49 protein-coding genes and 1 pseudogene (2 of these 50 only partly in view) are annotated in these 57,671 nt (G+C 68.1%); 32 read left to right on the top strand and 18 right to left on the bottom strand.

Going from position 1 to position 57,671, the window contains the following annotated elements:
- From Q9G87_RS08425 to Q9G87_RS08395, 7 genes and pseudogenes are all read right to left on the bottom strand, one after another.
- Nucleotides 1–1,178, bottom strand: the 5' portion of a protein-coding gene (locus Q9G87_RS08425) for an FAD-binding protein (RefSeq protein WP_305915641.1). It extends 181 nt beyond the left edge of the window; the window shows 1,178 of its 1,359 coding nt (coding positions 1–1,178); the start codon lies at nucleotides 1,176–1,178; the stop codon falls past the left edge of the window.
- A gap of 98 nt (nucleotides 1,179–1,276) precedes the next feature.
- Nucleotides 1,277–2,119, bottom strand: coding sequence for a helix-turn-helix domain-containing protein (locus tag Q9G87_RS60610; RefSeq protein ID WP_371825748.1), 843 nt, complete (start codon nucleotides 2,117–2,119; stop codon nucleotides 1,277–1,279).
- Between the two features lie 77 nt (nucleotides 2,120–2,196).
- Entirely contained in the window at nucleotides 2,197–2,343 is a 147-nt protein-coding gene (locus Q9G87_RS08415) for a hypothetical protein (protein ID WP_305915639.1), read from the bottom strand.
- 148 nt (nucleotides 2,344–2,491) lie between these two features.
- On the bottom strand, nucleotides 2,492–2,626 hold the full coding sequence (locus tag Q9G87_RS08410; protein WP_305915638.1) for a hypothetical protein: 135 nt from the start codon (nucleotides 2,624–2,626) through the stop codon (nucleotides 2,492–2,494).
- Nucleotides 2,627–2,879: 253 nt separating this feature from the next.
- A pseudogene (locus Q9G87_RS60605) lies at nucleotides 2,880–3,047 on the bottom strand (hypothetical protein); the annotation flags it as partial.
- Nucleotides 3,048–3,285: 238 nt separating this feature from the next.
- The gene (locus tag Q9G87_RS08400) at nucleotides 3,286–4,251 is read right to left on the bottom strand and encodes an NAD(P)-dependent alcohol dehydrogenase (protein WP_305915636.1); all 966 of its coding nucleotides are present in this window, start codon (nucleotides 4,249–4,251) and stop codon (nucleotides 3,286–3,288) included.
- A gap of 135 nt (nucleotides 4,252–4,386) precedes the next feature.
- On the bottom strand, nucleotides 4,387–4,608 hold the full coding sequence (locus Q9G87_RS08395) for a hypothetical protein (protein WP_305915635.1): 222 nt from the start codon (nucleotides 4,606–4,608) through the stop codon (nucleotides 4,387–4,389).
- An 88-nt stretch (nucleotides 4,609–4,696) separates the two neighbouring features.
- On the opposite strand from Q9G87_RS08395, the gene Q9G87_RS08390 reads away from it, so the two are divergent.
- Both Q9G87_RS08390 and Q9G87_RS08385 read left to right on the top strand, forming a co-directional pair.
- Nucleotides 4,697–6,901, top strand: a complete 2,205-nt coding sequence (locus Q9G87_RS08390) for a LuxR C-terminal-related transcriptional regulator (protein WP_305915738.1) — start codon at nucleotides 4,697–4,699, stop codon at nucleotides 6,899–6,901.
- A gap of 121 nt (nucleotides 6,902–7,022) precedes the next feature.
- Nucleotides 7,023–7,451, top strand: a complete 429-nt coding sequence (locus Q9G87_RS08385; protein WP_371825753.1) for a plasmid pRiA4b ORF-3 family protein — start codon at nucleotides 7,023–7,025, stop codon at nucleotides 7,449–7,451.
- A gap of 209 nt (nucleotides 7,452–7,660) precedes the next feature.
- Here Q9G87_RS08385 and Q9G87_RS08380 read toward each other — a convergent pair whose 3' ends face one another.
- The gene (locus tag Q9G87_RS08380; protein WP_305915634.1) at nucleotides 7,661–8,242 is read right to left on the bottom strand and encodes a hypothetical protein; all 582 of its coding nucleotides are present in this window, start codon (nucleotides 8,240–8,242) and stop codon (nucleotides 7,661–7,663) included.
- Between the two features lie 161 nt (nucleotides 8,243–8,403).
- On the opposite strand from Q9G87_RS08380, the gene Q9G87_RS08375 reads away from it, so the two are divergent.
- Genes Q9G87_RS08375 through Q9G87_RS08365 form a run of 3 tightly spaced genes read left to right on the top strand, consistent with a single transcriptional unit; the run spans nucleotide 8,404 to nucleotide 9,608 of the window.
- Nucleotides 8,404–8,856: a hypothetical protein gene (locus Q9G87_RS08375; RefSeq protein ID WP_305915633.1), complete on the top strand. Its 453-nt coding sequence runs from the start codon at nucleotides 8,404–8,406 to the stop codon at nucleotides 8,854–8,856.
- Nucleotides 8,831–9,151, top strand: a complete 321-nt coding sequence (locus Q9G87_RS08370; protein WP_305915632.1) for a hypothetical protein — start codon at nucleotides 8,831–8,833, stop codon at nucleotides 9,149–9,151. Before Q9G87_RS08375 ends, Q9G87_RS08370 begins: the two co-directional genes overlap by 26 nt.
- On the top strand, nucleotides 9,129–9,608 hold the full coding sequence (locus tag Q9G87_RS08365; protein WP_305915631.1) for a hypothetical protein: 480 nt from the start codon (nucleotides 9,129–9,131) through the stop codon (nucleotides 9,606–9,608). The genes Q9G87_RS08370 and Q9G87_RS08365 overlap by 23 nt, the downstream gene beginning before the upstream one ends.
- Before the next feature lie 322 nt (nucleotides 9,609–9,930).
- Here Q9G87_RS08365 and Q9G87_RS08360 read toward each other — a convergent pair whose 3' ends face one another.
- Nucleotides 9,931–10,623, bottom strand: coding sequence for a hypothetical protein (locus tag Q9G87_RS08360; protein WP_305915630.1), 693 nt, complete (start codon nucleotides 10,621–10,623; stop codon nucleotides 9,931–9,933).
- Between the two features lie 183 nt (nucleotides 10,624–10,806).
- Here Q9G87_RS08360 and Q9G87_RS08355 point away from each other — a divergent pair, with 183 nt between their 5' ends.
- Entirely contained in the window at nucleotides 10,807–11,958 is a 1,152-nt protein-coding gene (locus Q9G87_RS08355; RefSeq protein ID WP_305915629.1) for a sensor histidine kinase, read from the top strand.
- The gene (locus Q9G87_RS08350; RefSeq protein ID WP_305915628.1) at nucleotides 11,955–12,614 is read left to right on the top strand and encodes a response regulator; all 660 of its coding nucleotides are present in this window, start codon (nucleotides 11,955–11,957) and stop codon (nucleotides 12,612–12,614) included. The genes Q9G87_RS08355 and Q9G87_RS08350 overlap by 4 nt, the downstream gene beginning before the upstream one ends.
- Here the strand turns inward: Q9G87_RS08350 and Q9G87_RS08345 are convergent.
- The 3 genes from Q9G87_RS08345 to Q9G87_RS08335 all read right to left on the bottom strand — a co-directional run bounded on the left by Q9G87_RS08345 (nucleotide 12,611) and on the right by Q9G87_RS08335 (nucleotide 16,242).
- Nucleotides 12,611–12,940 (bottom strand): hypothetical protein, encoded by a 330-nt coding sequence (locus Q9G87_RS08345; RefSeq protein ID WP_305915627.1) that lies wholly within the window; start codon nucleotides 12,938–12,940, stop codon nucleotides 12,611–12,613. The genes Q9G87_RS08350 and Q9G87_RS08345 overlap by 4 nt on opposite strands.
- Nucleotides 12,941–13,021: 81 nt before the next feature.
- Entirely contained in the window at nucleotides 13,022–14,446 is a 1,425-nt protein-coding gene (gene rox, locus Q9G87_RS08340; protein ID WP_305915736.1) for a rifampin monooxygenase, read from the bottom strand.
- 338 nt (nucleotides 14,447–14,784) lie between these two features.
- The gene (locus Q9G87_RS08335; RefSeq protein ID WP_305915626.1) at nucleotides 14,785–16,242 is read right to left on the bottom strand and encodes an alpha/beta hydrolase domain-containing protein; all 1,458 of its coding nucleotides are present in this window, start codon (nucleotides 16,240–16,242) and stop codon (nucleotides 14,785–14,787) included.
- Between the two features lie 226 nt (nucleotides 16,243–16,468).
- On the opposite strand from Q9G87_RS08335, the gene Q9G87_RS08330 reads away from it, so the two are divergent.
- Nucleotides 16,469–19,246: a TIM barrel protein gene (locus Q9G87_RS08330; protein WP_305915625.1), complete on the top strand. Its 2,778-nt coding sequence runs from the start codon at nucleotides 16,469–16,471 to the stop codon at nucleotides 19,244–19,246.
- Between the two features lie 185 nt (nucleotides 19,247–19,431).
- Here the strand turns inward: Q9G87_RS08330 and Q9G87_RS08325 are convergent, their stop codons facing one another.
- Nucleotides 19,432–20,019, bottom strand: a complete 588-nt coding sequence (locus Q9G87_RS08325) for a TetR/AcrR family transcriptional regulator (protein ID WP_305915624.1) — start codon at nucleotides 20,017–20,019, stop codon at nucleotides 19,432–19,434.
- A gap of 73 nt (nucleotides 20,020–20,092) precedes the next feature.
- On the opposite strand from Q9G87_RS08325, the gene Q9G87_RS08320 reads away from it, so the two are divergent.
- The 3 genes from Q9G87_RS08320 to Q9G87_RS08310 all read left to right on the top strand — a co-directional run bounded on the left by Q9G87_RS08320 (nucleotide 20,093) and on the right by Q9G87_RS08310 (nucleotide 22,823).
- A complete protein-coding gene (locus Q9G87_RS08320) occupies nucleotides 20,093–20,896 on the top strand; it encodes an SDR family NAD(P)-dependent oxidoreductase (RefSeq protein WP_305915735.1) in 804 nt (267 codons plus the stop codon).
- 81 nt (nucleotides 20,897–20,977) lie between these two features.
- Nucleotides 20,978–22,474, top strand: a complete 1,497-nt coding sequence (locus tag Q9G87_RS08315; protein WP_305915623.1) for a coniferyl aldehyde dehydrogenase — start codon at nucleotides 20,978–20,980, stop codon at nucleotides 22,472–22,474.
- 61 nt (nucleotides 22,475–22,535) lie between these two features.
- Nucleotides 22,536–22,823, top strand: coding sequence for a hypothetical protein (locus Q9G87_RS08310; RefSeq protein ID WP_305915622.1), 288 nt, complete (start codon nucleotides 22,536–22,538; stop codon nucleotides 22,821–22,823).
- Here the strand turns inward: Q9G87_RS08310 and Q9G87_RS08305 are convergent.
- Nucleotides 22,807–23,124, bottom strand: a complete 318-nt coding sequence (locus Q9G87_RS08305) for a hypothetical protein (RefSeq protein ID WP_305915621.1) — start codon at nucleotides 23,122–23,124, stop codon at nucleotides 22,807–22,809. The two genes, Q9G87_RS08310 and Q9G87_RS08305, sit on opposite strands and share 17 nt — an antisense overlap.
- A gap of 451 nt (nucleotides 23,125–23,575) precedes the next feature.
- Entirely contained in the window at nucleotides 23,576–23,932 is a 357-nt protein-coding gene (locus tag Q9G87_RS08300) for a winged helix-turn-helix transcriptional regulator (protein WP_371825747.1), read from the bottom strand.
- A 41-nt stretch (nucleotides 23,933–23,973) separates the two neighbouring features.
- On the opposite strand from Q9G87_RS08300, the gene Q9G87_RS08295 reads away from it, so the two are divergent.
- The 3 genes from Q9G87_RS08295 (at nucleotide 23,974) to Q9G87_RS08285 (ending at nucleotide 26,889) form a co-directional block, all read left to right on the top strand.
- On the top strand, nucleotides 23,974–24,861 hold the full coding sequence (locus Q9G87_RS08295; RefSeq protein ID WP_305915620.1) for an NAD(P)-dependent oxidoreductase: 888 nt from the start codon (nucleotides 23,974–23,976) through the stop codon (nucleotides 24,859–24,861).
- 390 nt (nucleotides 24,862–25,251) lie between these two features.
- Entirely contained in the window at nucleotides 25,252–25,815 is a 564-nt protein-coding gene (locus Q9G87_RS08290; RefSeq protein WP_305915619.1) for a dihydrofolate reductase family protein, read from the top strand.
- Nucleotides 25,816–26,529: 714 nt separating this feature from the next.
- Entirely contained in the window at nucleotides 26,530–26,889 is a 360-nt protein-coding gene (locus Q9G87_RS08285; RefSeq protein ID WP_305915618.1) for a hypothetical protein, read from the top strand.
- A gap of 204 nt (nucleotides 26,890–27,093) precedes the next feature.
- On the opposite strand, the gene Q9G87_RS08280 is transcribed toward Q9G87_RS08285, so the two are convergent.
- Complete coding sequence (locus Q9G87_RS08280) at nucleotides 27,094–29,898, bottom strand: glycoside hydrolase family 3 protein (protein WP_305915617.1); 2,805 nt, start codon at nucleotides 29,896–29,898, stop codon at nucleotides 27,094–27,096.
- Between the two features lie 385 nt (nucleotides 29,899–30,283).
- Here Q9G87_RS08280 and Q9G87_RS08275 point away from each other — a divergent pair, with 385 nt between their 5' ends.
- From Q9G87_RS08275 to Q9G87_RS08210, 14 genes are all read left to right on the top strand, one after another.
- A complete protein-coding gene (locus Q9G87_RS08275) occupies nucleotides 30,284–31,309 on the top strand; it encodes a LacI family DNA-binding transcriptional regulator (protein WP_305915616.1) in 1,026 nt (341 codons plus the stop codon).
- Nucleotides 31,306–32,667, top strand: coding sequence for an ABC transporter substrate-binding protein (locus tag Q9G87_RS08270; RefSeq protein WP_305915615.1), 1,362 nt, complete (start codon nucleotides 31,306–31,308; stop codon nucleotides 32,665–32,667). Before Q9G87_RS08275 ends, Q9G87_RS08270 begins: the two co-directional genes overlap by 4 nt.
- Before the next feature lie 5 nt (nucleotides 32,668–32,672).
- Nucleotides 32,673–33,566, top strand: a complete 894-nt coding sequence (locus Q9G87_RS08265; protein WP_305915614.1) for a carbohydrate ABC transporter permease — start codon at nucleotides 32,673–32,675, stop codon at nucleotides 33,564–33,566.
- Nucleotides 33,563–34,474, top strand: coding sequence for a carbohydrate ABC transporter permease (locus Q9G87_RS08260; RefSeq protein ID WP_305915613.1), 912 nt, complete (start codon nucleotides 33,563–33,565; stop codon nucleotides 34,472–34,474). Before Q9G87_RS08265 ends, Q9G87_RS08260 begins: the two co-directional genes overlap by 4 nt.
- Nucleotides 34,475–34,494: 20 nt before the next feature.
- Complete coding sequence (locus Q9G87_RS08255; protein ID WP_305915612.1) at nucleotides 34,495–36,573, top strand: beta-galactosidase; 2,079 nt, start codon at nucleotides 34,495–34,497, stop codon at nucleotides 36,571–36,573.
- 194 nt (nucleotides 36,574–36,767) lie between these two features.
- The gene (locus tag Q9G87_RS08250) at nucleotides 36,768–38,432 is read left to right on the top strand and encodes an ABC transporter substrate-binding protein (protein ID WP_305915611.1); all 1,665 of its coding nucleotides are present in this window, start codon (nucleotides 36,768–36,770) and stop codon (nucleotides 38,430–38,432) included.
- Entirely contained in the window at nucleotides 38,429–39,346 is a 918-nt protein-coding gene (locus Q9G87_RS08245) for an ABC transporter permease (RefSeq protein ID WP_305915610.1), read from the top strand. Before Q9G87_RS08250 ends, Q9G87_RS08245 begins: the two co-directional genes overlap by 4 nt.
- The gene (locus tag Q9G87_RS08240) at nucleotides 39,343–40,242 is read left to right on the top strand and encodes a carbohydrate ABC transporter permease (RefSeq protein ID WP_305915609.1); all 900 of its coding nucleotides are present in this window, start codon (nucleotides 39,343–39,345) and stop codon (nucleotides 40,240–40,242) included. Before Q9G87_RS08245 ends, Q9G87_RS08240 begins: the two co-directional genes overlap by 4 nt.
- Before the next feature lie 3 nt (nucleotides 40,243–40,245).
- Nucleotides 40,246–41,343, top strand: a complete 1,098-nt coding sequence (locus tag Q9G87_RS08235; RefSeq protein ID WP_305915608.1) for a LacI family DNA-binding transcriptional regulator — start codon at nucleotides 40,246–40,248, stop codon at nucleotides 41,341–41,343.
- Between the two features lie 11 nt (nucleotides 41,344–41,354).
- The gene (locus Q9G87_RS08230) at nucleotides 41,355–41,525 is read left to right on the top strand and encodes a hypothetical protein (RefSeq protein ID WP_305915607.1); all 171 of its coding nucleotides are present in this window, start codon (nucleotides 41,355–41,357) and stop codon (nucleotides 41,523–41,525) included.
- Nucleotides 41,522–43,504, top strand: coding sequence for a beta-galactosidase (locus Q9G87_RS08225; RefSeq protein ID WP_305915606.1), 1,983 nt, complete (start codon nucleotides 41,522–41,524; stop codon nucleotides 43,502–43,504). The genes Q9G87_RS08230 and Q9G87_RS08225 overlap by 4 nt, the downstream gene beginning before the upstream one ends.
- A complete protein-coding gene (locus tag Q9G87_RS08220) occupies nucleotides 43,501–45,513 on the top strand; it encodes an alpha-galactosidase (RefSeq protein ID WP_305915605.1) in 2,013 nt (670 codons plus the stop codon). The genes Q9G87_RS08225 and Q9G87_RS08220 overlap by 4 nt, the downstream gene beginning before the upstream one ends.
- 14 nt (nucleotides 45,514–45,527) lie before the next feature.
- The gene (locus Q9G87_RS08215; protein ID WP_305915604.1) at nucleotides 45,528–46,991 is read left to right on the top strand and encodes a glycoside hydrolase family 43 protein; all 1,464 of its coding nucleotides are present in this window, start codon (nucleotides 45,528–45,530) and stop codon (nucleotides 46,989–46,991) included.
- An 89-nt stretch (nucleotides 46,992–47,080) separates the two neighbouring features.
- Nucleotides 47,081–48,775 (top strand): cellulase family glycosylhydrolase, encoded by a 1,695-nt coding sequence (locus tag Q9G87_RS08210; protein ID WP_305915603.1) that lies wholly within the window; start codon nucleotides 47,081–47,083, stop codon nucleotides 48,773–48,775.
- Between the two features lie 52 nt (nucleotides 48,776–48,827).
- On the opposite strand, the gene Q9G87_RS08205 is transcribed toward Q9G87_RS08210, so the two are convergent.
- A complete protein-coding gene (locus Q9G87_RS08205) occupies nucleotides 48,828–51,737 on the bottom strand; it encodes a glycoside hydrolase family 2 TIM barrel-domain containing protein (RefSeq protein ID WP_371825746.1) in 2,910 nt (969 codons plus the stop codon).
- Nucleotides 51,738–52,115: 378 nt separating this feature from the next.
- On the opposite strand from Q9G87_RS08205, the gene Q9G87_RS08200 reads away from it, so the two are divergent.
- The 4 genes from Q9G87_RS08200 to Q9G87_RS08185 all read left to right on the top strand — a co-directional run bounded on the left by Q9G87_RS08200 (nucleotide 52,116) and on the right by Q9G87_RS08185 (nucleotide 57,109).
- Nucleotides 52,116–53,162 carry a LacI family DNA-binding transcriptional regulator gene (locus Q9G87_RS08200; RefSeq protein WP_305915602.1) on the top strand — a complete coding sequence of 349 codons (1,047 nt, stop codon included), beginning with the start codon at nucleotides 52,116–52,118 and terminating at the stop codon, nucleotides 53,160–53,162.
- A 297-nt stretch (nucleotides 53,163–53,459) separates the two neighbouring features.
- Entirely contained in the window at nucleotides 53,460–53,687 is a 228-nt protein-coding gene (locus Q9G87_RS08195; protein WP_305915601.1) for a helix-turn-helix domain-containing protein, read from the top strand.
- Between the two features lie 87 nt (nucleotides 53,688–53,774).
- Entirely contained in the window at nucleotides 53,775–55,286 is a 1,512-nt protein-coding gene (locus Q9G87_RS08190; RefSeq protein ID WP_305915600.1) for an ABC transporter substrate-binding protein, read from the top strand.
- A 29-nt stretch (nucleotides 55,287–55,315) separates the two neighbouring features.
- Nucleotides 55,316–57,109 carry an ABC transporter permease subunit gene (locus Q9G87_RS08185; protein WP_305915599.1) on the top strand — a complete coding sequence of 598 codons (1,794 nt, stop codon included), beginning with the start codon at nucleotides 55,316–55,318 and terminating at the stop codon, nucleotides 57,107–57,109.
- Between the two features lie 124 nt (nucleotides 57,110–57,233).
- On the opposite strand, the gene Q9G87_RS08180 is transcribed toward Q9G87_RS08185, so the two are convergent.
- On the bottom strand, nucleotides 57,234–57,671 hold the final stretch of the coding sequence (locus Q9G87_RS08180; protein WP_305915598.1) for an amidase. Its footprint extends 975 nt past the window's final position; only the last 438 of its 1,413 coding nucleotides appear in the window; its start codon lies off the right edge, out of view; its stop codon occupies nucleotides 57,234–57,236.

Genomic DNA, 57,671 nt, shown 5'->3' with positions numbered 1-57,671 from the left:
ACGCGGTTGGCTTCGACCAGGTCGTTGGCCAGGGAGGGATTGTTCTTCGGGAAGCGTACGAGGTTGACGAGGAAGGCGACGTCCTCCTCTGGAAGACGCAGCAGAGGCGTGCGAGCGTGGGCTGGCAGGAACGGGTAGACCAGAATACGGCCGTATTCGCCCAGCTCCAGCGGATCCAACGTGCGGAGGAGTTCGACGATTACGGCGTCCGTGGTCGAGTCCGGGAGGAAGGAATTCAGCCAGGGATGAGGATGGCGCCACGCGCCGGTCGAACGCAGCTGGTTCTCCAACTGGCTCAGCCTCCGGAACAGGTCGAGATACGGCATGTCGGCGCTCTCAGCCTGGGCTCGGTCGTCGGACAGGCCGGCCGGAACACCACCATCGCCGGGGAGCCCGACCGCCACCTCGATCACGTGCTGCCAGCCGGACGAGTGAGGCCGGATCGCGCCCTCGAGGTAGTCGATCCCGTCCATGGTCAGCAGACGCCGCTGGTCAGCGGTCATGGTAGGGGCATCCCGGTAGGTGAGGGTGTGCAGCCGGATCTGCTCCGGGGCCGGGACGAGGGGCAACACGGCCCGGGTGATGATGCCGAACTGGCCGAGCCCGGCGCGCACGGCGTCAAAGAGCTCCGGGTGTCGCATCGTCGAGCAGGTGACGAGGTCCCCGCTGCCGGTGACGACTTCGAGCTCGATGACGTTGCAGCTTTGGAAGCCCCGACGGAAGGTCATGCCGCCGATGCCGCCTGCGGAGATCGTCCCGCCGACCGACAGGCCGAGGTAGTCGGTGAGCACGGGTGGGGTGAGCCGGTGCGGGAGCGTGGCGTCGAGCACGGACTGCCAGGTCGCCCCGGCGTCGACGACCACTCGATCGGGCTCCACCGCGCGTACGGCGCCGAGGCTGCTCATGTCAACCACGAGGCCGCCTTCCACCTGCGCGCGGCCGTACACGGAGTGACCCTGTCCCCGCGCGGCCAGCGGCATCCGGTGCCGGGCCGCCCACCTCACCGCCGCGGCCACGTCGTGAGCCGATCCCGGCCGGAGAACGGCCAACGGCCGCCTGCTGATGAGGTGCCCGAAGTCCTCCGCCGCTGTGGCGAGGGCCTCCGGCGCGGCATCGAGGCTGCCCGCCACTGCCGGGAAACCGGCCGGCATGCCGGCGTGTCTCGGCTTCTCTCCCATCTCCATCCCTCGGTCGGTCGGGTGCACGTACCTTCACCACGGTATGGACCCGATGTGGGGGCGTCTTGAAGGGAATTAACCTGCGGTCTCTGAGCCGGTCAGAGGTCTAGTACGAACTCGTCCTGAACCCGGTGCACTCGATCGGCGGGGAGAGCGGCATCGAGGAAGCCGGTGGGTGTGGTCCCGGCGAACTCTCGGAAGTCGCGGACCAGATGCGCTTGATCGGCGTAGCCGCAGTCCGCCGCAATGCGCTCCCAGCGCGGCAGCGGGGACTCGTCCAGGCAGGAGAGCAGCCGGTTGAATCTGATCAGGCGGGCGACCGTCTTCGGCGGCAGGCCGACCTGTTGCCGAAACTTGTCGATCAGGTGCTTGTTGCTCCAGCCGACCTCGGCGGCGATGGCCCTGATGGGGATAGTGCCGCTGGTGGCGAGCAGCCGCTGCCACGCCCACGCCACGGCGGACGCCGGCCGTGGCCCGTTCTCGGCCCGGTGCAAGAGGTGTTCGTCGATGAGCCGGAAGCGGTGAGCCCAGTCCCGCGCGGCGCGTACCCTCTCCACCAAGCGGTCGCTGTCCGGGCCGAGTAGATCCCTCAGGTCCACGATGCTTGCGTTGAACTCGTGTACTGGCACGCCCAGCAGGACGTACGCGCCGATCGGTGCCAGTCGGACCTCTAGGTAGGAGGGTGCACAGGCGCCCTGGATCGTGGCGCACGAATCATGGGCGCCGTGGACGAACGCGGGGGGCCGGTGAGCGGAATCCTGGATTTTGAGGATCAGCGACACCGATGCGGTCGCCGGGCGTCGCAGGCGATCTGACTGGTCGGCGTCCGCACTGTATCCGGAGTATGCGCGAGCGAGGAGAGGGCGAAGGGCCGGATGTGGCGGACCGGCGGCCTGTGGCGGCCGTGCTTGCTCGAAATCTGCAACTATCCGGGTAGACATGGCTTCTTATCCGATAAATGCAGGCAGTGCTCGACTCTTTGCCTCCTTGAACCTCTGGTCAATGATATGGCTTGGCCTCATTCACGTTCGCTGATCATCACCACGTCCATGTCGAACCTGGCCAGCAGGCCGAGGCACTTGGCCCGGGAGTCGTCGACGCCGGCGAACGCCCCGTCGTCCAGCGCGATAGGTCTCAGGTGGGCAGGACTCGGCGACGCGGCCACATCGGGAAACTACGGCGATCCCGGGAGCGGCAGCTCACACGACTTCGAGGCCCCGATCATGATCCTCATGCGGGGCCGCCGGCGATGTCGCAAAAGAAGCCCCCGGCGGGGAAATCCGCCGGGACCTGAGCAAACACGGGCCGGTTGGCTACGCCGCGCGAACCCGCGCCTGTCGAAACGCCTGAGGCAGGTTGAAGCCCTTGGCAAAGAGCCAGATGGGCAGGACCAGGACTTCGAACAACCCGCCCGGGGCCAGCAAGATCATGCCTGGCCCCATGTCCATGTCCAGGACACTGAGGAGCTCCAGCGGCACTCCCAGCAGAAGCAGGGCGTAGCCGATGAGCCCGAGGGCCGCGATGGGCCGCGATGGGCCGAGGGACTATTCTTGAAACGAACAGCAGGTAGGTGAACACCAGGCCGCCGATAGCCGTGGGAATGTATACCCACAACATCGTATTGGGGACGGCTTGCAGCTGGGTCAGCAGGTAGATGCCGCAGGCGGCGGAGACCGCGAACTCGACAACCCTCATTACCGGGTACCAGAGGGCCAGCTTTTGGTTGAAGCCCTTAAGGACTTGGTACATGAGGAGGCCGATTCCTACCACCGCCAGGCCCGAGCACATCATGAGCGCTACGCCGGCTGTCAGCGCCGTTTTGTCGGGGTTACCGTTGATGAATGCCTGGGTGAGCGTAGTGCCGATCATGGCCGAGATCATCTGGAAGACGAACAGGGCTCCCACCGCGACAGCGATCCTTCGGGTTGTCATAACTGGACTGTCCTTTCTAAGTTTTTTGCTTGATGAGAAATTCGCCCGCCCAACGATCCTTCGACGGCGAGCAGTTTGATGACTCGGTTGGCGCCCTCACTCTTGGCGTTTGGTGACCCCGGTGACGATCGTGACTTCGTGGACCGCGAGGTATGCGGAGACCGGCGAGGTTGGCTCAGACAGTGATGACGACCTTCCCTCGCACCCTTCCGGCAACGAGATAGCGCATGGCCTCCGGCACTCGATCCAGCGAGTACGATCTGTCGATACTCGGCGTCACCTTGCCCTCCTCGATGAGGTGAGTGAGCCGCTCGATGTCGCTGGAGCGCTCCCTGGGGATGAAACCGGTGAGCCGCTGGCGCACGAACGGCGACAGGACCAGGGCGCGCATCTGCCGGTCGAGTCCCGTCACGTTGCCGCCCTCCTCGCCGCCGACGAGCACGGCCGTCCCGGTGGGTGTGAGCGCGCGGCGGAGCCGTGAGAGTGCGGGGCTCCCCGCGATGTCGACGATCAGGTCGTAGCGGTGGGCACCGTCGGCGAAGTCGTCGCGGGTGTAGTCGATGACATGATCGGCGCCGAGGGATCGGACCATGTCGAGTTTCGTGGTGCTGCACACGCCGGTGACCTCCGCCCCGAGGGCCTTGGCCAGTTGTACGGCGTAACTGCCGACGCCGCCCGACGCACCGGTGATCAACACCTTCTGCCCCTGCTGGACATCGCCGACATCGCACACACCCCGCAAGGCGGTGAGCGCCGAGATCGGAACCACCGCGGCCTGCTCGAAGGTGGTGTTCACAGGTTTGCGGGCCAGCTTGTCCTCCCGGGCCACGGCGTACTCGGCGAACGAGCCTTGGCCGATCCCGTACACCTCGTCACCGGCGGAGAACTTGGTCACCGCCGAGCCGACCGCGACGACCGTGCCGGCGACATCTCGCCCGGGCACCGGGTTCTTCGGTCCGCGGACTCCGAAGGCGAGGCGGAGCAGGTACGGCCGGCCCGTCATCAGATGCCACGTGCCCCGATCGAGCCCTGCCGCGTGCACTCGTAGGAGCACCCCATTGTCGGCGACCTCCGGTCGGGTGATCCGCGCGAGGCGCAAGACGTCGGCCGAGCCGTAGGTTTCCTGCACGATCGCCTGCATCGTGCTTCCCGCCGTCGCCCTACTGTTGCCGGCGCCGCTTGTCGCAGCGTTTTGCTGTTGAGATCCCATGACCGCTTCCCTTCGTCTAATGGTGTTCTTCGCGGGTGCCGTCCTGGCCATCTGCGCCCGTTTGCTCTACGGGGCGCTGTCGAGGGGCGCGATGGAGATCACTTCGATGTTGACCGACGTCAGATGGGCCAAGACTCCGTGCAGGTGAGAGGCGTCACTGATGTCGCCGACCAGGCGGGTGACGCCGTTGTTTGCATGGTCGATGGTGAAGTCGTCGAGGAGCGGCCGCAGGAGCCGAGCGCTGACTCGGCCTCGGATCACGATCTCGTAGGTGGTTGGCTGGGACATGGCTCGATCATCACGACGAGGGGTATGACGCGGCCTCACACGGCTCGCCATCTCACCCGGGTGAGATCCGGGCTGTAGGTTCTTGAAGGTGACCGCGATGTGGGGGATGAGCCTGGCGGCTACCAAGCTGCGTCCACCCGTGGTGCCCGGTCAGCTTGTTCGCCGGTCCCGGCTCGACGACATCCTCGCCTCCGGCATCGACAGCCATCAAGCCCGCTTGGTCTTGGTGAGCGCTCCGGCCGGCTCAGGCAAGTCAACCCTGCTGGCGTCGTGGTTGGCCGGCCGGCCCGAAGCTGTTGCGTGGCTGCAGGCAGAGGAGAGCGATTCGGATCCGGCCCGGTTCTGGTCCTACCTGGTCGAAGCCATCGGGCAAGCTCACCCGATCGCCGCAAGCGACTTGAAGTGGGTCGTGGCCGGTTCGAATGGCGACGACCTCGTCGTTGTAACCGCTCTTGTGAACGAGCTCGCCGAAGTCGCCGGCCCGCTCATTGTCGTCATCGACGACTACCACCTGATCGACAACCCTAGCGTGCAGCGGGGCATGGAACGCCTCATCGATCTCTGCCCGCACCAGGTCACCATCGTGCTCTCCACCCGGATCGATCCGCCCTTCCGGCTCGGTCGGCTACGAGTACGCAATCAGATCGCGGAGATTCGAGGTGCCGATTTACGCTTCGATACCGACGAGGCCTCCGGTCTGCTCGGTTCTGCGGCGCAATCGCTTGACCGAGCTCTTGTCGATCAGCTCTGTGGCCGCACCGAAGGCTGGGCTGCCGGACTCGTGCTCGCGGGTCTCTCTCTTGAACGGGCTACCGACCCCAGCGAATTCATCGAAGCGTTCCGAGGCGACGATCAACTCGTTGTCGAGTATCTCCATGACGAGTTCCTCGCCGCGGTCGATGTGGACGATCGCCAACGCCTCCTGGAGACATCGATCCTCGACCAGCTCAGTGGCGCCCTTGTCGATTCCGTCACCGGCACAGCCGGCGGTGCGAAGTGGTTGAGCGACACCGCAAGCGTGAACCAACTCCTGATCGGTCTCGACCGCACCCGCACCTGGTTTCGCTACCACCACCTCCTTCGCGATCTGCTTCGGCTCGAAGCGCACCAGGCGTTTCCGGAGCGGATACCCGACCTCCATGCACGCGCCGCGGCGTGGTTTGAATCCCAGGGCGACCATGGCCAAGCAATCGTCCATAGGCTTGCCGGCGGTGACGTCCACAAAGCGGCCCAACTTCTGCTCGTCCATGGACCGCGGCTTCTCGCCGGTGGCCAGACCGAAACTCTCCGGGGTTTCCTCGAACAACTTGGCGACGTGGCGAAGACCGAGACGTGGTGCGCTCTGCTGTATGGCTGGTGCGAATACATCGGCGGTCGTTATTCGCGTTCGGAGGGTTGGCTCGACATCATGCTCGATGTGGCGCCGGAGGGCTTCGACCAGACCCCGGCGATCTCCCTGCGCATGAACATCTCGCTCGCCCGAGGTGATGTTGCCACTGCGCTCGACACCGCTCGACAGGTGACCGCGACCGATCAACTGGTGGCATACTCGTGCGATCTCGCGACCGCTACCGGTGCGGCCTACGCTTGGGCGGGGCTGGCCGACGAAGCCAGGCGGGCCCTCCGGTTCGCGGCAGAGAAAGCCGCTGCCGAACGGTTCCGAACAGCACACGTCTTGGCCCTCGTGTACCAGGCCATTGTGGAGTTCGATGACGGCTCCGTAGCGAGCGCTCGGACCGCTGCGTCCGAAGCAGTGGATACTGCACAAAAGCTCGGGCTGGCCGCCTACCACGGAGTCGCACCTGCGTATGCGATTCGAGCGCGAACCGGCGCCGACCCTGCTCGCGCTCACGCGGACGCGTTGCACGCTCTGAACTTGGCCAGACGGGCGTCCACCGATCTGGCGCTTGGTTTCGTCCTGACGGCCTGCGGCGACACGCTTGTCGGCTTGGGTGATTCCGCCGGAGAGCCGCTCCTTGCAGAAGCCCGGTCCGTCTTCGCCCGGTGCCCTGACCCTGGCGTTGCAGGTCGATACTTGACTCGCACCGAATCTCGCCACGGCATCGCTGAGGGGAGGGGCAGCCGAGTCGCCGTGCTCGTTGAGCAACTGACGGAGCGGGAGATGGCCGTCCTGCGGTACTTGCCCGCGAATATGTCGCAACGCGACATCGCGTCGGAGCTGTATGTGACGCTCAACACCGTGAAGACACATTGCCGCTCGATCTACCGCAAACTCGGTGTCGGCGACCGCAAAGCCGCAATCCAGGCCGCACGCGACCTGCACCTTCTCTAGCCTCGATCTTTCTCAATCTTGATCTGGTTGGCTGAAGTGAGGGTATGTCCTGCTGGACATGATGGGCGGCGACCTCCATGAATAAGTCGGGGGCAGCAGGCACCCAGAAGCGGGCCGGCTCCTGGCCGTCCTGCCACGGACGGCACCGGCGATTCCCGGCTACCAGCTGAAGATCTCAGTTGCCGGGGTGTGGCGACGGGTCCTGATTCCGGAGAACTACTCGCTGGGTGATCTGCACCAGATCATCCGGAGGCTGTTCGGCTGGTCGGATCACCACCTACATGTGTTCAGGGTCGGCAAGCGCCGCTTCAGTGACCCCTTCCGGCCGTTGGAGGAGTGCCGGGATGAAGAGGTATGCGGGTTGAACCAGGTGCTGCCCGCACCGCGATCGGTGCTGCGGTACACCTACGATCTCGGTGATGGCCGCGGCGACAACCCGATCGAGGACTACAGCCCGGAGTACCCCGAAGAGCCGGTGCCCTTCGACCGGGATGCCATCAATCGGGCGCTGGCAAGACGGACTCTGGCAGGTGAGGGCGATGACGAGTGACGAGGCACTGACCCAGATGCCCGGCTCAGCCTTCCGGTAGGCCCTGCAACACTTCTTGCGCGCGGGTCCGCACGCGTTCGTCGCCCGTGTGCTCGATCACCGAATTCAGGAGGTCTCGGGCGATGTCGGGACGCTTCCGGCTTGTGGCGGACGTGAGCAGCATCTGGACGACATGCCAGGGCGCCTGCGCGCCGAGCTCGGGGAATGGCTCACCGGCGTGTCACCCGCTCGATGGTGATGCTGGTGATGGTCCAGGTGATCGCCGGGATGCCGGTAAGCGGGGCCGCGGGGGCGGCCGCGTTGTTCCACGCCGCCGCCAAGCTGCCACTGATCTCGTCCGCGGCGTCGGGGGCGTTGTGCACGGCGATCGTTCGCACTGCGGCGAGGTCGCCCACCTGGACCTGGACCGACCAAGAGATCTGGAACTCCCGATCGGCTACCTGTCCGACCGCGTGCTCGGCTGCCTCAAGGCGGATCGCGCCGCTCTCCATCAGCGGCCATAGCCCCGCTGTCGGATCGATCAACCAATCGAGTGCTCCTTCTGCGGTCGATGCGATCACCTCCCGAGTGTCGGAGAGGTCCTCATCATCGGTGTCGCCGATCTCGATGAAGGCGCCGCTGTCGAAATCGTCCAGCGCCTTATCGCGGAGCACAGCGAGATTGCGGACGACCACCTGCGCGGTGATAGTCCGTCGCCAACGCTGACCGGAGCGGCCGGGGTCATGAGACCCGGTCACGGGAGGCCTCTCCGGGGCGGGCAGATCAAAGAGCGTGGGGGTCTGCTCGGGCATGGCTCAGACCGTAGCGCGGCCAGCCTCTCGGGAACTGCTCGGACGGCCGACCACGACTGTTCCGTCCCGCAGCGTGGCGGCGGGCCGATGTCACCGAGGGGGAAGTCGCGGGGCATGAGGCGGGGACCTGGCGCGCGTGCCAGCGTTTGGACCCTGAGGCCATGGAGGCGCTTGCCGTGCTGGCGCGCCGGGACAAGGGCGAGGCCGAAGCGGCCCGGTCCGCGTTCGGCTCGCTGACCTTCGGCGCAGGGCTCGACAGCGTCACTCTGTACGGCCTGCAGTACTGGTTGTGGTATCAGCTGCCCACGAAATGGTGGACCGATCTGGCCGAACATCTGCAGATCGCCGCGGCGCTCGGCGCGCTCTTCCACCATCTGGGGTTGCCGCGCTATGCGGCCGTCTGCGCGTCCGACACCACCACGCAGGTCATCTCGGCCTGGCACCAGAGCCGCCAGTCCGGGTTCACGGCGCTGAACAAGGCGATGAGTGCGTCCGTGGTGGAGCCGCCCGATGTCGGGGGCGTGCTCGTCTGGGGGGAAGGTGATGGGCCTGCACGAGAACGACGCATTCCAGTTGGCGGCCGCGCAGTTGGAGGCGACGATCGCCGCGGATGAGCTGGTTCCCGGGACGCGGGGCTGGCGGGCCGTTGCCGAGCAGGTCACCCGCGAGTTCCTCACGGTGCCGCATGCCGTACCGGGTGGGGCGAGCTGGCTGGAGACGATTCACGGCGAGCGGCTGGAGACGTGGGCCATGTCGCGTGGTCCGGCACGCAAACGGCTCGCTGAGGCGGTCATGCCGCAGCTGGAGACCGTGCCGGGGGTGCCTGAGGGGGCCGCGGAGCGGCTGGCTCACCTTGACCGGGCGGCCACGTTCGGAGTCCGACATCGTGGAGGCGTGGACGCTGCGTGAGCTGGCCCGTGAGCTGAGCGCGGTACGGCGTAGCAAGCGCAGCCTGCTGCTCACCCCGGCGGGGAAGAAGCTCGCCGCGGCCGATAGCTCGACGCTGTGGACAGCGGTGACGAGCGCGTTGATCCCTGCCGATCAGGCCGAAGGCGTCGCTGTGGAGATCACACTGATGCTCCATCTGACCGGCAGGGTCGGATATCGGGAACGGTGCGCGGCGATGGCCGAGGCGATGGCCGGGGAGGGCTGGCATTCTCCGTCCACAGGCCAGCCGATCACCGGTGAGGACGTCGGCTGGCTCATCGGGGCGGTCCACCGCCGTCTGGATCTGCTGGGGCTGCTTCGCCGTCAGCGGAGTCTGGACGAGGTCGGCGACCGGCTCACCGATGCCGGGCGGACCGCGGCGCTGGCCGCGCTCCGTGCCCGGGCGTTCCGGCCCCGGACGGCTGCCGGGTTCGGCTGAGTTCTCCATCACGGGGTGCGTTTCGAGGCGCAGACGGTCGGGGGACACTGTCGCGAGCTCAAACGGCAGGGTCCCCTCGCCCTGCCATGAGCCGCTGGTCGGTGTATCGCGATCCGTTGATTCACAGAGGGTCGACACGACGGCCGCTATCAGTGGCTGGGAGTTGCGACGAGCTCACGCCGGCGTGGTCCAGCGCCGACGAGCGGCTTGAGCCGCTCGTCAACCTGGAACTGCGCGAAGTTGCTCTGCAGCTTTGAGCCACTGGAACATGATGTTCTCCTTCGTCACCTATCAATGGCATGCGGACCGTGCCAGAAAGGGGTCAATCACTGGTGGCTGCCGTGGAGAACGGTTCTGGTGCGGACGCGCTGGTGTGGTCCCAGTCGGTGTCGGACAACCTGAGCGTGCGGACACCGAGTCGGCCGAACACCACGGCGATCACGCCCAGCGCAGCGAGTTGGACCGGCATCGGCGGGTCATCGGGCAACGCGTTGTGCGCGATCGCGACGGCGGTGATCATTGCCGGGGCCCACCAGCCGATCAGGCCCGCTCGCCACGCCGCCCAGGACAGCAGCGCGATGCCGATGCCGAAGCTGGTCAGCAGGACGACGAAGATCATCAGCGCCGCATCGGAGTTGAGTCTGTCCTCAAAGGCGCGCATCTGTCCTGGATCGCCGCCGGCCAGCGATCGCATGACGAGGTAGACCGTGGCGAGCCCCATGTGGCCCAGCGCGCCCAGGAGGGTGAACAGCCCGCCGAGATGGGCCAGCAGTGAGCCGCGGTCGCGAGCCTGATGGATGACGGCGCCGATGGCCGGCACGGTGAGCACCGCCGATGCCAGCAGCATCAGCGCCGAGGCGGTCAGCAGGCCCGGGTGGCGGATGGAGGCGTCGTAGAATCCGGCTGCGCCGGTCGGATCGAGCGGGTCCTGGATCACCAGCAGCGCAGCGAACCCGAGCAGGCCGAGCCCTGCGGTGATCCGGCGAGGACGGCGGGCATCGGAGAAAACGGACATGACGTCCCTCCCATCGTCGTGACCGCCCCGATGGCGGCCACGCCTTACTGTCCTGCCAGGCGACTACGGCGGTCGTCGGCACCTCGGCTCGAAAGGTGTCAATCCAACGGACGACGGGAGAGCCGGAAATGCTCGCTCTCAGGACTGACTCGCGGCAGGTCGGCAGCGGTCTATCGTCAACTCATGGCCAGGCTCTCCGAATCGCTGGACCGGCGTGATGCGCTGGTGGCGCTGGGCATCGCGGGCCTGGCCCAGGTGGAGGTGTGGTCCGGCGTCGTCGTAGGAGGCCCCCGGCCGTTGGTGGCCGTCGCCGGGCTGGTCATGGGTCTGCCTCTGGCGTGGCGGAGGCGAGCGCCGATGGCGGTGCTGGTGATCGTGTTGACCGGCGCGATCGCCCAAGCCGCCCTCGGTGTGGATTCCAACGCCGGCTTCGCGATGTTCTTCGCCCTGGTCGTGGCGGTCTGCTCGGCGGCCTACCACGCATGGCGTCCCATGGTGGTGCTGCCGGCGTCGGTGGGCCTGGTCTGGGTGGCTGTGCTGATCGAGAAGGGCCCCTCGCCCGCCGACCTGCTGTATGCGGGGGTGCTCGTCAGTGGGGTCTGGCTGGCCGGCCATGCGGTGAGCATCCGGCAGCTGCGTACCCAGCTGTCCGAACAGCGGGCCGCGCAGGCCGAGCGGGAAGCCGCCTGGCAGGCCACGGTCGCGGTGGACCTGGAGCGGGCCCGCATCGCGCGCGAACTCCACGATGTGGTAGCCAACAGCATGGCCGCGATGGCGCTGCACATCGGCGGGATCCGCAGACTGCTGCGCCCAGAGCAGCAGGCCGAGCGGGAGGCGCTGCTGGCCGCCGAACGTAACGGGCGTCAGGCGCTGACCGAGCTCCACCGGCTGCTCGGCCTGCTTCGCCAGCCCGGACAGGCCGCGCCACACACCGCTTTGCCCCGGCTGGCCGACGCCGGCGACCTGCTCGACCCGATCAAAGCCGGAGGGCTGAACGCCGAACTGCAGATCCAGGGCACCCCGCGACCACTGCCACCCGGCATCGACCTGTCGGCGTACCGGATCCTGCAGGAGGCCATCACCAACGTCGTCAAGCACGCCGACGCCACCCGGATCGACTGCGTCATCCGCTATGACGACCAGACGCTCCACCTCGACGTCGTCGACGACGGCAGAGCACCGCGAGCCGGCCGGGCGCCACCCACAGGCGGGCACGGACTCGTCGGCATGCGGGAACGTGTGGCGCTCTACGGCGGCACGTTGCAGGCCGGGCCGCAACCGGGACACGGCTACCGCGTCACCGCCACACTCCCCATGGAGGGACCGGCCGCATGACGATCCGCGTGCTCTTGGCCGATGACCAGCAGATGATACGAGCCGGACTGCGCCTGGTCATCTCCGCTGAGCCGGACATCGAGGTGGTGGGCGAGGCCGACGACGGGCCCGCAGCGGTGACCCAGGCGCGACGGCTGCGCCCGGATGTGACGCTCATGGACATCCGCATGCCCAAGCTGGACGGCATCCAGGCCACCGCCCGGCTGTATGCCGACACTCCGCCCCCGACCCGCGTCATCGTCCTGACCACTTTCGACATCGACTCCTACGTCTACGAGGCGCTCCGCGCCGGGGCCAGCGGATTCCTGCTCAAAAACGCGGCTCCCGAAGACCTCATCCACGCCATCCGCATCGTCGCCTCCGGCGCCGGGCTGCTCGACCCGGCCGTCACGCGGCGGGTGATCGAGGAGTTCGCGCGCGCCCCCGTACCACTCCCGGCACCGCCCCAGGTCGCCACCTTGACCGTACGTGAGCTGGAGGTCCTGCACCTGGTCGCACGAGGTCTGTCCAACGCTGAGATCGCCGCCCGACTGTACGTCAGCGAAGCCACCGTCAAGACCCACGTCGCCCGCATGCTCACCAAGCTCGGCCTCCGCGACCGGGTGCAAGCCGTCGTGTACGCCTACGAGCATGGCCTCGTCCGGGCCGGCAGCTAACCCGTGACGCCGCCGCCCAGCCGAGCCTCGGCGTACACGATCAGGTGGTTCGAGGTGACCAGCGCGGGGGGCGGACTCGCCATGGTGATCATCAGGAACCGGCCGTAGCCGTCGACAGCCTCGGTAGAGTCCGACTCAGTCAAGCATGCGCTGGACGCTGCGGTGGATGCCGCACCCTGGGTGAGCAGGGTGCTGCGCAGCTTGGGATCGATGTAGCGGCCGACGATCCGGCCCCGGTTGTCGATCTGGCTGGCCTCGGACCCGCGCCCGGACGCGAACGGCGGGTGGATCGTGGTGACCCGGGCTCCACCACCCGGGCTGCTCAACGGGCGGCGTGGCCGGACAGGCCCGCGAGGAGCATTGGACTCTCGCCACGTATATGCGGGATGACCACTGCTCAGGCGAAATCATTTGGCGGGCTTGCCGAACCAGCGGGAGAGGTGGTCGTCCAGGTCCTGCTGATCGTCGCCGATCCAGGCGACGTGGCCGTCGGGGCGTAGCAGGACGCACGGAACATCCAGAACCGCAGTGGGATCCGCGAGGTAATCGACTCGGTCTGACCAGCCGCCGACGGTCAGGCGTTCGGTGCGGTCCAGCAGCAGGCCGCGGCCGCGATGCAGCAGAGCGTAGAGGTGGCCCTGTTTCACGTCGATGTCGCGCAGGCGGCGGCCCAGCAGGTCGGGGCCTTCGCCGAAGTCGTAGCGGATGTCGATCGCGGTGATCTTCTCGATCAGGTAGCGGTTGACCTCGTCGAAGTCCATCAGTTCGGTGAGCAGCCTGCGCACGGCCTGCGGGCCTGGTTCGGTGGACGACAGTTCCATCTGGGCGCGGGTGTTGTCCAGCACGTTCTCGGCGACCGGATGACGTTCGGCCTGGTAGGTGTCCAGCAGTGTTTCCGGCGCCCAGCCGCGGATCTGTGCGGCCAGTTTCCAGCCGAGGTTGAAGGCGTCCTGAACGCCCAGGTTGAGGCCCTGTCCGCCGAGGGGTGGATGGATGTGTGCCGCATCGCCGGCCAGCAGCACCCGCCCGACCCGATACCGTTCGGCCAGCCGGGTGGCATCCCCGAAGCGGGACAACCAGCGCGGGGAGTGCACGCCGAAATCGGTTCCGGCGATGGTGCGCAACTGTTGTTTGAAATCCTCGAGGGTGGGCGGTTCCGCGCGGTCGCTGACTCCCGCGGCGGGGACTACGACGCTATAGACCCTTTCGCCGAAGGGCCGCAGCCAGAATCGCTGATGGGTCTCGCGGAATTCGGTCATCTTGGCGGCGATCTCCTTCTGCGGCACGCCTACTTCCATCTCGCCCATCAGCGTCTCGGTCCGTGAGGGCTCGCCGGGGAAGCCGACGCCGAGCAATTTGCGCACCGTACTGCGCCCGCCGTCACAGCCGACGAGATAGCGCGAACGCAGCTGTTCCCCGTCGGCCAGCTCGACGGTCACACCCTCGTCGTCGTGCGCGAAACCGGCGACCGCGCAACCGCGCCGGACCTGCGCACCCAGTTCGATCGCATGTTCTTCGAGCAAATGAACGATGACCGGCTGCGGGATGCCCAGGAGATAGGCGTACGCGGAATCCAGGCCCTTGGGCGCGGGTTTGGGGATGGCGGCGAAGAAACCGCCGGCCGGACGCTGTCTTCCATGCTGGAGAATGCGATCCAGCAGTCCGCGCATCGCCATCAGCTCCAGACTGCGAATATGCAGACCGACGATGCGGACGAACGACGCGGGCTCGGTTTCCTTCTCCAGAATGAGGACCCGCACATTGTGCAGCCGCAGTTCGGCGGCCAGCATCGCACCGGTCGGCCCGCACCCGGCAATGATCACATCGAAGATGAGGGGCGCGCGATCGGCGCCGGAGGCCGGCGACCAGAGAACTCCGGGGACGTCGCCCACCGTGGAGTCACGCTCGACCCTGTCGTTCGACGACGGCTCGGCGGTGGCCTGCTGAGAGTGCATAGGTGTTGCCTTTCGGGAGTGCCTTGGTGGCGAGGCGCTCCCGGCGACACCTACGTCAATCGCCCGACCGTGACGGGAAGGGAGAGCACCCACATCGATACTGCGTTCATGGGTCTCACCTCCTCGGGCGGTGTCACGATCAACTGCAAGCTACAAGCCCGAGCATCATCCCGTCCAATCCTTTTCCGGCCACGTGATCACGACTCCAAACGGGCCTACCTGGGCACGCTCGCGCCTGCGGCCTCGTTGACGGACGCCGCCCCGTCCTCCCGCGTCAGCCATCCTTCTTTGACCAGCTTGTACACCTGGCCGGCCACAGCGCGCGCGTAGACACCATGGTCGGTATAGAGCTGCTGCAGCTTGCTCGGGGTGAACGGGGTCATATGACCGAACAGGAAGCAGTTCGGGCCGGTGCTCGCCGGATGATAGGTGGCGGTGGGCGCGTCCACCCATGGTGTGCGGACGCCGCCCACCGCGTTCCCGTGCTCGTCGAGAACGGTCTGGCCGCCGGCGTCCACCTGGATGCGCGGTGCGCGTGGTGGTGTGGCTCGGTTGCGGGCCCAGCGGTCCAGATTCATGTGGGCGGCGTTGTACAGGTAGTGCATCGGGAAGGTGGTGCCGATGCCGTCGCACTTGAAGTAGTTGTAGGTGGCGCCAATCCTGGCCAGGTCTTCAGGAGACGGGGCGAAACCGGAGGTGTAGGCGTAGGCGTGAGCCGAGCCGGGCACCTCGTACAGGCGGTACTTGTCGTCGGGCTGGTCGGAGTCGTCGCGGCGCGAGGCGCCCCGGTCCATGAAGAAATCGGTCTGTGTCTGCATCTTGATGACCGGCTCGGCGGTGGGCCGGATGAGGTCATGGTCGGCGGGTGTGGGTCCGCACTTGTTGAGCGGCTTGACACCGCTCGCGGAGGCCGCGACGAGAAAGCCGTCGTAGACGCGCGCGAGTGGATGCACCGCGTTGATGTAGCGGGTCAGGTAGGCACCCGACTGGGAATATCCGGTCGCGTAGACCTTGTCGACCTTCAAGCCGCGCAGCGGGTTGTCGCGCCCGTGGCTCTTCAGCGCCGCGCCTGTCTGGCTGAGGATGTCCCACACCAGCCCGCCCTCGGAGTCGGCGGCGGAGTTGAGCGCCCGTCCGGTGCAGCCACGTTGGTCGGGCCAGGACAGCGAGCCGTATCGGGACGGGTCGAACTTCTTCAACGACGCGACCGCGTTGGGTGCGCTGGTGATCCCCACGTAGGCGTCCCCCCGTCGCAGGTACTCATCGTGGGACGTCAGCCACATGCGGTCGAGGTCCCAACCGTTGGTCATGTTCATGATGTCGGCGACGACCGTCCCGCTGAACGCTCTGCGATCGGCCGGCCGCCGCACGATGATGCGGTTCGTGTACGGCACGGCCGTGCGCACCACCGTGACCTTGCCTGCGGCGTCGTAATCGTAGACATTGGCCCGCCCGCTCACGAGGAATTCCTCCTCGACGTAGCCGTATGCGTCCAGTGACACGGTGGAGACGTTGAACGGATGCGAATCGCCGGTGGACTGGAGGGGCCCGGTCAGCGAGGGCACGGGTGTCCTCGGCGGAGTCGCTGTGTGCGCCGTGGCGGGTACTGACAGCGCCGTCGAGACGAGCATGAACGTGCACGCGAGGGTGATGCTGCGGGACTGTCGAGACATGGGGCGGCCCTTGGTCTGCCTGATGGACTAATAGATCCGCTTAATGGGCTGCACGATAGATCCGTGCCTGCCGGGCAGTCAACAGTCAGGTTCTACCTGTCAGATCACCGAATCCACGTAGCGGACCACGGAGTGGCCCGGATTGCCTCTTTCGCCGATGGCCGACAAGGCATATAAGTAAGTATCTAGTTCGTACGTTAATCGCCGCGAAGAAGGTGAGACGCCTATGCTCACCGCCGATCATGGCATGGCAAGTCCTGTCAGCCGCCGCTCTGCGAGTCCTCCTCTGGCGCTCGCGACGGTCTGCCTCTCCGGCACCCTGGAGGACAAGCTCGCGGCCGCCTCCGCGGCGGGCTTCGACGGGATCGAGATCTATGAAGGCGACCTCATCGTGTCGAGCTGGTCGCCGAGCCGGATTCGGCAGGAATGCGCTGAGCTGGGCCTGTCAATCCACCTCTATCAGCCGTTCCATGACCTCGAGGCAGTACCTCCCGAGACATTCGAGGCCAATCTCCGTCGGGCGGAGCGGAAGTTCGATGTGCTGGAACAACTCGGCGCGAACATGATGGCGGTCTGCTCGACGACATCCATGAACGCTGTCGACGACGACGACCTCGCCGCGGAGCAACTCCACACGCTGGCCGGCCGGGCCGCGCGGCGCGGCCTGCGCATCGCCTACGAGGGCCTTGCTTGGGGCCGGTTCGTGAACACCGTCGAACACGCCTGGCGGATCGTTCGGCGCGCCGGCCATCCCGCACTCGGTTTGTGCCTCGACAGCTTCCACGTGTTCTCCCGCGGCGACGACCCCTCCAAGATTCGAGCCGTGCCGGGTTCGAAGGTGTTTCACCTGCAACTTGCCGACGCGCCGCGGCTGAACATGGACATACTGGAGTGGAGTGAGCACCACCGGTTGTTTCCCGGGCAAGGCGCTTTCGATTTGACTGACTTCCTTGGCCACGTCCTGGCCACCGGGTACGACGGCCCACTTTCGATCGAGGTGTTCAACGACGTCTGCCGGCAGGCAGATCCCCGGCATGTCGCCGTCGACGCGATGCGCTCACTGCTGTCGCTGGAGGAGACAGTCGGCACGCTCGGCTCGGTGGCGGTCCGTGAGCGCATTCAGCTGACCAACCTGCCGCCGGCTCCGCAGCTCGACGGTCACGTGTTCACCGAGCTGGCCGTGGACGAGATCTCCGGCCCGATCGTGGCGCGGGGGCTCGCCGCGCTGGGGTTCACCCATACTGGCCAGCATCGCTCCAAGCCGGTGCAGCTGTGGTCGCAGGGCAAGGCCCAGGTTCTGCTGAACTTCGCATCGCAAAGGACGGTACCGGCAGGCACTGCGGCCATCTGCGCGCTGGCCGTGGAGAGCGCTGACCCGGTCGGCTCGGCCCGGCGGGCCGAGCGGCTGCTGGCGCCCGTGTTACCGCGCGCCCGGCAGGTGGAGGAGGCCGACCTCAACTCCGTGGCGGCACCCGACGGAACGGCCGTCTTCTTCTGCCGTACAGGCGGGCACGACAACTGGCTCAACGATTTCGCTCCCACCGGCCGCGAGGCTCGCAGCGACGGCCTGCTGACCGGAACGGATCACGTCTCGCTCACCGAGTCAGTCGATGACTTCGACCAGGCCGCGCTGTTCTATCGTTCGGTGCTCGGCCTCCAAGCCACGCAGACCACCACGCTGCCCGCGCCGTTCGGGCTGATCCACAGCCGGGCCGCGACCGATCCGGAGCATCACGTCCGGATCAGCCTCAACACTGCGCCGCTGCGACGGGGCGACTGGTCGCCGGCGGTGCCGAGCCCTCAGCACATCGCCTTCGCCACCGACGACGCGATCGCCAGCGCGAGGGCGATGCGGGCGCTCGGCGCACCGCTGCTGAGGATTCCCGACAACTACTACGATGATCTCGACGCCCGTCTGGCGCTGCCGCAGCACCTCCTCGGGGCAATGCGGCAGCACTCCATCCTTTATGACCGAGATCAAGACGGCGAATACCTTCATTACTACACCGAGATGCTCGGCGCGCGGATCTTCTTCGAAGTGGTGCAGAGGATCGGCGAATACTCCGGCTATGGCGCCGCGAATAGCGCGGCGGTGCGCATGGCCGCGCACCGGAGGCGCCGGCTGACCACGCTGAGGGAGTCGTCCGCGCTTGTCAGCGGCGACCGTCTGCACGACTACTCATTGGCGCATTTGACGGCGCTGAGCCTGTCTCCGCCCGAGTTGGTGAGCGCCGCTGCTGACGCGGGCTATCGATACGTGGGCCTGCGCATGACGCGGGTCACGCCGTACGAGCCGCACCACCCCCTCGCCACCGACCCCGCTCTGATGCGGGCGACCAAAGTGCGTCTCGCGGCCACGGGAATCGAGGTGCTCGACATCGAGCTCGCCCGGATCGCGCCCGATGACGACCCCGCGGACTTCCTGCGCTTCCTGGAGGCTGGAGCCGAGCTGGGGGCCCGCCATGTCATTACCCAGCTCCCGGATCCGGACTTCGCTCGCAAAACCGACCGGTTCGCGCGGTTGTGCGAGATGGCCAGGCCTCTCGGCCTCACCATCGATCTTGAGTTCCCGTCGTGGACCCAGACGCCCAACCTCACCGAAGCCGTGCGCGTCCTGCGGGACACCGGCCAGCCCAACGCGGGAATCCTCGTCGATCTGATTCACTTCGCGCGCTCCGGCTCCAGTGTGGCCGAGCTCCGAGACCTGCCACGCGAGTGGTTCCGCTTCGCCCACGTCTGCGATGCACCAGCCGAGGCGCCGGCCACGCAGGAGGAAATCATCTACGCCGCTCGCTTCGAGCGCCTGTTCCCCGGCGAGGGTGGCATCGACGTGCACGGCATCCTTGGCGCCCTGCCGCCCGGGATCCCGTACGCTCTGGAGATCCCGCGAGCCACACTCGTGGCGCAGGTGGGCGCTAAGGAGCACGCCCGCCTCGCGATCACCGCAGCGCGTCGCCACCTCGATGCGGTCGGCCTGCGAGCAGGCCCCACTGAGGCGGCATAGATCGAGCCGCGGCCGCCGAGCCTCGACCGCGGCGGACCATCGCGCGCACCGGCACGTCCTGAGCGCGCAGCCGGCCGAGGACCGTGCGACCCGCGCCACTGGCTCCGGCTCCGGCGATGAGAACAAGGTCACTGGCAACCATCGGCCGATCTCCTCCTGCGTGGACGTGTGATCACACGCGGATTTCAGGTGCGGCGGATGGCCCGCACGGCAGTGTCGTAGAGGCCGAGAAGGTCGACCTGTCCGCCCGCGTGCACCCACTCCTGCGACGCTGCCTGGAGGCAGGTGATCGCCGCGGCCGCGATCGCGCGTGCCTGGAGGGCGCGATGGTCGGAGTCGGGCAATCGCGGCTCGATCAGCGGTGCGAGCAGATCTTGCCAGCGGGCCTGCTTCTCGGCGTGTCCGGCGCGCAGGGACTCGTTCCCGAACAGGAGCGTCGTCATCTCGAGCCGGTGCTCGGGGGTGGTCTCGATCTCCTCGATCACGTGGAACGCCGCGCGCAGCGACGCCCAGGGATCCTCATCGGCCGGACGCTCGGCGAATCGTGCGGCGATCAGTTCGCCCTGTTCGGACAGGCCGCTGAGCGCGAGGTCCTCCTTGTTGCGGAAGTAGTTGAACAGGGTCCGCCGGGAGACGCCCGCCGCGGCGGCGACCTCCTCGACCGTCGTGTCGTCGTAGCCCTTGGCGGCGAACAGCTCGAGAGCGGTGCGGGCGAGCAGCGAGCGGACCACGGCGCGGGTCTGCTCACGGATGGGTGTCGACTTCTGGGCCATGCACCCATGGTATAGACATTCATGCCATGCAGGTACTTGCACCCAGTGCATAGTCGTGCGTAGAGTGAATGGCATGAGCAAAATCGACTACAGCAACCAGACCACCATCGTCACCGGCGCCAGCTCCGGTCTCGGCGAGGAGTTCGCACGCCAGCTGGCCCGCCGCGGCTCGGATCTCGTGCTCGTCGCCCGCCGGGCGGACCGGCTCGAGAGGCTGGCCGGCGAACTCACCCGCGCCCACGGCGTCACGGTGACCGTCGTTGCCCGCGACCTCGGCCTGCCCGATGCCGGCCGCACGCTCCGCGCCGAACTCGAATCCCGCGGCATCCACGCCACGGGACTGGTCAACAATGCGGGCTTCGGCACCCACAACGCCTTCCCGGACGAGGATCCGGAGCGCCTCCAGGACATGATCGCGCTGAACGTCGGCGCCCTCGTCGACCTCAGCCGCGCCTATATCGAGCCGCTGACCTCCGCCGGCACCGGCATCCTGATCAACGTCGCGAGCCTGCTGGGCTTCCAGCCGACCCCTTACCTGAGTGTCTACGGCGCGACCAAGGCCTTCGTCCTCAGCTTCACGGAATCGCTGTGGGAGGAGACCCGGGGCACCGGTCTGCGCGTCCTCGCCGTGTGTCCCGGTGCGATGCAGACCGAGTTCTTCGACGCAGCCGGCAGCCAGGCGGCCGACTACGGCGCCAAGCGCGCAACCCCCCAGGATGTCGTCCGGATGGCTCTCGAGACGCTCGACCGTCGTTCCGCCCCGCCGTCGATGATCACCAACGGCCGCCCGCTCGCCCTCGCCAGCAAGTTCCTGCCGCGGCGCCAAGTCGTGCGGACGATGGGGTGGATCCAGCGCCGCGCCATGAGCCACGCCTGACACCACACCGAGCGGGGCCCGCCGGGCGCCGCTCCGGCCTCCGTAACCACCGACATCAACCACCGATGGGGGAGCAGTCCCATGACAGACACCATGTCCGACGTGCCCGAGTCCGGCACCATGTCCGACGTGCCCGAGTCCGGCACCATGTCCGAACCGAACACCACGTCCGCCGGCCGGTCCGACCGGGAGCGCTTCGGCGACATCCTCGCCGTCCAGCGTGCCGCCTATCTTCGCGACGGTGCGCCGTCGCTGACGAAGCGGCGCAGTGATCTGAAGAAGTTCAAGGCGGCCATGCTCGCGCGACGCAGCGCCCTCGAGGAAGCGATCAACACCGACTTCGGCCATCGCTCACGCCACGAGACGGCGATGATGGAAGTCCTGGGCGTCGTCCAGGGCATTGACTACCTGATCCGCAATCTCCGTCGATTCATGCGCCCGACCCGCCGCCACATCGCCCTGCACATGCGTTCCGGCAGCAATCGCATCGAGTATCAGCCGCTCGGTGTGGTCGGCGTCATCGCGCCGTGGAACTACCCCGTCAACCTGTCGCTGATGCCGGTGGTCACCGCGATCGCCGCGGGAAACCGCGTCATGCTCAAACCGTCGAAGTTCACACCGGCGACGAACGCCGTGCTCGCCTCGATGCTCAGCGAGCTCTTCCCCGAGGAACAGGTCGCCATCGTCAGCGGCGACGGTTCCGCGTTCTCCTCCCTGCCGTTCGATCATCTGATCTTCACCGGGAGCACCGCTGTGGGGCGAGCGGTGATGAAGGCGGCGAGCGAGAACCTCGTCCCCGTCACGCTCGAGCTCGGTGGCAAGTCGCCGACCATCGTCGCCAAGGGCAGCGTGCGGGACCGCACCGTGTCCGCCATCGTCTGGGGGAAGCTCCTCAGCGGCGGGCAGACCTGCATCGCCCCGGACTACGCACTGGTGCACGAATCCGAGGTCAACACCTTCATCGAGAGCTACGAGAGGCTGGTGAAGGCCGCCTACCCCGACGGCCCGACGAGCGAGGACTACACCTCGATCGTGAACGACCAGCAATATTCGATCCTGATCGACCTGATCGACGACGCTCGTGCCCACGGGGCGCGGATCATCGAGGTGGGACACCGGCCCGCCGACGCCTCCCGTCGTCCTCACACCCTCGCGCCGACTGTCGTGCTCGGCGTCACCGACGAAATGAAGATCGCCCACGAGGAGATCTTCGGTCCCATCCTGCCGATCTTCTCCTACGGCGATATCGATGACGCCATCGACTACGTGAACGCACGACCGCGACCACTCGCGCTCTACTACTTCGGCGACGACGACGCGGACCGGCGCAAGGTGCTCGACCGCACGACGTCCGGCAACGTCACCATCAACGGCACGATCATGCACGTCGGACAGGACGATCTTCCGTTCGGCGGCGTCGGCGAAAGCGGCATGGGCAAATACCACGGCATCGAGGGCTTCCGAACGCTGAGCCACCCCAAGGGCATATTCGTGCAGGGCCGCTGGAACACCACCAACCTCCTGCGTGCCCCCTTCGGCAAGCGGGCCGACGCTTTGCTCAACTTCTTCCTCCGATGAACACCGCCGACTCAGCTTCCGCAGGACCCTGGCCTGGTTCATCGCGCGCAAGCCGCGCGGCTTGGTGGCCGCCGCGATCCAGTATGGCCACGTCCACGTCACCATGACCCTCGGCTACAGCGGCACGTACGACTCCGGCTTCCCCGACGAGCCGGCCTTCGAGCGGTGGCTGCACCGGCTGGAGGAGCTGGTCGAGGCCGACCAGCGGCTTCAAACCAGTGAGCACGTCAGCGGGTCCGCCGCCGACATCTGCCGGCAGCGGGTCCAGTTGGGCGCTACCCAGTTCAGCGGCCGGGTGCTGCGGGCACCCACCGCCACACTCTCGCTACTGATCAGCGTGGGCGACTGAGGGCGGCCTCGGCCAGATCCGTCCACTTCTCGGCCGAGGAGTGGGGCACGACCACCCAGTCCTTCATCGCCCTGCCCTGCCCCGAGGGGTCGAACAGGGACGCCCCGGCCAGCTGGAGCGCGGCTGCGTGTTCGGGGGTGTCCCTGACCAGCCGGAACACCATCGCGCCGTCGCGCTGCAGGCTCGCGAACACCTTCCCCGCCTGATCTTTGAGCGCGGGACTCCCCATCATCCTGGAGATCCGTACACCCAGGTCGGCCAGCTCGGCGCCGACCTGCTTGAAGTCCTCTTCCGCGCTCATCGTCAGTCGGTCCCAAACTCCATGGCGGCGTGGTCGAGCAGCTCGTCGTGGTCGGGCTCTTCCCGCGTGACGCGATCGCCTCGGCTCCGCCTTCCGGCAGTACGGCGGTCAGGCTAGTCGTCATGGCGGCACCGATCAAGGCCGCATGCGGAGTGCGCCGCCGATCCTCGACTATGGGGTGCTGTGATCTTTGGCTCAAATGCTCAAGTGGTGGACGCGTGGAGTGCGATGACGTTGTCGGGTGTGGGTGCGGGAGTGTCCCGCTGTTGGGTGAGGACGGCGCTGGCGAGGGTCAGGTTGGCCAGTTGGCGTAGCCGCACCAGTACTCCGCGCTACCTGCGGTAGCCACCCTTTTGTGGGTACTTGTCGGCCGCCCCATGGTGGCCTGAAGCTTGGTCGTGCGGGCCGAAGGGCCCTCACATCCAGATGAGATGGGGAGGTTGGCGGTGTCTCAAGAGACTGGTTGCGATGCGGCCAGCTTCTCTAGGCGGCGATGGCCCCAGTCGGAAAGCGGTGCCAGCGCTTCGGAGAGCTCATGGCCGAATGAGGTCAGGGAGTACACGGTCTTCAGCGGCCGTACATCGTGCACCTCCCGGTGGACCAGTCCGTCGGCCTCCATCTCCCGCAGCGTCTGAGTCAGCACCTTCTCGGTGAGGCCCGGCAGCCGCCGGCGTAGCTCACCGGGGCGGCGCGGACCGGATTCCAGAAGCCAGAGCAATATCGTCTTCCACTTGCCGTCGATCACGGCGATCGCGGCGGTTACTCCGCAGACGTTCGGGTCCTGGGCACGGCTGCGCGTCATCTTCATCCCCATTCATCACCGTTTGCTCATTATCGAGGAGTTAAGGCATGACCTCATACGCTGAACAGTCTGCCGTCACCGTGCTCGGCCTGGGGCCGATGGGCCGGGCCCTGGCCAGTGCCTTCCTGGACGCCGGCCTGCCAACCACGGTCTGGAACCGGACGCCGGGCAAGGACGGGGAGTTGGTCGAGCGGGGCGCGGTCAGCACCCGATTGCCCGAAGAGGCGGTCGCCGCAAGCAGGTTGACCGTGGTCTGCGTGGTGAACTATGACGCGGTGGACGCCATCGTGCGGCGCGGTGCGGTCACCGACGCGCTCAAGGGGCGCACCGTCGTGAACCTGACCGCCGACACCCCGGACCGGGCCAGAGACACCGCGACCTGGGCGGCCGAGCACGGCATCGGGTACCTGGACGGTGCGATCATGACGCCGATCACGACCATCGGCACACCGGCCGGGGTATTCCTGCACAGCGGTCCCGAGGGGCTTTACCGCGAGCACCGGCCAGTGCTGGACGCCCTGGGTGGCACCCACACCCACCTCGGTGAGGACATCGGCCGAGCGGCTGCATACGACATCGCCTTGCTCGATATCTTCTGGACCGCGATGGCGGGGTATGCGCACGCGCTGGCGGTGGCAAGAGCTGAAGGGGTCACCGCGCGGGAACTGGCGCTGTTCGCCAAGGGAATCGGCACGATCCTTCCGCCGATCTTCGAGCAGGCTGCGGAGGACGTGGACAGCGGCAGGTTCTCCGGTGAGGGCAACCCGATCACCTCGGCGGTGTCGTCCATGGCCCATATCGTCCACACCTCCGAGGCCCATGGCATCGAGGCGGGCGTGATGCGTGCGGCCGAAGGCCTGGCGCGCCGCGCCATCGGACGGGGCCACGGCACCGACGGCTTCCTCCGGATCACCGAGATCCTCAACCCTCGGTGAGGTGATCGATAGTTGGCGCCTGGGGAACCGTCAGATGGGCGCCGCTGAGAGACGTTTGATCTCAGTTGGAGTTCGTTCATCGAGAAGTTATCGCGCCACCACTGATCGTGTGTTGTGTTCGGTTGGTGACTGTGCGCACAACACCTGCTGTGCCCTCGGATCGGTCAACGGCCAAGTCCGACTCCCAGGGGCGGCCTGGTTTGAAGGCCTAGAGCCGGAGAGGAAGCGGGCGGGCTGAGCGGGCACCGATGACTTCCGGGCGGCAGTGTCGTCTAAAGCATTTGTGATAGGCCACAGACGCTGCGGCCACGCGAGCGCTGCGGCCCGGGACACGCACGGTCCTCTAGCAAGTACGGTCCCCAGCCGACCCGAGACCACGGAGTTTTGATCATGGGGAAGCTGATAGCGACAGTGTTCAACTACTCCCTCGACGGCCTTCTCGCCGACGAAGGCACCGAGTTTTGGAAGTTCTGCTTCGGCCTGCCCGAAAACCGTGAGCCCGATGACCCGGCGCACCTCGACTTTCTCCAGAGCGCCTATGCGCACGTCATGGGCCGCACCGCTTACGAGGGCATCGCCGGGGCCATGACAACTTCCACCGACCACCCGTTCGCCGACATCCTGAACGCCGCGCGCAAGGTCGTCTTCTCCCGGACCCTGAAAACGGCCGACTGGGCCAACACCACCGTCGCCGCTGGTGACACGACCGTAGAGATCGACAAGCTCAGGCTGGGCGGCGACGGCCACATCGTGGTCTGGGGCGGCGTCAGCCTCTGGCGGTCGCTCATGCGGCTCGACCTGATCGACGAGCTCCAGCTGAGCGTGTTCCCCTATGTTGCGGGCGAGGGCACCCGGCTGTTCGACGGCGTCCCCAAGTCCTACCAGCTCGACCTGGCCTCCAGCATCGCCTCCAGCAACGGGATCATATATCTGCAGTACCGGCGACACCGCTGACCCAGCGGCCGGCATGCACAACGAGCAGCAGTCACGTTGCTGCGCTGGCTCCACCCGAGCGTGTACGTCTCCGAACCCCTGCTCAGCGCGCGCCGTCGACTAGGATCCGCGCGACTGACGTGCCGTTCAGCTCGGGCACGTGATGGGCGTTCAGTGACCGGAAATGGTCCGCCACATCGGCCCGGCTCGACCGCGGTCGGATCCACGGCACCGCCGGATGCCCATCAGCGGGCCAGTCGAGCCGTCAGTCGGACTGCTCGGCGAACAACTCGGCGGTGCGGTCATGATCGCCCTCGGCGATCCGGCGAAGCAACTCTTCCACGATGGCACGGGTGGCACGACTCATGTCAGGAGCCTTTCCAGTCCCGTGCGGGGTCTGCCCCGCCTTCGGCGGGCCATCCCCTGGCGGGGACGCATTCATCCACGGCCTGAAGGCCGATGGCTTTCTGTGGCTCTTGGTAAGCGAGACCCCATTCTGGGGCAGGAACGCGGCCACGGTGTAGAGGGCCCACCGCCAGTCCGAACCGGGTCTGCAGATCCGTCCCTTGAGCGAGCAACCTGATCCGCCATCAAAGCTCGCCATGGAACCGAAACCGGACTTCCACCGTCCCTTCGATAGAAGGGATCGACCAACCGCCTACAAGTCGCATCAGTCCCGTGACAGCCCCGTTCGTCGACTCCGCTGGACCCCGTTCGAACAAGGAGTACGAATCGGTGAATCCACACGCGCTTGCCCACCGGGCACACCGACACGGCTGGGATGTGCAGACCGTTCCGCGATCCTCCGGCCCTACGGTCATCCTGCGGCGTGACGGCTGGCGTCTGGAAATCGCGTTCGACGGTCACGCACCCAAGGAGGCCACTGCCAACGAACCCGGTCACAACGTCGGCAGACAGCTCAACCTCCGCTCGATCAACGACTTCGTGCGACAGCCACGGACAGATCGGTTATCTCGCCCATGCCGCGATCGGCGGCAGGGCACCAGTCGCACGAGCGACCACGAAGCGGGCGAGCATCTGGACGACCGACAGAGCGACCGCGAGCAGGACGCCGTACGGGATGATGAACGATGATCGTCATCCGACGTGGGTGACGTCATCCGAACATCTGAGGCCCGCCGTGCTCCTCAGAGGCCAGATGGGCGAGCAACTCGGGGAGCCAGGTCCAGCCCGGCCGGGGCGAAGGCCTCGCCTCGCGTGCAGCGTGCCGGGAGGTGAAAAGGCCCCGATCCCATGCCAGGTGCCGGGGACCGGGGCAAATCGCTCGTTTCAGGCTGTCTAGCCGAAGCGGAACGCGGCCAGCCGGATGTCTCCGTGCAGGTTCACCTGCAGGTCGTGGACGCCTTCCGGCGAGGTCTCCAGGTCTCCGGCGATGGTCGTCCACGCGTAGCGGCACCCGGTGACCGGCACCGGGATCTCGGCGAGCAGCCGGTCGCCCGCCAGGAACTCCAGCTTCCCCGCACTCAGACCGGCGACCTCGGCCTCGATGCGGATGGCCCCGGACAGGTCGGTGGAGCGGAACAGCAGCGTCGCGGGCTGGGCCTGGCTGGCGGGAGCGACCGCGTCGCCGGTGGTGCGGGTGGCGTCGACCAGGGTGATGCCCGAGTGGTCGTCGAAGTCGACGGCCGAGGTGCTCCTGTCGACGACGACGCGCGGCCCGGGGGTGGGACCGCTCACCGTGATCGGCGCCGCCTGGGCGATGTCACCGGCGGAGCGGCCCACCAGCACCTCATAGTCGCCGGGGTCAAGGGCGAAGGCCCCGCCGGCCACGTCCCAGTGTGCGAGGTGCTCGGCTGACAGCCGGAAGGTGAGTTCTCGGCTCTCGCCCGGTGACAGCACGACCTTGCGGAAGTCGGCGAGCCGCAGCCAGGGGGCCTCGTAGCGAGCGTTCAACGCTCGGACGTAGAGCTGCACCACCTCGGATCCCGGCCGGGTTCCGGTGTTGGTCAGCGTCATCGAGACGTCGACCGCACCGTCCGTGGCCAGGGACCCCGAGGAGAGCCGCAGGTCGCCGTAGGCGAACTCCGCGTAGGAGAGTCCGTGGCCGAAGGGGTACAGCGGGGCGGCCGGGTGGTACTGGTAGGTCCAGCCCGCCTGGACGATGTCGTAGTCCAGCGGGTGCGGGAGCTCGTCGTCGCCGCGATACCACGTCTGCGGCAACCGCCCCCCGGGGTCGGCCTCGCCGAGCAGGACGGCAGCCAAGGCTCGGCCGGTTTCCTGCCCGCCGTGGGAGGTCCACACCATGGCGGGCAGGTGCTTGTCGGCCCAGTCCAGGGCGTAGGGGTAGCTGCTCATGGTGACGAGCACGGTTTCGGGGCGGACCTCGGCGATTGCGCGCAGCAGCGCCTCCTGCCCCGCGGGCAGCGCGAGATCCCGGCGGTCTTCCGTCTCGCGGCCATTGATCAGCGGGTGGTTGCCGAGCACCACGATGGCGACGTCGGCGTCCTCGGCGGCGGCCCTGGCCTCCGCCGTACCGTCATGCAGGAGTTCCCGCTCCCAGCACTCGGCGGCGGCGGGGGTTTCGGCGGTGACGCCGAGCCGCCCGTCGACGGGGTCGACCGCGGCGTACCGGCCGGTGCGAACATTGCGCAGCACCACGCCACCGGGGACCGGTTCGAGGCGAAACGTCTCGTTGATGAACCAGGTCTTGAGCACCTCCCGGTCTGCGGTCAGTGAACCGTTGTCCTGGACGCTGAGGTAGCGGCCGGTGGCGGCGTCACGCAGGGTGCACGCCCCGCCGCCCCAGTCGACGACATCGAAGGAGGACCCGCCCAACAGTTCACCGGTGGAGCGGGCCCGCAGCGCGATCCGGTCGGCCCCTTCCACGCGGACGACCTCGCCGAGCGTCTCGTCCAGCCCCGCCGCGACGCTGATCTGGTAGGGCAGGGTGCCGCTGTACCAGTCCTCGAACAGGGTGTTCGCGAGGGGTCCGATGACCGCCACACGAGGAGTGCCCGTCAGGGGCAACAGGCCGTCGTTCTTGAGCAGCACCACCGACTCGGTCGCGGCGCGCAGGGCGAGAGCCCGGTGTTCGGCGCAGTCGATCACTTCGGGACCGATGGCGGCGTACGGGTCGAGGTCCGGGTCGAACTCCCCGAGCCGGAAGCGCAGCGAAAGTTGCCGTCGCACCGCGCGGTTGATGTCGTCCTCATCGATCAGCCCCCGGCCCAGCGCCTCCCGCAGCCTGCCGACCGGAGTCGCGCTGTCCTCGCCGTGGTCGGTGAAGCTGTCGATGCCGGCCTTGAGCGCGGCGGCATGGGATTCGGCGTGGTCGTCGAAGTAGTGCTCCAGATCGACCAGGTTGGACGGTGCCTCCGCGTCGCTGACCACGAACAGCTCGTGCCCGGTGGGCTCGGCCCACCGCCGCAGCTCCGTCTCGATGAGCGGGCTGACGTGGCAGGGACGGCCGTTGACCAGGTTGTACGCAGCCATCACGCCGGTGGCCAGGCCCGAGGCGACCACGGGCCGGAACGCTGCCAGGTCGTATTCCTGCAGCACACGGGGACGTACGCCGGAGGAGGTGACGCATCGGTCGTCCTCGTTGTTGTACGCGAGGAAGTGCTTGAGCACCGGGGCCGCACGAAGGAAGGTCGGATGGTCGCCGGTCAGACCCTTGCAATAGGCCACACCGAGCCGCGCGGTGTGCACCGGGTCCTCGGAGTAGCCCTCCTCGTTGCGCCCCCAGCGCGGGTCGCGCAACAGGTTCACTACGGGAGCCCACGCCTGCAAGCTGTTGGCGCCGGAGCCGATCACGGGCGGGCGGTGGCGGTGGAAGGCGCGCAGCTCGACCGAGATGGCCTCGGCGACCAGCCGTACCAACTCCTCGTCCCACGTCGCCCCCAGGCCAACCGCCTGCGGAAACACCGTCGCAACTCCCAGCCACCCCACGCCGTGCAGGGCTTCGGTCCCGGTGCGGAACGAGGCGATGCCCAGACGCGGCACGGCGGGCGCGTACTGGTGCAGCATCGCGATTCTTTCGTTGAGCGTTAACCGTTCGAGTAGATCGTCGACGCGCTTGCGGATCGGCAGTGCGGGGTCCCTAAAGGGAACCGTGTCGGCCGCGGACAGAGACGGGGAGCTCACGGTGTCAGACCCCTAAGCAGGCTCGATGGGACAGTGGTCAGCGGAGCGCATCGAAGCTGTCACGAGCCTGACCGACTGTCAATGCCTCACCGGAGGAAAACTTTCGTTTAATAACTTCCCTTGTGCTGCCGGAAACATGTCATGGGTCTCGCGGCGACGCAGAAGCGCTTCGACGACAGGGCCACCCGGCGAGTGGAGGGCCTGGGAGCGTCCGAGTCGTCGCAGCCGGCGCATGCGGGTGGCCATGCGAGCGGGAAACGTGCGGGAAACAATCCCTTGACAACGGGTGTGTCCGGAATCGAGAGTAATGGGCATTCCGCCTGACTACGTAGTCAGTCGGAAGGTCCGCCCAGTCTGACTACGTAGGCAGGATCGAGGAGCCCTCATGTCGGAGGCCAGGCGCCGCGCCCCTACCAGCACCGACGTCGCGCGGCGCGCCGGCGTCTCGCAGAAGACTGTCTCCCGTGTCATGAACGCCGAGCCGTACGTCAGCGCCGACGTTCGGGAGCGGGTTCTCGCGGTGGCTCGCGAGCTCGGGTATCGCCCCAACACCGCGGCCCGCGCGCTCCTTCTGGGCCGCTTCCAGCGCATCGGGATGGTCTCGCTCGGCAGTTCGCTGTACGGGCCCTCGGCGCTGCTGGTCGCGCTGGAGCGGCGGGCCCGGGAGACGAGCTATGCGTTCAGCGTGGTCCACACGTTCGAGGGCAGACCGGACAGCATCACGAGCGCGGTGGAGTCCCTGCTGGACCAGGGTGTGGACGGCATCGTGCTGTCCGAGCCGGTAGACGATGGGCAGGAGCTGCGCATCGACCCGGACATCCCCGTGCTCAGCTTCGGCAGGTTCCCCGGTCTCGACGGGCCCCGGATGGCGGTCACCGGAGCATCCGGCTTCGATGCGGGTCGGCTCGCCACCGAGCACCTGCTCGGCCTGGGGCATGCGACAGTCTGGCATGTCGCGGGGCCTGGTCAGTGGCTGGCGTCGCGCGACCGGGCCCGCGGCTGGCGGCACGCGCTCGAGTCCGCGGGGATCGCCGCGCCACCGCCGATTGAAGGGGACTGGTCGCCCGCCTCGGGTTACGAGGCCGGCCGGCGACTGGCCGCGGACCCCGAGGTCACCGCGGTGTTCGTGGCCAACGACGAGATGGCGATCGGCCTGCTGCGGGCCATGGCTGAGGCGGGCCGCGCCGTCCCCGACGAGGTGAGCGTCGTCGGGATGGACGACATCCCGGCCGCGGCGTACCTATCGCCACCGCTGACCACCATCCGCCAGGACTTCGAGGCGATCGCCGCACACGCGCTCGACCTGCTCGTCCACCAGATCGAGAACGCCCCAGGCTCGGCGACCGTCGACGACCTACCGGCGCAGCTCGTGCTACGCCGGTCGACGACCCCCCCAAGGAGTAAGAGATGACTTTGCCGAGGAAGAGACGGCTCGCCGCGGGAGCCGCCGCGGCCCTGTTCCTCGCCGGATGCGCCGGCGGCACGACCGGCGGTACCGGCGGCGGCGAGGGCAAGCCCGCCGCCATCAGCCAGGCCGACATCGACAAGGCGATGAAGACGCCGACCGAGCTCACGTTCTGGACCTGGCTGCCCGACATCGACAAGGAAGTAGCGCTGTTCGAGAAGAAATATCCTGCCATCAGCGTCAAGGTGGTCAACGCAGGTAACAGCCAGGCGGAGTACACGAAACTGCGAACGGCGCTCAAGGCCGGCAGCGGCGCCCCGGACGTGGTGCAGCTCGAGTACCAGCACATTCCCGGCTTCGCCATCACCGACAGTCTGCTGGACCTGCGGCCGTACGGCGCGGAGGCGCTCAAGGAGCGGTTCGTCGACTGGGCGTGGGGCCAGGTGAGCGGCAGGAACGGCGAAGTCTGGGCGATCCCCCAGGACACCGGGCCGATGGGGATGCTCTACCGCAAGGACATCTTCGACAAGCACGGCATCCAGCCGCCGAAGACCTGGGACGAGTTCGCCGCCGCGGCCCGCAAGCTGCACGCCGCCGACCCCGGCGTGTACCTGACCAACTTCCCCACCAACCACAACTCCATCTGGACGGGCCTGATGTGGCAGGCCGGCGTCAAGCCGTTCCAGATGAAGGGCGCCGACCAGGTCTCCGTCGACGTCGCCGGTGAGACGTCGAAGAAGCTCGCCTCCTACTGGAGCGGCCTGGTCAAGGAGGGCGTCGTGTCCACCGACGCCGACTTCAGCGACCAGTGGTTCCAGGCCCTCAACAAGGGCAGGTACGCGACCTGGCTGACCGCCGCCTGGGGCCCGCTCTTCCTGTCCACCAGTGCCAAGGAGACCCGCGGAAAATGGCGGGTCGCGCCGTTGCCGCAGTGGACGGCCGGTGAGCAGAAATCCGGCAACTGGGGCGGCTCGACCAGCGCCGTCGTCAAGATGACCAAGAACCCGATCGCCGCGGCCAAGTTCGCCGAATTCCTCAACACCGACCCCGAGTCGGCCAAGATGCTGACGACCCTGCAGTTCCTGTACCCGCCGACCAAGGCGTTGCTGAGCGACCCGGCCTTTGTCGAGCAGAAATCGGACTTCTACGGCGGGCAGCAGGTGAACAAGGTGTTCGCCGACATCAGCGGCACGGTCCCCACCGACTTCACCTGGCTGCCGTTCATGGACCAGATCAACAACGACTGGAACGAGACGGTGGGCAAGTCGCTCGCCGACAAGACCGACACGGCCGCCGGGTTGGACAAATGGCAGCAGACCATCACCACCTACGCCGAGAAGCAGGGCTTCAAGGTCGCACGATGAGCGTCATGACAGTGCCGCGGTCCCGGCGGGCGAGCGCCCGCCGGGACAGGGCGGGTTACCTCTTCGTCGCGCCGTTCCTCCTCATGTTCGTCGCCATGCTCGTGGCGCCGCTGGCGTACGCCGGATATCTGAGCCTGTTCCGGGAGCAACTGATCGGCGGTGTCAGGTTCGCCGGTCTCGACAACTACATCCAGGCGCTGAGCGACGAGCGGCTGCTCGACGGCGTGCTGCGCGTGAGCCGGTTCTTCCTCGTCCAGGTGCCGATCATGCTGGGGCTGGCGTTGTTGTTCGCCCTCGCCCTGGACAGCGGCGCGATGTGGCTGTCGCGGGTGATCCGGCTGGGGATCTTCGTCCCGTACGCGGTGCCCGGCGTGATCGCCGCGCTGATGTGGAGTTACCTGTACGGCCCGCAGTTCGGGCCGATCACCCAGCTCGCGGAGGCACTGGGCCTGCCCGCGCCGAACCTGCTCAGCAGCGACGTGATGCTGGGCTCGGTGGCCAACATCGTGACCTGGGAGTTCACCGGATACAACATGATCATCCTGTATGCCGCGCTGCGCGCCATCCCCACCGAGCTGTACGAGGCCGCGGCCGTGGATGGTGCCGGCGCCTGGCGGATCGCCTGGAGCGTGAAGATCCCCGCCCTGCGGCCCGCCCTTCTGATGGCACTGATCTTCTCGGTGATCGGCAGCTTCCAACTGTTCAACGAGCCGGCGTTGCTGCAGCGCCTGGCCCCCAACGTCATCGACAGCGCCTACACCCCCAACCTGTACACCTACTCCCTGGCCTTCGTCAGCCAGGACGTCAACTACGCCGCGGCCGTGTCCTTCCTGCTCGGGCTCGTCATCGTCGTGGTGTCGTACACCGTCCAGCTCGCCGTCGCCCGGAGGAGAAGATGACCGTCACCGCAACGGCGCCGCCCCAGGCCACGGCCGGCGCCGCCCACTCCGCCGCGGCGGGCCGGCGTCGTAGCCCGGTGCTCACGTTGGGGATGCTCGCCGTCCTGATCTACTTCCTGCTGCCGCTGTTCTGGCTGGTGGTGGCGGCCACGAAGACCACCGGCGCGCTGTTCTCCAGCTTCGGACTCTGGTTCGGCGGGGACTTCGCGCTGCCGGCCAACGTCCGGAACGTCTTCACCGCTGACGGCGGAGTGTACGTCCAGTGGCTGCTCAACACGGGGATGTACGCGCTGGTGAGCGCGGGTGGCGCGGCGCTGCTGGCCGCCCTGGGCGGCTACGGGTTCGCCAAGTTCGCCTTCCGCGGCAACAGGCTGCTGTTCGGAACCGTCCTCGGCGCGATCATGGTGCCCAGCACCGCGCTGGTCATTCCCACGTACCTGATCTTCTCGAATGTCGGGCTGGTGAACACGCCCTGGGCGATCATCCTGCCCTCGCTGGTGAACCCGTTCGGGCTCTACCTCATGCGGGTGTACGTCGAGGAGGCGGTGCCCGACAGCCTCCTGGAGGCGGCCCGCATCGATGGAGCCGGTGAGTTCCGGATCTTCCGTCAGGTGGTGCTGCGCCTGCTCGCGCCGGGCTTCGTCACCGTGCTGCTCTTCACGCTCGTCGCCACCTGGAACAACTACTTCCTGCCGCTGATCATGCTCAACGACCCCTCCCTCTACCCCGTCACCGTCGGCCTGGCCAACTGGGCCGGGCGGGCGTCGGTGGGCGGCGGCGGCACCGGCGACGTCATCCCCCTTGTGGTCACCGGCTCACTGTTGTCCATCATCCCGCTGGTCGCGGCGTTCCTGATGCTTCAGCGCTACTGGCAGAACGGCCTCACCGCCGGCGGGGTCAAGCAATGAACGAAACGAAGGGAACATACGTGTCGCGAGTGCTCTTCGGCGCCGCCTACTACCCCGAATACCACCCCAGTGAGCTGCTGAAGACCGACCTCGACCTGATGGCCGAGGCGCGCTTCTCCGTCATCCGGGTCGGCGAGTCCGTCTGGTCGACCTGGGAGCCCGAGAACGGGCGCTTCAACCTGGACTGGCTCCAGCCCACGCTCGACGGCGCGCACGAGCGCGGCATCGGCGTCATCCTCGGCACCCCGACCTATGCCGTGCCGCCGTGGCTCGCCCGCCAGTACCCCGAGATCGCCGGCGAGCGGGGCTCGGGACGGCGCATCCCGTGGGGCGCCCGCCAGGAGATGGACTTCACCCACCCGGCCTACCGCTTCCACGCCGAGCGGATCATCCGGCGCATCGTGGAGCGGTACGCCGGCCACCCGGCGGTGATCGGCTTCCAGGTGGACAACGAGCCCGGCCCGGTGCTGCTGCACAACCACGGCGTCTTCCAGCGCTTCGTTGATCATCTGCGCGACCGCTACGGCGACGTGGAGACGCTCAACGAGGAGTGGGGCCTGGTCTACTGGTCGCATCGGCTGTCGACCTGGGCCGACCTGTGGACGCCTGACGGCAACGCGCAACCGCAGTACGAGCAGGCCTGGCGCCGCTTCCAGGTCGAGCAGGTCACCGAGTTCATCGCCTGGCAGGCGGACATCGTCCGCGAATACGCCAGGCCGGACCAGTTCGTCACCACCTGCATCTCCTACGACCGGCCGGCGGTGGCCGACGACGAGTTGACCCGGCGTCTCGACGTCACCGCCGGCAACCCGTACTACGTCATGCAGGACGGTCTCGCTCTGCCCGCCGGGGAGAGCGGCCCGCAGCAGTGGGCCACCCACGACACCTGGGCGTTCTACCTCAGCGCCGACCGGATGTTCGCCTCACGTCAGGAGCCCTTCCTGGTCACCGAGACCAACGCGCAGGCCATCGGTCCGTCGTGGATGAACCAGCCCGCGTACGACGGTCAGTGGCGGCAGGCCGCCTGGGCGCTCGTCTCGCGGGGCGCGAACATGATCGAGTACTGGCAGTGGCGCACCCTGGTCTTCGGCACCGAGACCTACTGGGGCGGCGTCCTGCCGCACAGCGGCCGCCCGGGCCGCGTCTATCGGGAGATCGCCCGGATCGGCGCGGAGCTGGAGACGGCCGGCGAGCTGGTCGCGGGCCTGATCCCGGACGCCGACGTCGCGATGCTCTACTCCACGCCGAGCAATTGGGCGCTGACCGCCCAGCCGGCTCTGGCGCTACCGGACGGCGGCCCGGACCGGCGTTCCTACCAGGGCATCTTCGACCCGTTCTACCGTGGCGCGTTCGAGGCGGGCCTCCAGGTACGGGTGCTGCACGCGGCTCAGGCGGTGGCGGCCGAGCCGGGCGAGCTGGCCGCACGGCACCCGGTCCTCGTCGCCGCCGGTCTGTACGCGGCCGACGACGCCACGCTGGACTGGCTGGCGGCCTACGCCTCGGCCGGCGGCCACCTGGTGCTCGGGCCGCGCACCGCGTACGCCGATCACGAGGCACGCGCACGCCGCGAGGTCCAGCCGGCCCGGCTCGCCGAGCCCGCGGGCGTGTCGTACGACGAGTTCAGCAACCTGCCGGCCGACCTGCCCGTGCAGGCCACGACTGGCTCACCGCTGAGGCTGCCGTCCGACGCCGCGGGCACCCGATGGGCGGACGGCGTGCACGCGCAGGACGCCGAGGTGCTCGCCGACTACCGGCACCCGCACTTCGGCCGGTGGGCGGCCGTGACCACCCGCCCGTACGGCGCGGGCCGCATCACCTACGTCGGCACCATCCCCAACCCCGGCATGGCCACGGCGCTGTTCCGCTGGCTCGTCCCCGATGCCGGGTCGTGGGGCGGCATGCCGTCGGGCGTCACCTCGACCGGCGCCGTCACGGCAGACGGGCGGCGGCTGCGCTTCCTGCACAACTGGACCTGGCAGGAGGTCGCCGTCCCGGCACCGACCGCGGTGCGCGACGTGCTCGCCGGCGCCGACCATGCGGCCGGTGCGGAACTACGTCTCGGTCCATGGGATGTACGCGTCCTGCTGGAGATGCCATAGCCGTCGCTACCCCTCGCCGGCCAGCGTCATGCGCCTGCTGCGCGACCACGAACAGAACATCGCCAAGAAGCGGACGGGCTACGCCCACCAGAAAGAAACTTTCGTTTAACAACGTCCCTTGTGTTGCCGGAAACATGTCATTAGTCTCGCGGCAACATAGAAGCGCTTCGACGACTTCGAAGGGTAAACCCCCCATGAAACCCGAGTTGAACCGCAGAAGCTTCATCGGTGCCGCCGCGATGGCTCCTCTCCTCGCAGCCTGCAGCAGCGCACCCCAGCAGAAGCAGAAGGTCGGCACGAACACCAAGACCGGACTCAAGGCGGCGCTCCCGTCCTACGTGCCGAGCACCTCCGTCAAGGCGGACATCGCCTCCGTCACCGGCTCCGGCGGAGGGGTGACCGAACCCGCCTTCCTGTCCTACCCCTCCGGCGGGATCGCCACGGTCCAGGGAGTGCCGGGCAAGGGCGGCAGCTACACCGCCGTCACCCCGCTCTGGGGCACGGTGCCGTCCGCGAACAACTCCTTCTACCAGGCCATGAACAAGGCCCTGGGCGCCACCCTCACCATGAAGCCGGCCGACGGCAACAACTACGACACCATCGTCACGCCGATGGCGGCGGCCAAGAAGCTGCCCGACTGGATCCAGCTGCCGAACTGGTGGAACGCCAAGTTCGGCACCGACCGGCTGGTCGGCACCCAGCTCGCCGACCTGACCCCGTACCTGGCCGGTGACAAGGTCAAGAAGTATCCCAACCTCGCCGCCATCCCCACCGGCGCCTGGCAGGCCTGCGTGTGGGGCGACAAGCTGTATGGCATCCCCTCCTTCTCCACCAACTTCTCCGTCCCCGGCTACATCACCTACCGGCGGGACATCCTGGAGGCCAAGGGCATCACCCCCGACCAGGTGAAGTCCGTCGAGGACTACATGAACCTCGGCAAGGAACTGACCGACGCCAAGCGCGGCGTGTGGGCCTTCGACGACGTCTACACCTACATGGGCTTCGCCTGGGACATCCCGCTCAAGTGGAAGATTGAGGGCGGCAAGCTGCTCCACAAGTACGAGCTGCCGCAGCTGCTCGAGGCGCTCGACTGGCATTACAAGCTGGCCAAGTCGGGCTACCTCCACCCGGACGCGATCGCCGGACGGAACGCCGACGGCAACGCCCGCTTCTACGCGGGCAAGGTGTTGATCTCCGGCGGGGGCGCCGGCGGCTGGCACCTCGCCGACCACGAGTCGGGCGTCGCCGCCGACAAGAACTACCGGCGGGGCGCCTTCGACTACATCTCCCACGATGGCAAGAGCCCTGGACGCATGTACATGGGCGAGGGGGCCCGCATCATCAGCTACCTCAACATCAACCTGAAGCCGGAGCAGATCGAGGAGTGCCTGGCGATCGCCAACTACCTGGCGGCGCCGTACGGCTCGACCGAGTACACGCTGGTCAACTTCGGAGTGGAAGGCGTCCACCACACGATGAAGGACGGCGTGCCGACCGCGACCGAGGACGGCAAGAAGTTCGTCCAGGCCTCGACCTTTCCCTTCCTGGCCGCGCCACCCTTGGTCATCAGCAACCCCGGCGCCGACCAGGTCACCAAGGACTACGCGGCCTGGCAGGCCAAGAATGTTAACGCTCTCATCAAGCCGGTGTTCTGGAACATGAACATCAGCATGCCCCAGCAGATCTCCCTGCTGGAGACCTCGCAGGCCATCGACGACGCCATCAAGGACTGCTACCACGGCAAGAAGACGGTCGCCGAGGTCAAGGCCGTCATCGACTCCTGGAAGAAGAACGGCGTCGATCGGCTCAAGGGCTGGATGACCGAGAACGTGCTGAACAAGTACGGCACGGGCCAGTGAACGAGGGCCTGACCAGGCGGGACAGACTGCGGCGCGACCGATCCCTGCTGATCATGGTGGCGCCCGCAGTCGTCCTGCTGCTGATCTTCAGCTACGCGCCGATGGTCGGCGTCATCACCGCCTTCCAGTACTACGACCCGCTGATCGGGATCTGGGACAGCGACTGGGCCGGCCTCGACCAGTTCCAGCAGCTCTTCGCCGACTCGCGCTTCTGGCACGCGTTGACTAACACGCTCTATCTGAGCTTCGTCCAGCTCATCCTGTTCTTCCCGATCCCGATCGTGCTGGCGATGCTGCTCAACTCGGTGATCAGTGAGCGGGTGCGCAACTTCATCCAGTCCGTCGTCTACCTGCCGCACTTCTTCTCGTGGGTGCTGGTCATCACGATCTTCCAGCAGATGCTGGGCGGCGCGGGCGCGCTCAACCAGTACCTGCGCGCGCAGGATCTGGCCACCTGGGACGTGATGACCAATCCCGACACCTTCGCGCTCCTGGTCACCTTCCAGGGCGTGTGGAAGGAGGCGGGCTGGGGGATCATCGTCTTCCTGGCCGCGCTGGCCGCCATCAACCCCGGCTTGTACGAGGCGGCCGCGGCGGACGGCGCCGGGCCCTGGCGGCGGATGTGGCACATCACCCTGCCAGGCCTGCGCGGAGTGATCGTGCTGATGCTGGTGCTGCGGCTCGGCGGCGCGCTCACCGTCGGCTTCGAGCAGTTCCTCATCCAGCGCGACGCGGTCGGCCACGAGGCCGCGGAGGTGCTCGACACCTACGCCTTCTACTACGGCATCGCCACGACGAACTACAGCTTCGGCGCGGCGGCGGGCCTGTTCAAGAGCGTGATCTCGCTCCTGCTCATCTGGGGCGCCAACAAGCTGGCGCATTCCTTCGGCGAGGACGGGTTGTACCGGAAATGAGTCAAAGACCAAGTTGGCAGGAGCCGCCAACCCTGGCCGGCCAGTCAGGCAAGGGCGTCACCCTCGGTGGGGTGCTGCTGATCGTGCTGGTTCCGCTGTGGATCGTGGTGCTGACCAGCCTGTCCACCAAGGGCGCCATCAACCGGGCCGGCGGCCTGGTGATCTGGCCCGACGGGATCACCTTCGAGGCGTATGAGGAGATGCTGAAGGGCCCGACCGTGCGCACCGCGCTGCTGGTGAGCCTCGGCATCACCATCATCGGCACGGCGATCTCCATGGTCGTTTCCGTCCTGTGCGCCTACGGCCTGTCGCGATCGGGCTCGTTCGGGCACCGCTTCATCCTGGTGCTGCTGATCGTGACGATGTTCGTCAGCGGCGGCCTCATCCCGACGTTCCTGGTGGTGACCGGGCTGGGCGGCTACGGACAGTGGTGGGCGCTGATCCTCCCGGGCGCGGTCTCGGTCTTCAACATCCTGATCCTCCGCTCCTTCTACTCGAGCACCGCCGCCGAACTGATGGACGCGGCCCGGATCGACGGGGCGAGTGACTGGCGGATCCTCTGGTCTGTCATCCTGCCCACCTCGCGGGCGGTGACCGCGGTCATCGCCCTCTTCTACGCCGTCGGCTACTGGAACTCCTTCTTCAACGTCATGCTCTACATGCCGACGGAGAGCGAGAAGTGGCCGCTGCAATATGTGCTGCTGACCTACGTCAACCGCGGCGTCGGCATGCCCGGCTCGGTCAACGCCGGTTTCGGCATGGCGCACTCGCAGACCGCGCCGCTGTCTTTGCAGATGGCCGTGGTGGTCCTCACCCTGGTGCCGCTCGTGATCGTCTACCCGTTCGTTCAGAAGCACTTCCGGACCGGCGTCCTGACCGGCGCCATCAAGGGCTGAGGCATGGCGACCGAGCGCAGCGAGGGCGCCCCATCAACACAGCGACTTGGTCGCCTGCCCGGCGGAAGAGAGCAGGCGACCATAGCCGACGTGGCCAGGGCCGCGGGCGTCTCCCCAAGCACGGTCAGCTACACCCTCAGCGGCAAACGCCCCGTCTCCGCCGGGACCCGGCGGCGGGTCGAGCGTGCGGTGGCCGAGCTCGGATATCACCCCAACGCCGGGGCCCGGGCGCTGGCCGGCCGGCGCTCGCACATCCTCGCCCTGGCCGTGCCGCTCCGCACCGACGTGTACGTGCCGATCATGATGGAGATCGCCACCTCCGTCGCCGTGGCCGCCCGCAGGCATGGCTACGACGTCCTGCTGATCACCAACGACGAGGGCCCCGATGGCATCCGCCGGCTCGCCGCGAGCGGCCTGGCCGAGGGCGTCATCCTCATGGACGTCGAGCTGGACGACAGGCGCATCCCGACGCTGGGAGACCTGCAGGCGGCACTCATCGGCCTGCCCGACGATCCGAGCGGGCTGTCCTGCGTCGACAACGACTTCCAGGCCGCGGGTGCGCTGTGCGCGGATCATCTGGCTGACCTGGGTCACCGGGACGTCGCCTTCATCGGCTATGCCCCCGGCATATACCAGCGCCACGCGGGTTACGCCGAGCGTACCCTCGCAGGGTTCCGCGCACGTGCGAAGGAGCGCGGTCTGCGTTTCCTGCACCGTCCATGCGAGGGAACCTATGAGGCCACCGCAGGTACGCTCGGCCGCATCCTGTCCGACAGGCCTCACACGACCGGCTTCGTCGTGCAGAACGAGGGAGCCATCGGGCCGCTGCTCAGCCTCCTGCGCACCAGCGGGCGGACGGTTCCCGAGGACGCGTCGGTGATCGCCCTGTGCCCCGATCACCTGGCTGAGCAGCACGCACCGGCCCTCACCGCGGTGACCGGCCCGGCGAAGGAGCTCGGGCGGATCGCTGTCGAGCAGGTCATGTCCCGGATCTCCGCATCTACGCGCGGCGAGCAGCCCACCGACGAACTCGTGCTGCTCACCCCCACCCTGACCGTCCGTCAGAGCACCGGACCGGTCCCGGAACACAGCCTCATCTAGGAGCACTTCGTATGTCCCCGCATTTCCGCGACCTCGGCGAGGCCCAGGCATGGCAGGTCGAGGACGCCTTCCTGCTGGGTCCCGACCTCCTCATCGCCCCGGTCACCGAGGCCGGAGCCCGCGAGCGCGCCGTCCACCTGCCGGCCGGAGCCCGGCTCCCGATCCGAAAGGACCAGGCATGACGACCCGCCACCTGATCGACCGGCTCGGCGGCCTCGCCTTCGGCGGCGACTACAACCCCGAGCAGTGGGACGAACCGGTCTGGAAGGAAGACGACACGCTGATGCGCCGCGCCAGGGTCAACCTGGCCACCGTCGGCGTCTTCTCCTGGGCTCTGCTGGAGCCGGAGGAGGGCCGCTACGACTTCGCCTGGCTCGACGCCCATCTCGACCGGCTCCACGCCAACGGTGTGGCCGTGGACCTGGCCACCCCCACCGCCTCTCCGCCACCGTGGTTCACCCTGGCCCACCCGGACGCCCTGCCGGTCGCACCGGACGGCACCCGGCTCACCCACGGCAGCCGCGACACCTACTGCCTGGCCGCACCCGCCTACCGCAACGCCGCGGTGCGCATCGCCACCGCCCTCGCCGAGCGGTACTACGACCACCCGGCGGTCGCGATGTGGCACGTGCACAACGAGTACACCACGCTCTGCTGGTGCGACCACACCGCCGTCGCCTTCCGGGACTGGCTGCGTGCCCGCCACGACTCGCTTGAGGCGCTCAACGAGGCGTGGGGCACGGCATTCTGGAGCCAGCGCTACAGCGCCTGGGAGCAGGTGCTGCCTCCGCGTGCCACCCAGTGGCACCGCAATCCCAGCCATACTCTCGACTTCCGGCGCTTCTGGTCCGACACGGTCCTCGCCGCCTACCGGGAACAGCGCGACGCGATCCGCGCTCGCAGCGACCGGCCGGTGACGACCAACATGATGCTCCCCGGCTATCAGAACCTGGACCTGTGGGCCTTGGGCCGGGAGGTCGACCTGGTCACCATCGACCACTACCCGTGCGCAACGGGTCTGGACGCCGCCGCGGACACCGCGTTCGGCGCCGACCGCGCCCGCTCCTTCGCGGGCGGCCGTCCCTGGCTGCTGATGGAGCAGGGCACCAACACCGTCTACGACGGCGACCGCACTCTGGGCAAGGAGCCGGGCGAGATCCTGCGTCACACGCTCGGCCACATCGCCCGTGGCTCGGAGGGCGCCCTGTTCTTCCAGTGGCGGCAATCCCGTGCCGGGGCTGAGCAGTGGCACTCGGCGATGCTCCCGCACGCCGGCGCGGACAGCAGGATCTTCCGTGAGGTCCAGGCGGTCGGAGCGGCCGTCGCACGTCTTGGCGAGCTCGCGGGCTCGACGGTCACCGCGCAGGTGGCCGTGCTGCACGACTCGGACGCCTGGTGGGCGCTGGAGTCCGACGGCCTGCCGTCGGCGGACCTCGATTATCACGCGACCCTGCGCCGCGCCCACCGGGCACTGTGGGACGCCGGCGTCACTGTCGACTTCGCCCATCCCGAACACGACCTCAGCCGTTACCGGCTCGTCGTCGCTCCGGCCCTGTTCCTGCTCTCCGACGCCGGCGCCGCGAACCTGCGCCGCTACGTCGCAGACGGCGGCACGCTGCTCGTCCAGTACTTCAACGGGTTCGTCGACGACCGCCTCCATGCCCGCCTCGGCGGCTACCCCGCCATGCCGCTGCGCGAAGCGCTGGGCATTCGCGTCGAGGAACACCGGCCCCTCCGGCGGGACGAGCGGATCGTCCTGTCGGACGGCACACACGGCACCACGTGGAGCGAGTCCCTGCGCACTGAGGGCGCCGAGGCGTTGGTCACCTACACCCACGGCATGCTCGCGGGGAAGCCCGCGCTGACGCGCCATCACTTCGGCGCGGGCCGGGGCTGGTACCTCTCGACGCGCCTCGACGATCCGGGGTACGCGGTGCTGATCGGCAGACTTCTCGGCGAGACCGGGGTCAACTCCGAACTTCCCGGCCTCGAATCCGTCACCCGGCACGCTCCGGACGGCACCCGGTGGCAGTTCGTCCTCAACCACGGCGCCTACGCCGTCAGCCTGCCCGAGCCCGCCCACGACCTGCTGACGGGCGCTCCCGTGGACGAGCTGCCACCAGGCGGCTGCGCCGTACTGAAGCACGGGAAGACCCAGTGACCAGCATCACTTGGGGCCACGACGCCTTACGACTCGAGATCAGTGACGCTCGCCTGACCTACTTCGGCCCGCCCGGCGGCGAGCGCCACCGAGCTCCGCTGCCCCTGCTGGAGGTGACCGCGACCGGGCACGGCCACCACTGGTCCAGCCACCGGCTCATCGACACTGCCATCGGCGCGCGGATGCGCTACCGGCGGCACCATGCCACCGACGACGTGCTCACCGTCGAGCTGCACGACCCGGAGAGCGGTCTTGCCGCAGAGGTGATCTATCGGTCGCCGGACAATCTGCCTGTGCTTCGCAGCGAGGTGATCCTTCGGAATGAAGGCGAGCACACGCTGATCCTGGAGTCAGTCACCTCGCTCGTGGTCGGTGGTCTCGCCGTGGACACCACGGACCTGCTGTGGGCCGACAACGACTGGCTCGCCGAATACCGGTGGCAACGTAGGCCTCTGCGCCTCACCTCGCCCCAGCTCAACGGCCGGATCCGGTACGGCAATGGCAAGGGCTGTTTCACCCTGGCCGGGCAGGGCGTCTGGTCGAGCTGCGGCCACGTCCCGATGGGCGGCTTGGCCGACCGCCAGACCGGGCGCACGTGGCTGTGGCAGATCGAGCACAACGGCGGCGGCTGGCGCTGGGAGTGCGGGGAGCGCGAGGACGTGGCCTACGTGGCGCTGTCCGGACCCAGCGACACCCACCACGGCTGGCGCCACCCGCTGGCGCCCGGAGAGGCCTTCCGCACCGTGCCCGTCGCGCTCGCTGTGGATATCGGCGACGGAGCGTTCGCCGCGCTGACCCGCTACCGCCGGGCCATCCGCCGCCCACACCCGGACCACCAGCGGCTGCCCGTCATCTTCAACGACTACATGAACTGCCTGATGGGCGACCCCACGACGGCCAAGCTACTCCCTTTGATCGACGCGGCATCAGAGGCCGGGGCGGAGTACTTCGTCATCGACGCGGGCTGGTACGCCGACGCGGACGATGACTGGTGGGGCGGCGTCGGCGCCTGGGAGCCGTCCACCTCCCGTTTCCCCGGCGAACGAGGCATCCACGAGGTCCTGGACCGGGTCCGGGAACGCGGCATGGTCCCGGGTCTGTGGCTTGAGCCGGAAGTGATCGGCGTTCGCAGCCCGCTCGCCGAGTCCCTGCCTGACGAGGCATTCTTCCGCCGCGACGGCATCCGCATCACCGACACCCACCGACACCACCTGGACCTGCGCCACCCCGCCGCCCGAGCCCACCTCGACCGTGTCGTGGACCGCCTGGTCGGCGAGCTGGGCATCGGCTACCTCAAGCTGGACCACAACATCGACCCCGGCTCCGGCACGAGCACCCGTCCCGGCGAGACCCCCGCGGCCGGGCTGCTCGGCCACAATCGCGCCCATCTCGACTGGCTCGACGGCATCCTGGACCGGCACCCGCACCTGGTGGTGGAGAACTGTGCCTCCGGAGGCATGCGCTCGGACTATGCGCTGCTGTCCCGGCTGCAGTTGCAGTCCACCAGCGACCAGCAGAACCTCGAGCGCTACGCGCCTATCGCAGCCTCCGCGCCCACCGCCGTCCCTCCCGAGCAGGGCGCCGTCTGGGCCTATCCGCAGCCCGAGGACTCGCTGGATGAGGTGGCCTTCACCATGATCAGTGCGCTCCTCGGCCGGATCCACCTGTCCGGACGCATCGCGGACCTCGATCCCGACGCCCGCGCCCTCGTCCACGAGGCCGTCGCCGTCTACAAGACCATCCGGGCCGACCTGCCGCAGGCCGTACCCTCCTGGCCACTCGGCCTCCCTGGCTGGGACGACCCGTGGGTCGCGCTCGCCATGCAGACCCCGACGGCCACCTATCTCGCCGTCTGGCGGCGTGGCGCCGAAGCCACCCTCCGCCTGCCGTACCCGCACCGCGCGGAACTGCTCTATCCCTCCAACAGCAAGGCGGTGATCGGGCAGGACCAGCAGCTCACCGTGACCCTGACCACCGCTCCGTCAGCAGTGCTGCTCCGCCTCCTATGAAAGGACCACACGGGGTGTCAGACCTTACCCCCATTCCAGTCGTCGCCGGGTTCCATCCGGACCCGAGCGTCTGCCGTGCCGGCGACGACTACTACCTCGTCTGCTCCAGCTTCGAGTACTTCCCCGGTGTGCCTGTCTTCCACAGCCGCGACCTCGTGCACTGGACGCAGATCGGCAACGCCCTGGAGCGGCCGAGCCAGTTGCGCCTGTCCGCCGACACCCCCTCGTCGGCCGGGGTCTACGCGCCCACGCTCCGCCACCACGACGGCAGGTTCTGGCTGATCGTCACCGTTGTGGCCGATGGCGGCGGCAACATGCTGTTCACCGCCACCGACCCGGCCGGGCCGTGGTCCGACCCGATCCGGCTGCCCGGCGTCCCCGGCATCGACCCCGATCTGGCCTGGGACGACGACGGCACCTGCTGGTGTACGGTCGCCGGGGTCGGGCAGGTGCGTATCGACCCGCGGACGGGCGAGACGTTCGGGGAGCCGCACGAGCTCTGGTCAGGCACGCCAGGCGCCGCCGCCCCGGAGGCACCGCACCTCTACCGGATCGGCGAGTACTGGTACCTGCTCATCGCCGAGGGCGGCACCGAGCGGGGCCACGGGGTGTCGATCGCCCGCGGTCCCGCGCCCGACGGGCCGTTCGAGCCCTGCCCCGGCAACCCGATCCTGACGCACCGGAGCACCACACACCCGGTGCAGAACACCGGCCACGCGGATCTCGTCCAGGCTCCCGACGGATCCTGGTGGATGGTCCTTCTCGGGGTACGGCCCGGCGGGGGCACTCCCGGCTGGCACGTCCTGGGCCGCGAGACCTTCCTCGCCCCGGTGACCTGGGTGGACGGCTGGCCTGTCGTCGGCGAGCTCGTGCCCGGCGTGCCGAACGGATCGACCAGGGATGACTTCGACCTGGCCGAGCTCCAGGCGTGCTGGATCTCGCTGCGGAGCCGCCCGGCGGACCTGTGCACCACGAAGAAGCGGGCCGGCTGGCTGACGCTCCGTGCCCGCGGCGCCTCCCTGGACGAGCCCGATGTGACCTTCCTCGGCCGCCGCCCGCAGCACCTGAGGTGGCGCGCCCGCACCATGATCGACCCCGCACAGGGCCGTGGCGGCCTGGCCGTCCGGCTCGACGAGGGACACCACTACGAGATCGAGGCTGGAGACGGCCAGGTGCAGGTAGTCGCCCGCGTCGGCTCGGTGCGGACGGTGGTGGCCGAACATCCGGCACCCGCCGGCCCGCTGGTGCTGGCTGTCCAGACGGACGAACCGCTACCGCCGCACGGCCCGCGCTCCGCACCCGACGCGATCTCGTTCGGCGTCGAGACCGAGGCCGGCGCCCTCACCGTGCTCGCCTCGCTCGACGGCCGATACCTCTCCACCGAGGTGGCGGGCGGCTTCACCGGCCGGGTGGTCGGCATGTACGCCGCGACCGGCGCCGTCCACTTCGACTGGTTCGACTACGAGGCAAGGTCATGAATGGGCGGCGCCGAACCAGGATCCGAAGCTGTTCACCGCATCCACCCCACGGCGCACAAGGCGCAGTGGCGACTCATGGAAGGGAAGAAATGAGGAAAACCCCCCTCTCGCGCGCGGCGAGCCTCCTCATCGCGCTGATCACCGCATTAGGGCTGGCCGGCAGCCCCACCGCGGCCTCGACCGACAAGCGCACCGACAGCGCGATGGACGTCGTGGCGGCGATGCAGCCCGGCTGGAACCTGGGCAATACGCTGGACGCGTTCCCCGACGAGACCTCGTGGGGCAACCCCCTGACCACCAAGCCGCTGTTCGAGGCCATCCGCGCCCAGGGCTTCCGCAGCGTCCGCATCCCCATCACCTGGACCGACCACCAGTCCGCCACCGCGCCGTACACCATCGACGCGAGGTGGATGAACCGGGTGAAGGAAGTCGTCGACCTGGCGCTCGCCTCCGACCTCTACGTCCTGATCAACGTCCACCACGACTCGTGGCAGTGGATCTCCAAGATGCCCGCCAACCACGACGAGGTGGTCGCCCGCTTCAACGCCTCGTGGACCCAGATCGCCGCCGCCTTCCGTGACGCGCCGAGCAAGGTGCTCTTCGAGAGCGTCAACGAGCCGCAATTCGACAACGCCACCGACGAGGAGAAGATGAAGCTCCTCGCCGAGCTCAACCGCTCCTTCCACGGCATCGTCCGCGGCTCGGGCGGCCTCAACGCCGACCGGATCCTGGTCCTGCCCACCGTTCATACCAGCGCGGACCAGAAGTACCTGGACGGACTCTCCAACGAGATCACCGCGCTGAACGACAAGAACCTGGCTGCGACCGTCCACTTCTACGGCTACTGGCCGTTCAGCGTGAACATCGCCGGAGTCACCACCTTCAACGAGGAGACCCAGCAGGACCTGATCGGCTACTTCGACAGGTCGGCCAAGACCTTCGTCGACCGCGGCATCCCGGTGATCGTCGGTGAGTACGGCCTGCTCAGCTTCGACGTGGACTGGAACGCCGTCCAGCAGGGTGAGAAGCTGAAGTTCTTCGAAATGCTGGGCTACCAGGCGCGGGTCAAGAAGCTCACCACGATGTGGTGGGACAACGGCCAGCACCTCAACCGGGAGACCCTGCAGCAGTGGAAGGACCCCGGGCTGTTCGCCCAGATCAAGTCGAGCTGGACCACGCGTTCGGGTACGGCCTCCACTGATTCGATCTTCGTGCCGAAGTCGGGCGCGATCGAGGCCCGGTCACTCACCCTGAACCTGAACGGGACCTCGTTCCGCGGACTCTGGCATGGCGATGCCAGGCTCGCCCCGGGCCGGGACTACACGGTGTCCGGCGACAAGCTCACGCTCACGGCGGCGGCCCTCACCCGGCTGGCGGGCGACCGCGCCCACGGCGTCAACGCGACGATCCAGGCCAGATTCTCCTCGGGAATCCCGTGGAAGATCTATGTGATCAGCTACGACACACCGGTCTTGTCGAACGCGACCGGCACCACGGAGTCGCTGACCATTCCCACACAGTTCAACGGTGACCGGCTCGCCACGATGGAGGCCAAGTATGCCGACGGCACCAACGCCGCACCCCACGACTGGACGTCCTACAAGGAGTACGGCAGGTCCTACTCTCCCGCCTACGCCGACAACTCGATCCGCCTGCTCAAGGAGCTCGTCAGCCAGATGCGGGAGAACACGCCGCTGACGCTGACCTTCCACTTCTGGAGCGGCCCCAAGGTCACCTACCAGGTCACCAGGTCCGGCGACACGGTCACCGGCACGGCCTCCTGACCCTTCTCACCGAGAGCCGCCCCGCACATGCGGGGCGGCTCCCTTTTTTGGTCTAGGCCGTCGTCGACAGGATGAAGGCGAAGTCTGCGGCCCTGACGTCGAGCCGGAACTGGGGGAGGACGCCGGGACCGACCGCCCCGGACCCGACGCCGTGCACGACATGGTCGGTGTACAGGTAGATCAGCGGCTCGGGGACCAAATCGGTCCGGTGCCGGGCCGCCGCGAGGTGCCGGTCGCTCCAGCGCCGGGCGGCGAGGCTGAACAGAGGCGCGCCCTCGATGCGGATTCCCGCGCCCGCCCGGTCGGTGATCTCGGCCCACCGCACGTCGGCGCGAGATCCGTTGTCCTGCGGGCGGACGTACGGGGTCTGCAGCTCGTCGACCGTGGCGTGGAAGCGACCGATCCGCGCCGCCTGCCGCGAGTCGGGGTAGGCTTCGCCGGGTCCGGCGCCGAACCACTGGATCTGCGACCATTCCTCGGGAAGTTGCCAGACGAGGCCGATTCGCGCCAGGGATGGCGCCTTGTCGCGGCGTAGAAGTTCCTTGCGCTCCTCGTCCGGCAGGTCGGGGTCCACCATCGCCTCGGCGAAGGTATCCGCCCGTTCGGGCCAGTAGCCGAACGGCTCGGTGTGCACCCGCACCCGCAGGTGCCGCCCGTCCGTGTCCCAGCGGTACGTGCAGAGATAGCCGGAGTCGGAGTTGGCCGCCGAGCTTCGCACCACGACGGTCAGGCCCGCATCGCCCGCATCGACGGACACGGTCCGGTGGCGCAACCGGTCCAGGCCGCGGTCCTTCCAGTACCGGGCGTCGCCCTGCGCCCAGGCGAGGTCGTTGTCCGTGGGCGCGCGCCACAGAACCAGCTGAGGACCGTGAAAGCGCTGGTCGCCGAGGCCGGCCAGCCTCCCCGTACGTCGGTCGAAACGGGCCGGCCCGAGGGAGATGTGCTCGCCGAGCGACTCGGCGGGTACCCGTGTATCGGTCAGGGCCGTCGGGGCATTGGTCGCGGCGGGCGGAATCTGGCCCCATGCCATCACGTGACCCTCGGGCGCCCACGCGGTGGGCTCCGCCAGCTCGGCCTGCACGGTCAACCAGCGTTCGCCTTCCCCATACGCCTTCGGGACAGGGATATCGACGCACTGCCCGGCGGCAACGTGCGGCAGCGAAAGCCGCCCGTCGGCGATCGGGTCTCCGTCCTGCGAAACCGACCAGGTGAACCGCAGGTGGGACAGGTCCAGGAAGGCGTGGCGATTGCGGATCGAGATGCGTCCCGAGCTGCTCGGCTCGATGACGACGGGCTCGATGACCTTCTGGTACTCCAGCATGCCCGGTGACGGCGTCCGGTCCGGGAACATGAGGCCGTCGCAGATGTAGTTCGCGTCGTGCAGGTCCTCCCCGAAGTCGCCGCCATACGCGAAGAACTCCCGGCCCAGGGCGTCGGTGGAGCGCAAGCCCTGGTCTATCCACTCCCACACGAATCCGCCCTGGACCCGCGGGTACTGCTCGCACAGCCGCATGTACTCCGCCAGGCCACCGGGGCCGTTGCCCATCGCGTGCGCGAACTCGGTGTAGACAAAGGGCATGCCGTTGCGCCGGTCGTCCGCCGGGTCGCCCGCGCCGTCGATGGCCGGATAGAACATCTCCCCGGGGCGCAGCCGTCCCTGACCGATGCGGTGGACGACGGCCGGGGTGCGATACATCTCGCCGTAGATGTCGACGTAGCGGGCCAGCCGGTCGGCTTCGTAGTGGACCGGCCGGGACGGGTCGCGTTCGTGGATCCACGCGGCCATCGCCGCAAGGTTCTGCCCGTCGCCTGCCTCGTTGCCGAGCGACCACGCGATGACGCTGGGGTGGTTCTTGTCGCGCTCCACGGTCCGCTGGATGCGATCCAGATAGGCGTCACGCCACTGTGGATCGTCCGAGGGATTCCGCTGCCAGGGTTCGGGCCGCGTCTGGTCGAAGCCGTGCGTCTCCAGATCGCACTCCAGCATGACCCACAGGCCGAGCTCGTCGCAGAGATCCAGGAATGCAGGGTGGGGCGGGTAGTGCGAGGTGCGGACGGCGTTGACATTGTGCTGCTTCATCAGTTCCACGTCGCGGCGCATCAGCTCCTTGCTCACCACGCGGCCGCGATCGGGGTCGAACTCGTGCCGGTTGACGCCGCGCAGCACCACTCGCCGCCCGTTCACCGTCAGCACACCGGACTCGTCGATGGCGACAGTGCGGAAGCCGAAGCGTACGCGCACCTGTTCGGCCGGGGTGGCAAGCGTGGCCTCGTACAGGAACGGGTCCTCCGCGCTCCACGGACGCACCTGGCCGAACGTGAACCTCTCCGTAGCTGGGGCGGCACCCACTCCGAGCAGCGGAATGCTGACCTCGATGGGCGCCCCCGCTTCCACGTCGAATCGCACCCGCCCGCCTCCGCCGGCGACGTCATAGTCGGCGTGCACGAACACGTCCCGGATCCCGCCGACGGGCCGGGCCAGCAGCGCGACGTCGCGGAAGATCCCGGACAGCCGCCAGGTGTCCTGGTCCTCCAGGTACGTGCCCGAGGAGTACTGGTGAACCCTGACAGCCAGGACATTGCGGCCCGGACGCAGCACCTCCGAGGCGTCGAATTCCACCGGCAGGCGGCTGCCCCGGCTCACCCCCAGTTCCACCCCGTTGAGCCAGACTCGCGCGCACGAGTCCACGCCCTCGAAGCGCACCACGGCAGGTGTGCCGTCCCATGACTCGGGCAGATCGAAGACGCGGCGATAGTCACCGGTCTGGTTCTCGTCCGGAACGAACGGGGGATCCAGGGGAATCGGGTACGGGATGTTCAGATAGGCGGGCTTGCCGTACCCATGGAGCTGCCAGTGTGAGGGAACGCGAAGCCTTGTCCCATCCCATGTCGTCGTAGCCGGGCAGCTCGAAGCCGTCCGGCTCGTCGAGACCCGTCTGGGAGAAACGGAACGCCCAGTCACCGTTCAGATCGAGCCGCGGGGCGTCTGAAGCGAGGACGGCGCGCGGCGCCAGCGTGCCGTAGCCGGGCGAGAAGTCTTCGAAGTAGCGAGGGGACATGCTTTTCCTCTGGACGGCGCGAAAGTTTCTCGCGAAACCGTACTATCGAACATCTCTTGCGGGAAGCCGTGCCGTACCGGCGATGACAGGCATGCCAACAGCCATAGCGCGACTGTGTAAGCCAAGCCGTGCCACGCTCGCCTGCGTCGGTGCACGAGGCGAAACCACGGCTTGCCGTTAGAGACGGACCTCAAGCAGTGGTGAGCGGCAGAAAGTTTTTCGGCTGGCTTGCTCTATAGTTTCCTTGGTGCGGACCCGCCGTTGATGAGGAAAGGGTGAACGTGACGGATAACCGAACGGGCGAACCAGCGGCCGACGAGCAGAACGCGCGAGGTGGTGGAATCCCGTCGGTCACCATCGCCTACATCGCCGAGTCCGCAGGCGTCTCGATCCCCACCGTGTCGAAAGTGCTCAACGGACGTTCGGGGGTCTCGGAACAGACTCGTGCCCGCGTCGAAGAACTGATCAATCGGCACGGATACCGCAGGCCCTCGGGCAGCCGGAACAATATCGTGGAACTCGTGTTCCGCGAGCTCGAGAACATGTGGGCCGTGGAGATCATCCGCGGTGTCGAGCAGGTGGCCCGCAAGAACCGCGTCGGCGTCATGGTTTCGGAGTTCGGCCTCCATGACACGCCTGCGATGTCCATCGACGACACGGTCGGCCGGCGCCCTCGCTGCGTCTTGTCAGTGGCGCAGCTCTCGCCGTCCGAGCGTGAGAAGTTGAAGGCGAAAGGCATCCCGTACGTCGTTTACGACCCGATCGACGAGTTGCCGGACGGCGTCCCCTTCGTGGGCGCCACCAACTGGAGGGGTGGCCAAGCGGCGACCCGGCACCTGCTCCAACTGGGACACCGCCGCATCGCCATGATCAGTGGCCCGGATCATACGTTCTGCCGCGCCAGAGTGGCCGGCTACCTCTCCGCGCTGGCTGAAGCCAACGTCCCCGCGGATCCCGGACTCCTGGTCCGCACCCTTCTCACCCGCGAGGACGGCTGCGCCGCAGCGCGCGAGCTGCTGTCCAGGCCTGACCGGCCGACCGCGATTTTCACCGCGAACGACCTGCAGGCGCTCGGCGTCTACCGGGCCGCTCGCGACCTGGGGCTGTCCATCCCCAGGGACCTGAGCGTCGTGGGCTACGACGATCTTCCGGTCGTGGCTTGGGTCGACCCGCCTTTGACCACGGTTCACCAGCCGCTGACTGAGATGGCGGTCGCCGCCACGGAACTGGCGCTGGCCATCGGCCGTGGGGAGTCGGTTCCCCAGGTGGGACTGGAGATCGCGACGACCCTCACGGTTCGCGAGAGCACAGCACCGCCGAGGGACTGAGCCGTTTCGGTGGAGTCCCGGCCTCCCCGCGTGAGCGCGCGCCCGGACGGCGACACCGTCCGGGGCGTGACCGATGTGGCGCTTATGAACCCCCGCGGCCGGTCGGCCCAGGCCGCCGACCGGCCGCCGGTTCGCGGGGGACAGTCGGCACGCGTCAGGAGAAGCGGTCCTTGACCTTGTAGTAGGCGCCGGCGAACGGCAGGAACCAGGCCGTGCCGTTGTAGAGCGGCACGGGCACCTTACGTCGCGGAGTCGGCCCTGCCCGGCACGTCTTCCGGCAAGCCGTACCACGAGCTGTTGGACATCGGGCTGCGGCAGCTGCTGTACGCGCTGCGCCACTACCTGGACGCCGCAGGCAACAAGACGGCCGCCGCCCAAGCGGCGGATCTGTCGCGGCAGACGCTCTACCAGCGGCTGCACATCATCGAACGGCTGCTCGGCTCCGACCTGGAGTCCGGGCAGCGACGCACCGAGCTGCACGTGGCCCTGACGGCCCTCGACGTCCTTCGCCTCGGCTCCCGCTGAATGGCAGGGGTTGGTTGAAAGCGAAACAGTTAAGTTAGGCTAACCTTATCGCGATCAATTCGGACCAGGCATCACAGGACTGCTCTTATGCGCACAATCCCCCTCCGCCTCGCCGCGGCGCTGCTCCTTACCCCGCTACTGGCCGGCTGCTTCTCGGATGGCTCCGCCGGCAGGGGCGGCGCCCGGTCCGAACAGCGCATCAGAGTCGCCCTGGCCGTGCCACCGGCCCAGGCCCTCTCCCCATACAGCAACGACGCCACGGTACTGAGTAAGCTCTCCGTCGTCGAAGGCCTGACCAGGCTCGACGTCGACGGCACCGCGAAGCCCGCACTCGCCGCTTCCTGGAAACAGGCCGACGACACCACGTGGACCTTCGAACTACGCGACGCCCACTTTCAGGACGGGACGAAGGTCACCGCCGAAGCCGTCGCGAACGCCCTTGCACGCGCCTCCGACGCCGAGCCGGCACCGCGCGTGCTGAGTGACATCGAGCTGACCGCCAAGGCGCAGGACGCCCACACCGTGGTCCTCACCACCGGCACCGTCGATCCCGTCCTGCCGCTGCGCCTGGCCTCTCCCGCCCTGGGCATCCTCTCCCCGAAGGCGTATGGATCCAACGGTGCCGTCAGCCCGATCGGTGCCGGCACCGGCCCCTTCAAGATCACCAAGCTCAGCGGCAAGACCCAAGCCACCCTTGACCGCTTCGACGGCTACTGGGGCGGCAAGGCCAAGGCCGCCGGCATCGACGTCTCGTGGATCGCCGACGGCACCGCTCGCGCGAACGCCCTGCGCGGCGGATCCGTCGACATCGCCGAGTGGATCCCCACCTCCCAGGCCGAGCTCCTCGCACCCGAAACCCTCCACGAGGTCCCGTCCACCCGAACCGACAGCCTGCTGCTCAACACCGGCAGCGGCGTCTTCCGGGACGCCGCGATGCGCGCCGCCGCCCGTGAGGCCGTCGAGCCCAACGCGCTCGTGGACAGCGTCTTCGGCGGCTATGCCGACGCCGCCCAGGGACTGTTCGGCCCCGCCATGTCCTGGACCCGGGACAAGCACGTCACCGTCCAGCACATCGTGAAGGCCGCCACCGCCGAGCAGGTCAAGCAGCAGACCGGCGGCACAGCCATCACCCTGGCCACCTACACCAATCGCACCGAACTGCCCGAGGTCGCCAGCGTTCTCCAGCAGCAACTGGAGAAGGCCGGATTCACCGTGAAGCAGGACGTCCGTGAATATTCGCAGATGGAGGCCGATCTGCTCGCAGGAAAGTACGACGCGCTGGTCTTCTCCCGGGTGACGCTCCTCGACACCGGCGACCCGGTCGCCTACCTGGCCAGCGACTACACCAGCAAGGGCTCCTACAACATCACCCGGCTCGCCGAACCGGCCGTCGACCGGGCCATTTCGGCCGCAGCCGAGTCGGGCGCCGGCACGCGCCAGGACAAGGTGATGGCCGCCGAAGCCGCCGTCCTGTCCACCGACGCCGTCGTGCCGCTCATCCACGAAAAAGTCCTGCAGGGTATCTCCACCGACGTCGAAGGCGCCATCCTCGATCCGCGCGAGCGCTCCTTGGTAGGCCTCGACACCCGGCTGAAGTAGCCGAAGCAGTCACGAGAGCGCGCCCCCACGTGAGCCTCACCAGAGCCGGCTCGCGGCTCCGCCCGCCGGCCCGCGGCCGGTCCCGCAGCTCCGGCGGCCGTTGGGCCGGCCTCTTCGGCGCTCTGTTCGCCGGGGCCGGGCTGCTGACCGTCATCGCCCTGCTGCCCTGGATCTCCGGTACGGACGCGGCGCTCACCATCCTGCGTGCCCGTTCCGGCGAGCAGGACCCGTCCCCCGAGGCACTGGCCGCCGTACGTGAACAACTCGGTCTGGACGCCGGTCCGGTGGCCGCCCTCCGCCACTGGCTGGGAGCTCTGGTACGTGGCGATGCGGGGACCTCCTGGGTCTCCGGCGAGCCGGTGGCGCCCGCCCTCGGCACCGCGCTCGGCGTCTCACTCACCCTCACCTCGGCCGCACTCATGGTCACCCTCACCGTCGCCGCGATGGTCTGCGCCCGGACGCTGTGGTTGGGCGCCCATCGCCGGCTCACCCGCAACCGGGCCGGAATCGGCGCGGCGGTGGTGGCGGCACTGCCCAAGTTCCTGCTCGCAGCCGTGCTCTCCACCATCCTCGGCGTACACCTGGGCTGGTTTCCGCCGTATGGCTGGGAGGGGCCGTCGTCGATGGTGCTGCCCGCGCTCGCCCTCGGTGTGCCCTCCGGCGCGATGATCGGCGGACTGCTCGACCAGGCGCTGCCCGCCGCGTTCCGTGAGCCCTGGGCCCGTGCGGCGACCGCCAGCGGAATGCCGCCTGGGTGGATCATGCGTGCCGCGCTGCGCCGCACGGTGCCGGGCGTACTCCCGCAACTGCTGCCCACCGTGGTCAGCCTGGCCGGGGGCGCGGTCGCCGTCGAGAAGATCTACGCCATTCCCGGCCTCGGCATGCTCACCCTCGATGCCGCCATCGCGCAGGACCTGCCCGTCCTGCAGAGCGGAAGCCTCGCCCTGATCCTGCTCGGCGCCGGCGCGGGACTGCTCGTACGCTTGGCACGACGCTCCCTGCTCGGCCCCGCTCTACGCGACGGGGCGCTGCCGTCGCTACCCCTGCCCGGCCTGCATACTGGACGCGCGCTGCCGGCCGTGGCCATCGGGTGCGCCCTGCTGCTCGCCACCGTCGTCGGGCTCGGGCTGTTGCGTGACCCCATCCAGGTGGACACCGCCGGGCGGCTGCTGGCTCCCTCGTACGAGCACCCGCTCGGCACCGACGCGCTCGGGCGCGATCTGCTCGCCCGGCTGGGGCACGGCGCACTCCGCACCACGGCGCTGGCCTTCGCCGTCACCGCCGTCAGTCTTGTCCTCGGTGTGCTCGCCGGACTGGCGCGCCAGGTCACGGCCGGTCTGACCGACATCGTGTCCACCTTGCCGGTGATCCTGGCGGGCCTGCTGGTCACGGCCGTCACCGGACCGTCGGCGCTCGGCGCGGCGCTGGCCGTCTGCTTCGTCGGGTGGAGCCCGTACGCCGCCCAGACCGCCGCGCTGTTGGAGCAGGAACGCGCCGCAACGCACATAGCCGCCTCCCTCGCCCTGGGGGCGAGCCGCCGCCACCTGATCCGGCGTCATCTGTTGCCCGCCCTGGTCCCGCCACTGCTGCGCAACGCCCTGCTGCGGCTGCCGACTGTCGTCCTCGTCCTTGCCTCTCTCGGCTTCCTCGGGCTCGGCGAGCAGCCGCCCGTACCCGAATGGGGGCGGTTGCTGTCGGAGAACCAGTCATACGCGGAGCTCGCGCCGTGGACGGTGCTCGGCCCGGCCACCGCGCTCTCCCTTCTGGCAGTGCTCGCCGTCGCGGCGACCGCTCTGCTGAGTCGCGCCGGCCGACGAGCGTGAACCCTCATCGGCGCGACCATGCTGATCGGAGCGGTCGCCGGCCGTAAACAACGTCACCTTCCCCGGCGGCGCCTGGACCCAGGACGTCAGCCGCGGCGAGCCGGCTGCTTGAGGCGGTCCGTGGTCAGGCGGTGAAGCGTGCGGGGCGGCGCTGCGGCCATGGGTCCAGCGTTTCCAGGGCGGAGGCGAGGCGGATGAGCACGGCCTCGTCCCAGGGGCCGGCCACGAGCTGTGCGCCGATGGGGAGGCCGGTGGGGGAGCTGTGCAGGGGGAGGGTGATCGCAGGCAGGCCGGTGATGTTGCAGACCGCGGTGAAGGAGATCATCTGGGTTTCGGTGACCCGCAGTCCGTCGGGGTTGTCGTTGGCCTCCTGGAGGACGGCGTCGACGGGTGGCGGGGGGCAGGCCATGGTGGGCGTGAGCAGGACGTCGAAGTCGCGGCCCCACTGCGCGACGACAGCGCGGGATTCCAGCTGCAGGCGGAACGCGGCCTCCACGTACTCGCCGGAGTGCCTGGCCGCCGCGCGCTCCATCCGGCGGCGCAGATGCGCCTCGGCCAGCTC

This window comes from Nonomuraea turcica (assembly GCF_030718205.1).
Classification (GTDB): domain Bacteria; phylum Actinomycetota; class Actinomycetes; order Streptosporangiales; family Streptosporangiaceae; genus Nonomuraea.
Note: the sequence above shows the minus strand (reverse complement) of the source record. Positions and strands in the feature narration are given on the sequence as shown.

Excerpts from the sequence above, each read along its gene's own strand:
- Q9G87_RS60610 (WP_371825748.1), bottom strand. The coding sequence starts at position 2,119 with ATGTCTACCCGGATAGTTGCAGATTTCGAGCAAGCACGGCCGCCACAG.
- Q9G87_RS08410 (WP_305915638.1), bottom strand. The coding sequence starts at position 2,626 with ATGGACATGGGGCCAGGCATGATCTTGCTGGCCCCGGGCGGGTTGTTC.
- Q9G87_RS08400 (WP_305915636.1), bottom strand. The coding sequence starts at position 4,251 with ATGCAGGCGATCGTGCAGGAAACCTACGGCTCGGCCGACGTCTTGCGC.
- Q9G87_RS08395 (WP_305915635.1), bottom strand. The coding sequence starts at position 4,608 with ATGTCCCAGCCAACCACCTACGAGATCGTGATCCGAGGCCGAGTCAGC.
- Q9G87_RS08380 (WP_305915634.1), bottom strand. The coding sequence starts at position 8,242 with ATGCCCGAGCAGACCCCCACGCTCTTTGATCTGCCCGCCCCGGAGAGG.
- Q9G87_RS08375 (WP_305915633.1), top strand. The coding sequence starts at position 8,404 with ATGGAGGCGCTTGCCGTGCTGGCGCGCCGGGACAAGGGCGAGGCCGAA.
- Q9G87_RS08360 (WP_305915630.1), bottom strand. The coding sequence starts at position 10,623 with ATGTCCGTTTTCTCCGATGCCCGCCGTCCTCGCCGGATCACCGCAGGG.
- Q9G87_RS08355 (WP_305915629.1), top strand. The coding sequence starts at position 10,807 with ATGGCCAGGCTCTCCGAATCGCTGGACCGGCGTGATGCGCTGGTGGCG.
- Q9G87_RS08350 (WP_305915628.1), top strand. The coding sequence starts at position 11,955 with ATGACGATCCGCGTGCTCTTGGCCGATGACCAGCAGATGATACGAGCC.
- Q9G87_RS08335 (WP_305915626.1), bottom strand. The coding sequence starts at position 16,242 with ATGTCTCGACAGTCCCGCAGCATCACCCTCGCGTGCACGTTCATGCTC.
- Q9G87_RS08330 (WP_305915625.1), top strand. The coding sequence starts at position 16,469 with ATGCTCACCGCCGATCATGGCATGGCAAGTCCTGTCAGCCGCCGCTCT.
- Q9G87_RS08325 (WP_305915624.1), bottom strand. The coding sequence starts at position 20,019 with ATGGCCCAGAAGTCGACACCCATCCGTGAGCAGACCCGCGCCGTGGTC.
- Q9G87_RS08320 (WP_305915735.1), top strand. The coding sequence starts at position 20,093 with ATGAGCAAAATCGACTACAGCAACCAGACCACCATCGTCACCGGCGCC.
- Q9G87_RS08315 (WP_305915623.1), top strand. The coding sequence starts at position 20,978 with ATGACAGACACCATGTCCGACGTGCCCGAGTCCGGCACCATGTCCGAC.
- Q9G87_RS08305 (WP_305915621.1), bottom strand. The coding sequence starts at position 23,124 with ATGAGCGCGGAAGAGGACTTCAAGCAGGTCGGCGCCGAGCTGGCCGAC.
- Q9G87_RS08300 (WP_371825747.1), bottom strand. The coding sequence starts at position 23,932 with ATGAAGATGACGCGCAGCCGTGCCCAGGACCCGAACGTCTGCGGAGTA.
- Q9G87_RS08295 (WP_305915620.1), top strand. The coding sequence starts at position 23,974 with ATGACCTCATACGCTGAACAGTCTGCCGTCACCGTGCTCGGCCTGGGG.
- Q9G87_RS08290 (WP_305915619.1), top strand. The coding sequence starts at position 25,252 with ATGGGGAAGCTGATAGCGACAGTGTTCAACTACTCCCTCGACGGCCTT.
- Q9G87_RS08275 (WP_305915616.1), top strand. The coding sequence starts at position 30,284 with ATGTCGGAGGCCAGGCGCCGCGCCCCTACCAGCACCGACGTCGCGCGG.
- Q9G87_RS08270 (WP_305915615.1), top strand. The coding sequence starts at position 31,306 with ATGACTTTGCCGAGGAAGAGACGGCTCGCCGCGGGAGCCGCCGCGGCC.
- Q9G87_RS08265 (WP_305915614.1), top strand. The coding sequence starts at position 32,673 with ATGACAGTGCCGCGGTCCCGGCGGGCGAGCGCCCGCCGGGACAGGGCG.
- Q9G87_RS08260 (WP_305915613.1), top strand. The coding sequence starts at position 33,563 with ATGACCGTCACCGCAACGGCGCCGCCCCAGGCCACGGCCGGCGCCGCC.
- Q9G87_RS08250 (WP_305915611.1), top strand. The coding sequence starts at position 36,768 with ATGAAACCCGAGTTGAACCGCAGAAGCTTCATCGGTGCCGCCGCGATG.
- Q9G87_RS08240 (WP_305915609.1), top strand. The coding sequence starts at position 39,343 with ATGAGTCAAAGACCAAGTTGGCAGGAGCCGCCAACCCTGGCCGGCCAG.
- Q9G87_RS08235 (WP_305915608.1), top strand. The coding sequence starts at position 40,246 with ATGGCGACCGAGCGCAGCGAGGGCGCCCCATCAACACAGCGACTTGGT.
- Q9G87_RS08230 (WP_305915607.1), top strand. The coding sequence starts at position 41,355 with ATGTCCCCGCATTTCCGCGACCTCGGCGAGGCCCAGGCATGGCAGGTC.
- Q9G87_RS08225 (WP_305915606.1), top strand. The coding sequence starts at position 41,522 with ATGACGACCCGCCACCTGATCGACCGGCTCGGCGGCCTCGCCTTCGGC.
- Q9G87_RS08210 (WP_305915603.1), top strand. The coding sequence starts at position 47,081 with ATGAGGAAAACCCCCCTCTCGCGCGCGGCGAGCCTCCTCATCGCGCTG.
- Q9G87_RS08190 (WP_305915600.1), top strand. The coding sequence starts at position 53,775 with ATGCGCACAATCCCCCTCCGCCTCGCCGCGGCGCTGCTCCTTACCCCG.